53 protein-coding genes, 2 tRNA genes and 1 pseudogene (2 of these 56 cut by a window edge) are annotated in these 57,671 nt (G+C 35.6%); 25 read left to right on the plus strand and 31 right to left on the minus strand.

What is annotated here, in order from left to right:
• Together ACG94X_RS07375 and ACG94X_RS07380 are read left to right on the plus strand one after the other, a co-directional pair.
• A protein-coding gene (locus ACG94X_RS07375; RefSeq protein ID WP_419383097.1) for a cyclic-di-GMP receptor FimW-related protein crosses the window boundary here: on the plus strand, positions 1-1,573 show its 3' portion. 182 nt of this gene lie to the left of the window's left edge; only the last 1,573 of its 1,755 coding nucleotides appear in the window; the start codon falls outside the window, past its left edge; its stop codon occupies positions 1,571-1,573.
• Positions 1,555-3,774 carry an EAL domain-containing protein gene (locus ACG94X_RS07380; RefSeq protein WP_419383098.1) on the plus strand — a complete coding sequence of 740 codons (2,220 nt, stop codon included), beginning with the start codon at positions 1,555-1,557 and terminating at the stop codon, positions 3,772-3,774. The genes ACG94X_RS07375 and ACG94X_RS07380 overlap by 19 nt, the downstream gene beginning before the upstream one ends.
• 152 nt (positions 3,775-3,926) lie before the next feature.
• Here the strand turns inward: ACG94X_RS07380 and rpmE are convergent, their stop codons facing one another.
• The 4 genes from rpmE to ACG94X_RS07400 form a co-directional block, all read right to left on the minus strand.
• A complete protein-coding gene (rpmE, locus tag ACG94X_RS07385) occupies positions 3,927-4,151 on the minus strand; it encodes a 50S ribosomal protein L31 (protein WP_419383099.1) in 225 nt (74 codons plus the stop codon).
• Between the two features lie 215 nt (positions 4,152-4,366).
• On the minus strand, positions 4,367-5,374 hold the full coding sequence (locus tag ACG94X_RS07390; RefSeq protein WP_419383100.1) for a bile acid:sodium symporter family protein: 1,008 nt from the start codon (positions 5,372-5,374) through the stop codon (positions 4,367-4,369).
• Positions 5,375-5,532: 158 nt separating this feature from the next.
• Positions 5,533-5,934, minus strand: a complete 402-nt coding sequence (gloA, locus tag ACG94X_RS07395) for a lactoylglutathione lyase (protein WP_419383101.1) — start codon at positions 5,932-5,934, stop codon at positions 5,533-5,535.
• Between the two features lies 1 nt (position 5,935).
• Positions 5,936-8,152, minus strand: a complete 2,217-nt coding sequence (locus ACG94X_RS07400) for an AmpG family muropeptide MFS transporter (RefSeq protein WP_419383206.1) — start codon at positions 8,150-8,152, stop codon at positions 5,936-5,938.
• A 226-nt stretch (positions 8,153-8,378) separates the two neighbouring features.
• On the opposite strand from ACG94X_RS07400, the gene ACG94X_RS07405 reads away from it, so the two are divergent.
• Positions 8,379-10,964 carry a Lon protease family protein gene (locus ACG94X_RS07405; protein ID WP_419383207.1) on the plus strand — a complete coding sequence of 862 codons (2,586 nt, stop codon included), beginning with the start codon at positions 8,379-8,381 and terminating at the stop codon, positions 10,962-10,964.
• Between the two features lie 183 nt (positions 10,965-11,147).
• Here ACG94X_RS07405 and grxD read toward each other — a convergent pair whose 3' ends face one another.
• Positions 11,148-11,489: a Grx4 family monothiol glutaredoxin gene (gene grxD, locus ACG94X_RS07410; protein ID WP_419383102.1), complete on the minus strand. Its 342-nt coding sequence runs from the start codon at positions 11,487-11,489 to the stop codon at positions 11,148-11,150.
• Positions 11,490-11,655: 166 nt separating this feature from the next.
• Here grxD and ACG94X_RS07415 point away from each other — a divergent pair, with 166 nt between their 5' ends.
• Positions 11,656-12,867 carry an aspartate aminotransferase family protein gene (locus ACG94X_RS07415; RefSeq protein WP_419383103.1) on the plus strand — a complete coding sequence of 404 codons (1,212 nt, stop codon included), beginning with the start codon at positions 11,656-11,658 and terminating at the stop codon, positions 12,865-12,867.
• Positions 12,868-13,049: 182 nt separating this feature from the next.
• Here ACG94X_RS07415 and ACG94X_RS07420 read toward each other — a convergent pair whose 3' ends face one another.
• From ACG94X_RS07420 to surE, 3 genes are all read right to left on the minus strand, one after another.
• Positions 13,050-13,982, minus strand: coding sequence for a LysR family transcriptional regulator (locus ACG94X_RS07420; RefSeq protein WP_419383104.1), 933 nt, complete (start codon positions 13,980-13,982; stop codon positions 13,050-13,052).
• Positions 13,983-14,077: 95 nt separating this feature from the next.
• Complete coding sequence (locus ACG94X_RS07425) at positions 14,078-14,926, minus strand: peptidoglycan DD-metalloendopeptidase family protein (RefSeq protein WP_419383105.1); 849 nt, start codon at positions 14,924-14,926, stop codon at positions 14,078-14,080.
• A 127-nt stretch (positions 14,927-15,053) separates the two neighbouring features.
• Positions 15,054-15,818, minus strand: coding sequence for a 5'/3'-nucleotidase SurE (gene surE / locus ACG94X_RS07430; RefSeq protein WP_419383106.1), 765 nt, complete (start codon positions 15,816-15,818; stop codon positions 15,054-15,056).
• Between the two features lie 153 nt (positions 15,819-15,971).
• Here surE and ACG94X_RS07435 point away from each other — a divergent pair.
• A pseudogene (locus ACG94X_RS07435) lies at positions 15,972-17,198 on the plus strand (tyrosine-type recombinase/integrase).
• 272 nt (positions 17,199-17,470) lie between these two features.
• Here ACG94X_RS07435 and ACG94X_RS07440 read toward each other — a convergent pair.
• Positions 17,471-17,932, minus strand: coding sequence for a GFA family protein (locus ACG94X_RS07440; protein ID WP_419383107.1), 462 nt, complete (start codon positions 17,930-17,932; stop codon positions 17,471-17,473).
• A gap of 15 nt (positions 17,933-17,947) precedes the next feature.
• Positions 17,948-19,420, minus strand: coding sequence for a carotenoid oxygenase family protein (locus tag ACG94X_RS07445; RefSeq protein WP_419383108.1), 1,473 nt, complete (start codon positions 19,418-19,420; stop codon positions 17,948-17,950).
• An 80-nt stretch (positions 19,421-19,500) separates the two neighbouring features.
• Here ACG94X_RS07445 and ACG94X_RS07450 point away from each other — a divergent pair, with 80 nt between their 5' ends.
• On the plus strand, positions 19,501-20,121 hold the full coding sequence (locus ACG94X_RS07450) for a TetR/AcrR family transcriptional regulator (protein ID WP_419383109.1): 621 nt from the start codon (positions 19,501-19,503) through the stop codon (positions 20,119-20,121).
• A 592-nt stretch (positions 20,122-20,713) separates the two neighbouring features.
• Here the strand turns inward: ACG94X_RS07450 and ACG94X_RS07455 are convergent.
• Positions 20,714-20,790, minus strand: a tRNA-Met gene (locus tag ACG94X_RS07455).
• A gap of 101 nt (positions 20,791-20,891) precedes the next feature.
• Positions 20,892-21,179 carry a hypothetical protein gene (locus ACG94X_RS07460; RefSeq protein ID WP_419383110.1) on the minus strand — a complete coding sequence of 96 codons (288 nt, stop codon included), beginning with the start codon at positions 21,177-21,179 and terminating at the stop codon, positions 20,892-20,894.
• Between the two features lie 649 nt (positions 21,180-21,828).
• On the opposite strand from ACG94X_RS07460, the gene ACG94X_RS07465 reads away from it, so the two are divergent.
• A complete protein-coding gene (locus ACG94X_RS07465; RefSeq protein ID WP_419383111.1) occupies positions 21,829-21,984 on the plus strand; it encodes a hypothetical protein in 156 nt (51 codons plus the stop codon).
• Positions 21,985-22,153: 169 nt separating this feature from the next.
• Here ACG94X_RS07465 and ACG94X_RS07470 read toward each other — a convergent pair whose 3' ends face one another.
• The 3 genes from ACG94X_RS07470 to ACG94X_RS07480 all read right to left on the minus strand — a co-directional run bounded on the left by ACG94X_RS07470 (position 22,154) and on the right by ACG94X_RS07480 (position 23,647).
• A complete protein-coding gene (locus tag ACG94X_RS07470; protein ID WP_419383112.1) occupies positions 22,154-22,513 on the minus strand; it encodes a roadblock/LC7 domain-containing protein in 360 nt (119 codons plus the stop codon).
• A gap of 407 nt (positions 22,514-22,920) precedes the next feature.
• Positions 22,921-22,997: transfer RNA gene (locus ACG94X_RS07475), tRNA-Arg, on the minus strand.
• A 431-nt stretch (positions 22,998-23,428) separates the two neighbouring features.
• On the minus strand, positions 23,429-23,647 hold the full coding sequence (locus ACG94X_RS07480; protein WP_419383113.1) for a hypothetical protein: 219 nt from the start codon (positions 23,645-23,647) through the stop codon (positions 23,429-23,431).
• A gap of 1,339 nt (positions 23,648-24,986) precedes the next feature.
• Between ACG94X_RS07480 and ACG94X_RS07485 the strand changes: the two genes are divergently transcribed.
• The 4 genes from ACG94X_RS07485 (at position 24,987) to ACG94X_RS07500 (ending at position 27,892) form a co-directional block, all read left to right on the plus strand.
• On the plus strand, positions 24,987-25,352 hold the full coding sequence (locus ACG94X_RS07485; protein ID WP_419383114.1) for an MCR_0457 family protein: 366 nt from the start codon (positions 24,987-24,989) through the stop codon (positions 25,350-25,352).
• Between the two features lie 243 nt (positions 25,353-25,595).
• Complete coding sequence (locus ACG94X_RS07490) at positions 25,596-25,979, plus strand: MCR_0457 family protein (protein ID WP_419383115.1); 384 nt, start codon at positions 25,596-25,598, stop codon at positions 25,977-25,979.
• 117 nt (positions 25,980-26,096) lie between these two features.
• Positions 26,097-27,245, plus strand: a complete 1,149-nt coding sequence (gene dacC / locus ACG94X_RS07495; protein WP_419383116.1) for a D-alanyl-D-alanine carboxypeptidase PBP5/6 — start codon at positions 26,097-26,099, stop codon at positions 27,243-27,245.
• Positions 27,246-27,349: 104 nt separating this feature from the next.
• On the plus strand, positions 27,350-27,892 hold the full coding sequence (locus tag ACG94X_RS07500; protein WP_419383117.1) for a gamma carbonic anhydrase family protein: 543 nt from the start codon (positions 27,350-27,352) through the stop codon (positions 27,890-27,892).
• Positions 27,893-28,013: 121 nt separating this feature from the next.
• Here the strand turns inward: ACG94X_RS07500 and ACG94X_RS07505 are convergent, their stop codons facing one another.
• Both ACG94X_RS07505 and ACG94X_RS07510 read right to left on the minus strand, forming a co-directional pair.
• Positions 28,014-28,496 (minus strand): hypothetical protein, encoded by a 483-nt coding sequence (locus ACG94X_RS07505; RefSeq protein ID WP_419383118.1) that lies wholly within the window; start codon positions 28,494-28,496, stop codon positions 28,014-28,016.
• A 13-nt stretch (positions 28,497-28,509) separates the two neighbouring features.
• Positions 28,510-29,556, minus strand: a complete 1,047-nt coding sequence (locus ACG94X_RS07510) for a linear amide C-N hydrolase (RefSeq protein ID WP_419383119.1) — start codon at positions 29,554-29,556, stop codon at positions 28,510-28,512.
• 725 nt (positions 29,557-30,281) lie between these two features.
• Between ACG94X_RS07510 and ACG94X_RS07515 the strand changes: the two genes are divergently transcribed.
• The 5 genes from ACG94X_RS07515 to ACG94X_RS07535 all read left to right on the plus strand — a co-directional run bounded on the left by ACG94X_RS07515 (position 30,282) and on the right by ACG94X_RS07535 (position 34,882).
• Positions 30,282-30,767: an NUDIX hydrolase gene (locus tag ACG94X_RS07515; RefSeq protein ID WP_419383120.1), complete on the plus strand. Its 486-nt coding sequence runs from the start codon at positions 30,282-30,284 to the stop codon at positions 30,765-30,767.
• Positions 30,768-30,771: 4 nt separating this feature from the next.
• Positions 30,772-31,908: a tRNA 2-thiouridine(34) synthase MnmA gene (mnmA, locus tag ACG94X_RS07520; RefSeq protein WP_419383121.1), complete on the plus strand. Its 1,137-nt coding sequence runs from the start codon at positions 30,772-30,774 to the stop codon at positions 31,906-31,908.
• A 25-nt stretch (positions 31,909-31,933) separates the two neighbouring features.
• On the plus strand, positions 31,934-32,665 hold the full coding sequence (gene hflD, locus ACG94X_RS07525; protein WP_419383122.1) for a high frequency lysogenization protein HflD: 732 nt from the start codon (positions 31,934-31,936) through the stop codon (positions 32,663-32,665).
• A gap of 56 nt (positions 32,666-32,721) precedes the next feature.
• Complete coding sequence (purB, locus tag ACG94X_RS07530) at positions 32,722-34,110, plus strand: adenylosuccinate lyase (protein WP_419383123.1); 1,389 nt, start codon at positions 32,722-32,724, stop codon at positions 34,108-34,110.
• A gap of 124 nt (positions 34,111-34,234) precedes the next feature.
• On the plus strand, positions 34,235-34,882 hold the full coding sequence (locus tag ACG94X_RS07535; RefSeq protein ID WP_419383124.1) for a DUF2238 domain-containing protein: 648 nt from the start codon (positions 34,235-34,237) through the stop codon (positions 34,880-34,882).
• Between the two features lie 85 nt (positions 34,883-34,967).
• Here ACG94X_RS07535 and ACG94X_RS07540 read toward each other — a convergent pair whose 3' ends face one another.
• Positions 34,968-35,342, minus strand: a complete 375-nt coding sequence (locus ACG94X_RS07540) for a winged helix-turn-helix transcriptional regulator (protein WP_419383125.1) — start codon at positions 35,340-35,342, stop codon at positions 34,968-34,970.
• 116 nt (positions 35,343-35,458) lie between these two features.
• On the opposite strand from ACG94X_RS07540, the gene ACG94X_RS07545 reads away from it, so the two are divergent.
• On the plus strand, positions 35,459-36,310 hold the full coding sequence (locus ACG94X_RS07545; protein ID WP_419383126.1) for an SDR family oxidoreductase: 852 nt from the start codon (positions 35,459-35,461) through the stop codon (positions 36,308-36,310).
• A gap of 58 nt (positions 36,311-36,368) precedes the next feature.
• On the opposite strand, the gene ACG94X_RS07550 is transcribed toward ACG94X_RS07545, so the two are convergent.
• The 6 genes from ACG94X_RS07550 to uvrB form a co-directional block, all read right to left on the minus strand.
• A complete protein-coding gene (locus ACG94X_RS07550; RefSeq protein WP_419383127.1) occupies positions 36,369-37,049 on the minus strand; it encodes a hypothetical protein in 681 nt (226 codons plus the stop codon).
• A 12-nt stretch (positions 37,050-37,061) separates the two neighbouring features.
• The gene (locus ACG94X_RS07555; RefSeq protein ID WP_419383208.1) at positions 37,062-37,766 is read right to left on the minus strand and encodes an MFS transporter; all 705 of its coding nucleotides are present in this window, start codon (positions 37,764-37,766) and stop codon (positions 37,062-37,064) included.
• 421 nt (positions 37,767-38,187) lie between these two features.
• Positions 38,188-39,645 (minus strand): glyceraldehyde-3-phosphate dehydrogenase, encoded by a 1,458-nt coding sequence (locus tag ACG94X_RS07560; protein WP_419383128.1) that lies wholly within the window; start codon positions 39,643-39,645, stop codon positions 38,188-38,190.
• Positions 39,646-39,946: 301 nt separating this feature from the next.
• The gene (rarD, locus tag ACG94X_RS07565; RefSeq protein ID WP_419383129.1) at positions 39,947-40,891 is read right to left on the minus strand and encodes an EamA family transporter RarD; all 945 of its coding nucleotides are present in this window, start codon (positions 40,889-40,891) and stop codon (positions 39,947-39,949) included.
• A 160-nt stretch (positions 40,892-41,051) separates the two neighbouring features.
• Positions 41,052-41,624: a lipocalin family protein gene (locus ACG94X_RS07570; protein ID WP_419383209.1), complete on the minus strand. Its 573-nt coding sequence runs from the start codon at positions 41,622-41,624 to the stop codon at positions 41,052-41,054.
• Between the two features lie 150 nt (positions 41,625-41,774).
• Complete coding sequence (uvrB, locus tag ACG94X_RS07575; RefSeq protein ID WP_419383130.1) at positions 41,775-43,796, minus strand: excinuclease ABC subunit UvrB; 2,022 nt, start codon at positions 43,794-43,796, stop codon at positions 41,775-41,777.
• Between the two features lie 345 nt (positions 43,797-44,141).
• On the opposite strand from uvrB, the gene ACG94X_RS07580 reads away from it, so the two are divergent.
• The 3 genes from ACG94X_RS07580 (at position 44,142) to ACG94X_RS07590 (ending at position 48,083) form a co-directional block, all read left to right on the plus strand.
• Positions 44,142-44,921 (plus strand): A1S_2505 family phage non-structural protein, encoded by a 780-nt coding sequence (locus ACG94X_RS07580; protein WP_419383131.1) that lies wholly within the window; start codon positions 44,142-44,144, stop codon positions 44,919-44,921.
• A 102-nt stretch (positions 44,922-45,023) separates the two neighbouring features.
• The gene (locus ACG94X_RS07585; protein WP_419383132.1) at positions 45,024-46,439 is read left to right on the plus strand and encodes a sensor domain-containing diguanylate cyclase; all 1,416 of its coding nucleotides are present in this window, start codon (positions 45,024-45,026) and stop codon (positions 46,437-46,439) included.
• A 198-nt stretch (positions 46,440-46,637) separates the two neighbouring features.
• Complete coding sequence (locus ACG94X_RS07590; protein WP_419383133.1) at positions 46,638-48,083, plus strand: sensor domain-containing diguanylate cyclase; 1,446 nt, start codon at positions 46,638-46,640, stop codon at positions 48,081-48,083.
• A gap of 93 nt (positions 48,084-48,176) precedes the next feature.
• On the opposite strand, the gene ACG94X_RS07595 is transcribed toward ACG94X_RS07590, so the two are convergent.
• On the minus strand, positions 48,177-48,359 hold the full coding sequence (locus tag ACG94X_RS07595; protein WP_419383134.1) for a hypothetical protein: 183 nt from the start codon (positions 48,357-48,359) through the stop codon (positions 48,177-48,179).
• Between the two features lie 218 nt (positions 48,360-48,577).
• Between ACG94X_RS07595 and ACG94X_RS07600 the strand changes: the two genes are divergently transcribed.
• Positions 48,578-49,804: a pyridoxal phosphate-dependent aminotransferase gene (locus tag ACG94X_RS07600; protein WP_419383135.1), complete on the plus strand. Its 1,227-nt coding sequence runs from the start codon at positions 48,578-48,580 to the stop codon at positions 49,802-49,804.
• A 69-nt stretch (positions 49,805-49,873) separates the two neighbouring features.
• Here the strand turns inward: ACG94X_RS07600 and ACG94X_RS07605 are convergent, their stop codons facing one another.
• The gene (locus ACG94X_RS07605) at positions 49,874-50,707 is read right to left on the minus strand and encodes a DMT family transporter (protein WP_419383136.1); all 834 of its coding nucleotides are present in this window, start codon (positions 50,705-50,707) and stop codon (positions 49,874-49,876) included.
• Positions 50,708-50,822: 115 nt separating this feature from the next.
• Positions 50,823-51,242: a GFA family protein gene (locus ACG94X_RS07610; RefSeq protein WP_419383137.1), complete on the minus strand. Its 420-nt coding sequence runs from the start codon at positions 51,240-51,242 to the stop codon at positions 50,823-50,825.
• Between the two features lie 197 nt (positions 51,243-51,439).
• On the opposite strand from ACG94X_RS07610, the gene ACG94X_RS07615 reads away from it, so the two are divergent.
• Positions 51,440-51,685 carry a hypothetical protein gene (locus tag ACG94X_RS07615; RefSeq protein WP_419383138.1) on the plus strand — a complete coding sequence of 82 codons (246 nt, stop codon included), beginning with the start codon at positions 51,440-51,442 and terminating at the stop codon, positions 51,683-51,685.
• 102 nt (positions 51,686-51,787) lie between these two features.
• Positions 51,788-52,225, plus strand: coding sequence for a PaaI family thioesterase (locus ACG94X_RS07620; protein ID WP_419383139.1), 438 nt, complete (start codon positions 51,788-51,790; stop codon positions 52,223-52,225).
• Positions 52,226-52,500: 275 nt separating this feature from the next.
• Here the strand turns inward: ACG94X_RS07620 and ACG94X_RS07625 are convergent, their stop codons facing one another.
• On the minus strand, positions 52,501-53,139 hold the full coding sequence (locus tag ACG94X_RS07625) for an HD domain-containing protein (RefSeq protein ID WP_419383140.1): 639 nt from the start codon (positions 53,137-53,139) through the stop codon (positions 52,501-52,503).
• Between the two features lie 311 nt (positions 53,140-53,450).
• Positions 53,451-54,230 carry a peroxide stress protein YaaA gene (gene yaaA / locus ACG94X_RS07630; RefSeq protein ID WP_419383141.1) on the minus strand — a complete coding sequence of 260 codons (780 nt, stop codon included), beginning with the start codon at positions 54,228-54,230 and terminating at the stop codon, positions 53,451-53,453.
• Positions 54,231-54,354: 124 nt separating this feature from the next.
• Between yaaA and ACG94X_RS07635 the strand changes: the two genes are divergently transcribed.
• Together ACG94X_RS07635 and ACG94X_RS07640 are read left to right on the plus strand one after the other, a co-directional pair.
• Positions 54,355-54,987, plus strand: coding sequence for an alpha/beta hydrolase (locus tag ACG94X_RS07635; protein ID WP_419383142.1), 633 nt, complete (start codon positions 54,355-54,357; stop codon positions 54,985-54,987).
• A 349-nt stretch (positions 54,988-55,336) separates the two neighbouring features.
• Positions 55,337-55,777: a DUF2147 domain-containing protein gene (locus ACG94X_RS07640; protein WP_419383143.1), complete on the plus strand. Its 441-nt coding sequence runs from the start codon at positions 55,337-55,339 to the stop codon at positions 55,775-55,777.
• 312 nt (positions 55,778-56,089) lie between these two features.
• Here the strand turns inward: ACG94X_RS07640 and ACG94X_RS07645 are convergent, their stop codons facing one another.
• The gene (locus ACG94X_RS07645; RefSeq protein ID WP_419383144.1) at positions 56,090-56,470 is read right to left on the minus strand and encodes a hypothetical protein; all 381 of its coding nucleotides are present in this window, start codon (positions 56,468-56,470) and stop codon (positions 56,090-56,092) included.
• 189 nt (positions 56,471-56,659) lie between these two features.
• On the minus strand, positions 56,660-57,671 hold the 3' end of the coding sequence (locus ACG94X_RS07650) for a bifunctional prephenate dehydrogenase/3-phosphoshikimate 1-carboxyvinyltransferase (RefSeq protein WP_419383145.1). The gene runs 1,235 nt beyond the window's last position; the window shows 1,012 of its 2,247 coding nt (coding positions 1,236-2,247); its start codon lies off the right edge, out of view; the stop codon is at positions 56,660-56,662.

Consider the following 57,671-nt stretch of genomic DNA (forward strand, 5'->3'; position numbering starts at 1 on the left):
TTGTAGTGAAACTTTACGCTTCGATTTAATTCAAGTATTACACCCAATTACCGAAAGTATTTTATCGAGCTTAGAAAAAAATATTTTAAATCAGGGCTTATCTCAATCTGATCGTATTGAACACATCATTGATTTAACCACCCGCATTCGTACTTATTTCACCAATATTTATGTCAATATTGTGCAAAGAAGTCATGCTATTTTAGTGCAAAATAAGCTCTCTATTATACATTTCAAACAAAAACGTAATTTAAAAACTGCTCGAATTCTAGCTACATTTTATGCTTTAGAACAATTGGGCTTACTGCTTGTTCAACAGCAAATGCTCTATAGTGGAGCAATGTCAAATCAATGGTTTACCACACATCAGCTGTATGAATTAGCAGTTAAAAATCAAGAATTCAATATTAATGTCAATCAATTACAAGGCACTCATTTTACGATTCAAACGATCCAACATGCTTATACACAAGTTTTATTATTGGATATTTTTAATACACATCAAATTCGCCCGACTGAAACTCAAGCACTGTATCAATGTACTTTCGATTGGGTCAAATTAGTCCAAATTTTACCGCGAGAAAGCGCCCTTTCTCGTTATGTTGTTGATGGCTCAAAAGATTCACCACCTATTTATAATCGCAAGCAACATCCAAATTTCAACACCAGCTTGTATATTTCAACGCAGGACTTACTTGAACATATCAACTCAACTATTCTTAAAGCAGCTGAATACATGTCTAAGAATGAACAAGTTTATTTGTCGCCTGCGTTGAAATTTCATGTGCAAAATGTTTTGGGTACCAATAGTGAACGACAACATGAGCGTTATGAATACGCTGCACAATTGCAAATTTGCTTTAGCTTACAAACTGCACATTTCTATTTATCTAAAGCGAAGAACTTCTATGAGACTTTGCAATTAAATAATAATTTCGGTTTTCAATCGGAATCAAGTGTCCATTCATCTATTGCAACAGGTTCAACAAGCGCATCTAATTTAGGGCAAATTAAAAGCCTAGATCGAGAATCCAAACAAATCTATCAGACTCAAGTCATTGATATCAGTGTAAATGGTTATCGGATTCGCTGGGTCAATGAAACGCCACGTAATTTACGTACAGGCGAGTTTATTTTGGTCAATGAAAATCTCCAAAATAAATGGAAAGGTGCCATTATTCGCTGGATTAAACAATCTGTAGATAAAACCTTTGAAATTGGTTTAGAGATTTTGGCACAAGATATTTACCCTTGTGCTGTCAGAGTGCCTGCTGATCGCGCTTCTTTCAACTACCACCCTTGCTTAATGGTTAAAATTCAGAATTTAAATGATGCAAATATTTCAATCATTTTACCCAATTTGCCATTTTTTAAAGAACAGCAAGCTATTTACTTACGCCTAAATACCAACGAAATTAAAGTATATTTAACCAAAACTGTGTTAATTACCCAAAGTTTCATTCAGTTCGAATTTGAATTGATCAATGATGATGAAAATATCCATATTGACCAATTTATCGAGCAACAATCTATCAATTTGAATAATCAAGATGTATGGGAAGCCTTGAAGTGAGAAATTTATTATTATCTAAAAAATTAAAACTCTCTGAAACCCGATTACTCATTATTGATGACAACCAAATTCGATATAATGAAATCGTAAGCATCTTTCAGAGTAAAAATCATCCTGTTCAAGCTCTTTTATTGGATGAGTTAAAAGGTTTTGAAAAACAGTTAAATACAACGTGGGATTTAATTATTTTTGGTCGTGCGTATGACATCAAAATTGAACAAGCGATTGCATTGATTCAGGCTTCTTCTGACATTGATATACCTGTATTATTTTTAAAACCTGACGATTATCAGAATGAACAATATTTATCTTATATTCAAAAAGGGATTTATGATGTTATTAATCTTGAATATATAGAACGCTTTTATATTAGTTTAGTCCGTGCGCTTTCTTATAGTCGTACACTTCAAGCTAAAAATCACTTGGTCAATGATTTAGAAAGTGCTAAGAATCAAGCACAAGCTTTAGCAGTCGAACAACACAAAGCTGTCGCATTAATTCAAGAAGGTATTCATACCGAAGCAAATGTTGAATATTTAAAACTATTTGGCTTAAGTCATATTGACGATATTATCGGCTTACCTGTACTCGATATTTTACAACCCAAAAATATCAATGATTTTAAACAACGCTTTAAAAAGATTTCACAAGGTCAATTTGACTTAGCTCGTTTTGAAATTGATACTTTAAATTCCAATGCAAAATCTGAAAATCCGTTAAAAATTGAATTCCTTCCTTCTGACGAAGAAGATACCATTCAACTGACCATTGAAACCCAAAGCAATGCTACGCAAGCAGCTGATTCAGCTAAAAAAAGTATTGCAGCCGTTACAAGTAGTTTTCAACAGATTCATTATGCATTGGTTCACCAACCTGCCACAGTAAATGCTCTTGTTTTATTCAGTTTTGCCAAATGTCCTGACGATTTATTTACCTCTGACTGGAAAGTTGTTATTGAATATTTCTCTGGTTTTAAAAAATTTATTAAAGAACAAACCAATACAACCGTACATCAAATTGATAAAATGTTGTATGCAATTGTTTTGCAAGCAGAATCAGAAACAATTTTAGAATCTAAAATTCATGGTTTACATGCTTTAGAAAAACCACAATTACTTGATATTAACAATAAAACCTATCCTTTGAACTTGAAAATTGGTTATTCCAACATCCAATTAGACCAGTTCACTGAAGCAAATTTTAGTGACATTTTAAAAAGTGCTTACGATAATCGCTTAGCTAAGAAAGATTCTGCTTCTGACCTACAATTGGCAGCAACATTACAAGATACAAAAATTGAACTATCACTAATTGATGCTGTACCTAAAATTGAAACGTCAATGGATGCTATACCTACTCAAGTTAATATTGAGCCGCAAGCTATTGAAGCTCCAGTTCAATTCAACATTGAAGCTCAAACAAATGCGACAAAATTAACTTTCCAAGAGTCATCTATTTTAACTCAGCTCACCCAATCACTAGAAAAAGGTGAAATTCAATTAAAATATCAGCAACTCTATGACAAACAAGACAGTAGCTTAAATACCTACGAAGTCAGTAGCGGTTTTATTTTTGAGAATCAATGGAAAAAAATTAGCAATCTGATCGATTTAGATGATGATGTTGAGCTGTCTATTAAATTAGATCGTTGGATTTTAGTTGAGGCATGTAAACAATTACACAACTTTATTACTCAATATCCTGAAGCCAAACTCATTGTAAACCTCAATCGCCATGTCTTGTTTAATGACAAGCAATTCCCAGAGCTTATTGCTAAGCTATTAACGATTGTTGGCAGTCGCCTCTCCCATCCATTAATTCTGCAATTTGATGAAGAAGATATTGCTAAAAGTCTTCTTGAGTCTCAAAAGCAAATTAAGGTCTTACGTGAATATGGTGCAGATATCGCCATTCGACGTTTTGGTTCAAGCATATCAAGTGAAGCAGTATTAAGACAAATAGATGTAAGCCTATTAATGCTTGATGAGAAATTCACTGAAAAATTAAGCAATGATAAGACCATGGCTGAATTCCAACACACGCTTGAATCTTATAATGCAATCAAGCCTGTGGAAATGTTGTTAAAGAATTTGAATGATATGAATGCTTTTGCAAATGCATGGAATGTAGATGTGCGCTTCTTGCAAGGTGAATATTTCCAGAAAAAATTAGATCATTTGACTGATGTTCAAGATCAATAATTTTTACCAATAAACTGATTAAAAACCAATAAAAAGCTGAGTATGAACACTCGGCTTTTTTTCACCGAATCATTAAACTCATAGAATTTTTATAATCATAAATTTTAGATACAAAAAAACGGGCAAATGCCCGTTTTTTATGCTTTTCGATATTAACGTTTGATAGAACGTGACATACCAGAAAAACGTTGTTTGAATTTATCGATACGACCACCAGTATCCACATTCTTTTGTTTACCAGTATAGAATGGGTGGCAAGCTGAACATACGTCTAAATAAAGAGTTTCTTTACCTAAAGCAGAACGAGTTTCGATAACGTTACCGCATGAACAAGTAGCAACTAATGTTTCGTATTTTGGGTGAATATCGGCGCGCATGGTCGATTCTCCTAAGTTAAGAAAGGTTTTGCTGTCATCGCAATTAACCACTCTCAAAGTCTAATAAAAGATGATTTGAGGAAAGCTGATTTAAAATAAATTCAGCAGGTTAACACCACAACAGACCATTTCTTTTGAGCCCACCGAGACTATAAGTGTCAGAGCTAAGCGCAACAAGTGGACAGTATTATACTCAAAAACTTATGAAATTGCGACTAATCTATTACAGATTCTTGTTTAATTTTCACTTCGCCATGATTTTGCTTAGACCAGTAATTCGCAATGACACCACAGACCATCAATTGAATTTGGTGGAAAATCATAATGGGTAAAACAATCATTCCCAAAGGCTGTCCGATAAATAAAATCTGCGCCATAGGAACACCACTCGCAAGGGTTTTCTTTGATCCGCAGAAGAAAATTGAAATCTGATCCGCTTTATTAAAGCCAAGCCATTGAGGGATATAAAAAGCCAATAACATGATAATCGTTAAAAATACGGAACAAGCAATGGTTAAATAAATCAGTGTTGTCCAACTGACCTGATGCCATAAGCCTGCAACCACAGCACCACTGAATGCACCATACACCACCATCAAAATAGTACCTTGGTCAAATGTTTTGACGATACTGGGTACTTTTTGCATATATGGAAAAACATAAGGTCGCAATACTTGCCCAGCAATAAAAGGCACAAGTAGCAACAGCGTAATTTCAATAATGGATGAGGTTGGGTCATAATTATGTTGAGATTGCCCAAAAATAAATAAACTCACCAAAATTAGTGTAATAAACATACCAATTAAATTTGAAAATGACGCACTACACACTGCTGCTGCAACATTCCCCTTTGCAACAGATGTAAAAGCAATTGAAGACTGTACTGTCGATGGCAAAAAGCACATAAACAAGAAGCCCCAATACAATTGCTGCCCCAATAATGGCAATAAGATCGGTTTAGCCAGTAAACCTATAATAGGGAAAACTGCAAATGTGAAAGCAAAAACAACTGCATGCAATCTCCAATGTAATACACCTTCTACAATCGCTTCACGTGATAGTTTTGCGCCATGTAAAAAAAATAACACAGCAATCGCTATCGTGGTAATTTTTCCAAAAATAATTGCAGCCAAACCATGAACGGGTAGTAAAGTCGCAAGAATCACCATCACAATTAAAAGAATAGTAAAGCGATCCAAAGCTAAAATTTTTAACATATTCACCTTTAACATCCTGTCTTTTTAATGAAATGAAAAGCTTACAAAAAAGCTCAGTGAGATAAATTTACCTAAAGGTAAAGTTTCATCTTACTGAGCTAAATGAATTAAGCTAGTATTTAAGCTAAATGTTCACCATTTACTTTAAACACTTAAGCTTTTTCTTAATTGTTACGTGCATCATGATCCTGCTGAATCAGTTCAATTTTATAACCATCTGGATCTTCAACAAAAGCAATAACCGTAACACCACCCTTCATTGGGCCTGCTTCACGAACTACATTACCACCACGCGCTTTAATCTCTTCACAGGCTTTGTAGGCATCATCTACTGCTATCGCAATATGACCGTAGGCATTGCCCAACTCATAACTTGAAGTATCCCAGTTATGGGTAAGCTCAAGTACAGTATTATTTTCCTCATCGCCATAACCAACAAAAGCTAAAGTAAAACGACCCTCCTCATAATCACGTTTGCGAAGTAACGTCATTCCAAGCACTTCAGTATAGAACGCTAAAGATTGTTCTAAATTGCCTACACGTAACATGGTATGCAGCATGCGCATATTATTCACCTTTCTGATTTTGAACTATTTTCTGATGATCACTCAATAATTTCCCAACCCAAACCACTAAAATAAGGATTGGAATTCCAATTAAAGTCGTCATTAAGAAAAACTTTGGATAACCGATATTACTTACAATTGTACCCGAATAACCACCGAGAATTTTAGGAGTCAAGGTCATTAATGAACTAAAGATCGCATATTGAACGGCTGTAAATGAAACACTGGTTAAACTAGAAAGAAATGCAATAAATGCCGCACCTGCAAGACCTGAAGCCAAATTATCAACAATTATGGCAAAATACAGCCAATTTGAACTGTATTCTTTAATCACTTTACCTGTGACTTCAATCGCACCAGATGACGCAGGATTTACAATCGTGACTGGTTCTATATTAATGCTCATTTGATCAGTTTTCACTGTCGTTGTATCTTGCACTTTATAGTTCAATTGAGTCGTAATAGGAGTTGCTACTCGTTTAGGATCGACGCTTTTTAATGAAATGACTTTATTTTTTGCAGATGCTAATGTCTCACCACTAATTGCACCACTCAACACACCATGATCATCAATTTTTACGGGATAGTCTCTCCCATCCAACTGTAAAATAATAAATTTTTCTTTATCAATATGTTCTAAATCAATACCGCCTAATTGCCCTTTCACCACAATGCTATTTTTTAATTCATTGCTAGATAATTGATTATCTTGTGAAATTGGAAATAGGATCATTTGAGGCTGATCAGATTGTACTAAAATAGGCTGTGTCGCAGTAATGCGCTGATTTGAATTGGTTTGACCTTGAACATCATCAACTGGCATTGAAACATCAAGCTGACTAACAGATTGAAAGTCGACAGCAGGTATTTTCACTTTCCAATTGCCCGTTTCATCTGTGTTTGCTGAATAATGTTTACCATTTACATTCACAACAACGGAGCTTAATGGTGTACCTGACTTTACTAAACCAATAAAAATTAAATTGGTTGAACTTGCCAAGACAGCACCGACAAACATCAACTTCATAATGTTCATACGTTGTGCGAGCAGCCCACCAAGGAAGCCACCAACCAAACTAAAAATTACACCATAAATTTTAACGGCTTCAGCAATTTGTTCTTTAGTAAAATTTAAATCTTGGTAAAACACATTCGAAATCACGCCTGCGATGATATCTGAAATTCGATAAAAACCAATCAGCAACAATAAAACCAAGGCAAGTTTCACACCATAGCGTCTAAAGAAATCTGCAATTGGATTTACCCAAGTTTCATACGCCATTGTTTTGTTTACCACCCCGATACGAATGAGTAGTGTTGCGACAAAAATAGCACCCGCCCCCGAACCTAAAAAGCGTACAGCTTCCATAGCAAATTTAAGAAAACTGTCCTTAATTTCCCATTGGGTTTGTAAATATTGGACAATATCATCGGAATAAATATAGAAACAGACAAAACTTGCTACAGCCAAAAGAAATACAAAAACAAGTCGATAATAATCTGTATTTTTATAATTTTTATCTACACGATTAACTATGGGCTCACGAATAATTAAGGTTGTTATAATACCGACAACCATGACAGCAGCCATCGTTAAATAAGTATATTTCCAAGCATCATAAATATAATTGCCTTTCGCGGTTCCCAAAGATGCAGCAAGAAATAATGCACCCGCACCTGCAACAATCATCCCGATGCGATAACCTGCATTATAAGTTGATGCAAGCACGGTTTGCATTTCCGATTCAGCCAACTCAATACGATATGCATCAATCACAATATCTTGTGTCGCAGCAGAAAAACCAAGCAATACCGCACCAAAAGCCATTTGGTAAATATAGCTTTGACCTAATGATGGGTCTGAAAATGCCATAATACAAATTGCACAGATAATTAATATTTGTGCAATGAGTAACCAAGCTCGACGGCGTCCCAGAATTCTGGTAAGCAACGGTACAGGCAGCTCATCGATTAATGGCGCCCACACAAATTTAAATGAATAACCTAAAGCTGCCCAACTAAAAAAAGTCACAGCACTTTTATCAATTCCAGCCTCACCCAACCATAAAGACAAACTTGAAAAAATAAGCAGAATAGGAATACCTGCCGAAAATCCTAGAAACAGCATGATTGCTGCACGGCGGTCTATAAATGCTTTAAAAGCAGCTGCCCATCCATTGGCAGGCTTGGGAATTTGTTCAGATGTATGTGTAGCCATTGCGTTATTATTTTCTGAAAATGAAATAATGCTATTCAACAGCTTAATGCTGCGAGTTTCAATCATTTTTATGCAACAGATCACAGCTTTTACAGATATTTCTTCTTTTGCTGCTTGATCTTTACCCCCATTCCTGTATACCTTTAACTTTTCCACCGCTAAATACTTTTGGATTTCACCTGTGACCCAAAGACACGATCAATTAAGCTCTAATGTTTCAAATGTAATCACGACCACCACATTACAAAAAATTGAAAATAATTTTCCTTCTGCTTTTGATCAAACGGAAATTCAAAATACCTTATCACTGACAGCTCTAAAACCTGAACAGCTAACACATATTCCTAATTTTGCAACGATTCCACCTTCTACCAAAAGAATTAAGCCATTAAATAATTTTTTGGGTCAGGATCGCGCTAAAGCTTCTGTAGAAGCAGGGATTGCATTGCCTTATTCTGGCTACAATATTTTTGCCGTCGGAACAGCAGGCTTGGGTAAACGCACCATGATTAAGCGTTTACTACAACAGCATGCTAAAAGCATGGCGACACCTGACGATTGGGTTTATGTCAATAACTTTAAACACGCACGCCAACCTATTGCACTACGCTTTCCCGCAAGTCAGGGCAATAAATTTCAAGGCTTATTGCATCAAGCATGGCAAACCATTCTCAAACAACTCGAACGTCGTTTTAGTGCAGAAACCTATCACAATCGTATTGAAAGCATTCGCCAAGTCGCTGGTAATGAACAACAATTGGCTTTGGTTGAACTGACCAAAGAAGGTGTAGAACTCGATTTAAAACTGATTAGTCATAATGATGAGCATCTTTTCGTTCCGACTCATATCAAAAACGATCAAGTTTTAGAAATGTCTAAAGCAGACATGAATGCACTGAGCAGTAAGCAACGTGCTGAAATTACCTCTAATATCCGTTATATGGATAAAAAATTAGAACGCTTAGGTTTACAACTTGGTGATCTTGAAGATGATGCACGTGATCAAGTTTCTATATTAAATCGTGATATCGCTAAACAAGTCGTCATTCCTCGTATGGAATTGATTCTTAATAAGTTTGAATCTGTAGAAGGACTTGAACAGTTTTTAAAACTTTATGCTGCTGATATTATTGAAAATGTTGAAACGATTTTAGATCAAGAAGGTGAAGAATTCTCTCCTGCTTTATTTAACCACGTACCTTCTCGTTATCAAGCCAATGTCGTAGTGAGTAACAAGCCAAATTCTGGCGCACCCGTTATTTTTGAAGACTTCCCAACCCATTACAACCTTTTGGGGCATGTGGAACAACTCACTCAAAATGGAACGATTACCACAGATTTCACCTTAATTCGTCCAGGTTGTTTACACCAAGCCAATGGTGGTTTTCTCATTTTAGAAGCTGAACAGCTTTTAGAACAACCCTACGCATGGCAAGGTTTAAAACGCGCATTAAAATCTGGCCAATTAAAGCTCTCTTCTTTAGAACACATGCTGACTTTAACTGGAAGTATTTCTATAGAGCCTGCTTCTATTCCATTGAACTTAAAAGTGGTTTTACTTGCTGAACCTGAAATTTATTACGAGATTTTAGAAGTTGAACCTGAACTCGGTAGCGTATTTAAAATCCGTGCTGATTTTACTGATACCTTGCAACGTAATGATGCCAACGAACAAGCCTATATTCAGTTGATTGCAGACTATGTTCAACAAGACAAATTATTGCCTTTTGATCGTTCTGCACTTGCAGCATTATTGACAGATTCAAGTCGTCAAGCCGAAGACCAAAGTTCATTGTCATTACATGCTTTGACTTTGGGTGATTTGATTCGTGAATCACACCATCATGCAGCGCAATCTGACGAAAAATTAGTGACGTCCCATCATATCAATACCGCATTGAAACATCGCCAATATCGATTAGGTTATTTACGTGAATTATATTGGCAAGATTTATCTCGCGGTACACAGCTGATCGAAACACGTGGGCACCGCTTAGGGCAAATTAATGCGCTTTCTGTCATTCAATATGCAGATGTTGAGTTTGGTTTACCTTCACGCCTGACTGCATCGGTATATCAAGGTGGTGGTGATATTCTAGATATCGAGCGCAGTGTAGAACTGGGTGGATCTTTACATGCCAAAGGCGTGCTATTAATGTCTAGTTTCTTAAAAGCACATTTTGGACGTGAACAAATTTTACATTTCTCTGCTGCCCTCGCCTTTGAACAAAGTTATGGTCAAGTGGATGGTGATAGTGCAACAGTTGCAGAATTATCTGCATTAATTTCTGCCATTTGCCAAATTCCAATTGATCAATCTTGGGCAATTACAGGGTCAATGAACCAATTAGGGCAAGTGCAGCCAATTGGTGGCGTGAATGCAAAAATCGAAGGCTTCTTTGATGCATGTAAATTACAAGGATTGACCCAAAAACAAGGGGTTATTATCCCACGTCAAAATATGCAACATTTAATGTTACGTCAGGATGTGATTGATGCCGTCAACGAGGGTCAATTCCATATTCATGCGATTGATACCATCGATCAAGCTTTAGAAATACTGATGGCTCGCCCTGTCGGTATTCTCAATAAGAAAGGTCGCTATAGCAAAGGTTCAATCTACGCGGCTGTTATGGCGCAACTTGAATATTGGCAAGCACTTGAAGACGGTCTTCAAATAACGACAAAGCCGAAGAAAAAGAAAAAAAAGAAAAAAAAGGATAAGAAAGCGAAAAAAGCTGTGGTCGTTGAATTGGTCAGTATCGAAGAGGCTCAACCAGAAGTTGCAGCTCAACAGAATACGCATGAATAGCTTTTCAATAGGTAAGTAAATTATAGACAAAATAAAGCCCTGATTATTCAGGGCTTTATTTTAACCATGTGAATAACGGCTCAAATTATGAAATATACAACAAGCTAAGCAACATCAAACACATAGCAACTGGATCTCAATAAGAAAGCACCTTATCGGTGCTTTCTTAATATCATCTACTGATTAAGCTTCTGGTGCTGCGCTGTATTGCTCAACCAATGGCTTTAATTCACCATTTTGGAACATTTCAAGCATAATATCGCTACCGCCAACTAACTCACCATTGATCCACAATTGTGGGAATGTAGGCCAATTTGCAATCTGTGGCAAGATTGCACGAATATCTTGATTTTCCAAAATATTAACATAAGCAAATGGGCGACCAATTTGGCTAAGCGCTTCTACTGCACGCGCAGAGAAACCACACTGTGGGAACTGTGGCGTACCTTTCATATAAAGAAGTACAGCATGTTTAGTAATTTGATCGCGAATTAACGCTTCTGTATCGCGCACTTGTTCAGTCATTGACTAAATCCTCAACTCATCTGTGTGCATTATACCTAAATCCTTCATAAAGGGTATGACTTCAATATTATTTCCAAATTTATTTATATTAAAGCTTTAAATCTTCGCCAAACTTTGGTTAGATGATCTTTTACTTTTTTTCACTCCTGACAGATAAGAGTTAGTCATGAATAATATTACCCTCGCTCCAATACAAACTGATCAACCATCACACTTGATGCCGGTATTCAGCCGTCAACAGATCAGCTTTGTTCGAGGACGAGGTTCTTATCTCTATACAGAAGATGGAACTGAATATTTAGATGCACTGACAGGAATTGCAGTGTGCGGTTTAGGTCATGCCCACCCTGTTATTGCGGAAGCGATTGCGGAACAAGCAAATACACTCATCCATACCAGCAATATCTATGAAGTATCTTGGCAAACAGCTGCTGCACAAAAACTTGCAGAGGTGTCAGGTATGGAAGAAATATTCTTCTCTAATAGTGGTGCAGAATCCAATGAAGGTGCAATTAAAATTGCACGCAAGTTTGGTCATATGCAGGGAATTAGCACCCCTAAAATTATTGTCGCAGATCATTCATTCCATGGTCGTACATTGGCAACCCTTTCAGCAACTGGAAATGCAAAAGTCCAAGAAGGTTTCGCACCTTTAGTGGAAGGCTTTATTCGTGTGCCATTTGGAGATATTGAAGCTATTGAAGAAGCTGCAATTAATCACCCAGATATTGTTGCTATCTTAGTCGAACCAATTCAAGGTGAAGGCGGTGTAAATACTGCACCACAAGGCTTTAGCTATCTTGAAGAAATTCGTCATATTTGCAATCAACACAATTGGTTAATGATGCTTGATGAGGTTCAAACGGGCAACGGACGTACAGGTAAATACTTTGCTTACCAACACACCAATATTATTCCCGATGTTTTAACCACAGCTAAAGGTTTGGGTAATGGTTTTCCTATAGGTGCAGTCATGACTCAAGGTCGTGGTGTCGGCGTTTTAACTGCGGGGAATCATGGTTCAACTTATAGTGGTACACACTTAGGCTCGCGTGTTGTCTACACTGTGATTGATTTAATTCAAAAAGAAAATATTGTGGCAAATGCTGCCGAAATTGGTACTTATTTAGTCGATCAGTTCCGTTCACAACTTGCAGAACAAAATGTCATCGTGCGCGGTTTTGGTATGATGATCGGTATTGAATTACCTAAAGTATGTGGTGAGTTGGTCAATATTGCACGTGATGAACATCAACTTATTATCAATGTAACTTCAGGCAATGTCATTCGTTTACTTCCTGTATTGAATATGAACCACGAACAGGCAGATGAACTTTTAAAACGCTTAGTTACTGCGATTAAAAACTTTTTAGCTTAAATTATTAATTGGCAATAAACCTCATCAATGTGTACTGACAAAGTGCCATTGATGAGGGCTAAATTTTTAAATAAATAACATGAATAATTTTAATTAATTTAGATAAAAAAAATCAATTCAAAACATAAAAAAGCCGCTTTAAAGCGGCTTTTTTATTCAATCTTTTTTTGGAATGCATGTTTTTATGAAGCTTCTTGAAAAATTCTTCCGCCAGGTAATTGGCTAAAATATTGCTTTAAAGCATCTAAACAACGATGGATTTTCATTGGTTGTTGTTCGCGCTTCAAAGTTACAGCACTCAAAGTGAATGTTGGTAATTTCCACTCTGGTAATACTTCAACCAAAGTGCCATTCATCAATTCTTTTTGCACATCTAAATAAAGAATACGTACAATACCATGTCCGCTTTGGCACAATGCTTTTGCAACAAATACATTATTTGTTTGAATGCGGCGCTTCATTTCTAAATTTACAACTTCACCTGTTGCACCATGCTGAAATGAAAAATGTTGATAATTTTTCATAATATTTATCGGAATCAAATCATGATTTTGTAAATCTTCAGGACGTGAAATCGGTGCTGTCTGATTTAAATAGCTCGGAGACGCAACTAAAATTTGATCTACGCGCGCAAGCGGTATAGAACTCAAATTATTTGAATCTTCAACTTTAGCAGACATACGGATAGCAATATCAATACGTTCTTGAATTAAATCAATGTATTGATTATCTGCTTCAAAATGAACCATCAAACCGCGATGAGCAGACATCCAATGTGATAATGCAGGAACAACATGTGTTGCGCCTACCTCTGGGGTCGTTGCAATGCGTAAATCACCAACTAAATCGTCTCTCAACTCATTAATACGGATCTTTCCGCGTTCTGCTGCAGCGAGCATTTCTTGACAACTGTGGAAAAAAGCTTGACCAGCTTCAGTTAAACTCAGCCTACGAGTAGAACGATGTAGAAGTGTAACTTCCATTTCATTTTCTAAAGATCGAATCTGCTGACTAACTGCACTTGTCGTAATGCCAAGGTCACGAGCGGCACCACTGAAAGAGTTTTTTTCAACAACACAAGCAAAAACACCCATCGCTCGAAGTTGATCTAACATAAATTTCCCTCTGAAATTATGAGCTGCTTCACACTTTTTTATTTAAAGCAACTCATTGTATTATACGAAGAAATTTACATTTTGCATTAAAAAGTTTAATTAATAGGTAAAATATTTGCAGGATTAATAGGTTTTCCGTCTAAACGAACCTGAAATTCGAGCATTGTACTGTTTACACCCGATGAACCCATCTCAGCAATCTTCTGCCCTGCACTAACATTTTGACCACTTTTCACTAACATTTTACTGTTATGTGCATAGGCCGTAATGTAACCATCAATATGTTTTACCAATACAAGATTGCCATATTCTTTCAATCCATCCGCTGCATAAACCACTTGCCCATCTGCTGCTGCAACGATTGGATCACCTTGATTTCCACCAAAACGAATCCCCTTGATATTATTTGCCATATTATAATTGGCAAGCACAGGTCCATTCGATGGCTTAACCCAACGTAAATTATTAGGTTTTACAATAGATGCTGTAGGTGTTTGTGTTGTTATCGGTGCTGTAATTGTTGCTGCTGGTGGTTTAACGACAGGCGGTATATTCGTTGGTTGTGTCGGTAGGTTGATCGTTTGACGTTGAATTGGCGGTTCAGTGCTTGTCAATGCTTTTGTAGTTGAACGGTTTACACTCGCACTACCTTTTTTCAAGTGCAGAGATTGCCCCACATAAATTCGATATGGCGCTGCAATATCATTCATATCTGCAACACTGATATAGCTTAAACCATAACGTGCAGAAATTCCGCTCAAAGTATCACCCGAGCGGACAGTATAATAATCAGGTGCAGTTGCATAACGCGTTGGATTATTGATTTGCGGTCTTGAGGCACAACCTGTGATCAGCAAAGTGGACGTTACTGCTACTGACAATAGAATTGTTTTCATCCATACCTTAGGCGTTTGAATTTGGAACTGTGATCGAGCCAAAAGCATTGATTTCCCTCTCTACATCTTAAATTTAGAAATATTTTGCTAAGATTAGCAAAAAAGAATTAACTGTCACGGTTTAACAGCGTTTTTTCACAAAGTTATAACATTCATACATCACAAAATACCTATGTTATAGCTGCGACTGCAATACCTGTAAAATACTATAATTGGTCGCATCCATCTGAATTGGCGTAATACTGACATAACCATTCGCAACAGCAAAAAAATCTGATTGAATATCTTGCGAAGTCTTTTTCCGTTCTGTCACAGCTTCACCTGCCAATCCAATCCAATATACTTGACGACCACGTGGATCAACTTGACTACTGATCGGCTTAGATTGAATCCGTCGCCCCTGATAAGTAATTTGCGCACCTTTAATTTCAGGCACATCTGGAATATTGATATTTAAAATATGACGTTCTGGGACTTGAGGTAAACCTTTTGCAATGAATTCATAAACCCAATGCGCAGCTTGTGCATAATCATCTGGGCTTTCATACGAACGGACATTGCTCCCTGCCAGTGATACTGCTATTGCGGCTTGTTTCATTAACCGCCCTTCGAAGGCTGCACCAACTGTTCCAGAATATAAAACATCGTCACCTAAATTGGCGCCACTGTTAATTCCACTCACCACCAAATCAAACTCAAAATCGAACAAGCCATTCATCGATAAATAGACACAATCCGCAGGTGTACCATTCACCGCCCACATATCTGGCGCAACTTGAATCGGTCTTAAAGGACGATCTAAAGTTAAAGCACTAGAAAAACCACTACGTTCACTTTCAGGTGCAACAATCACAACACGACCCAAAGGTCTTAATGCTTTGGCTAAAGCTTGAATGCCTGGTGCAAAAACACCATCATCGTTGGCAATAAGAATATTCACTGTAATCTACTTAAATCTATATTAATCTAAAAATCCCTATACAGCCCTTATTTATCCATAGCTTTAATCTATTTTAGTCTTTATCAGTTCATACTAATCTGTTATTAAAATGGGAGAATAGCGGGTAACTTTTCACATTGGACGGATAACTTAATGCTTTCAGATACTAAGATAAAATCTTTAAAGCCCTTGGATAAAATGTGTAGGGTACTTGATGCAGAACGGTTATACATTGAAGTAAGACCATCTGGCAAGAATATATGGCGATTCAAATACACTTTAAATGGCAAGGAGGGAACGGTAAGTTTTGGTGAATACCCTGCCGTCTATCTTGCTGAGGCTCTTAAAAAGAAAAATGAATCTAGAATTTTTTAAAAGATGGTGTAAACCCCGTCGATGATAAAAAGCAAAAAAAAGTAGAAGCAATCACAGCGACCTCAAATACTTTTAAAGTAATAGCCGAGGAATACATTCTGGAGCAAATCAAATACAAGAGTCAGGACTATATAGAGCAGTACAAAAGATCGATGCGAAAAAACGTATACAAAGTGATCGGCCATAAACCCATTAAAGATGTGAATTCATCAGATGTTCTTAGCATTATGAAAGAGATGGTCTCGAGAGTACGAAAATTAAGTCATTTGGGAACTGGTGAAGCAGCAGCCAACCAGAACCGTAGGTTTATTAGTCTGGTAATGAAGTATGCGATTGTTACCCTTAGAGCTGACAATGATCCAACTTATGCAGTAAGAAGTGCTATAGAGTCACCAGAAATCGAACATGCCCGAGCTTTGAGTAAAGAAGAACGTATAAAGCTTAGAGTGCGACTAGAATTATATGGAGGCACTACAACAGTCAGAAATGCGTGTTTAGCTATGATGTATTCCATATTACGTGCTTCGGAAATTAGGCGTATGCAATGGTCGTTCGTAGATTTCAATGAGAAAGTAATTGAATTCCCTAAAGCTTCAAGACGACGTAAGCAAGAGCGTAGCAACAAGAAAAAATTACATACACCTAGTGCCAATGTCTGATCAGCTATGTTCTTTACTCAAAGAATAATATGAAATATCTCAAAATGAAACTGATGTTTTTGCTGCACCATTTAAAACTGATAAAATGTTGGCAAGAACAACACTCAATAGGATTTTGGTTTTCATTGGCTTACCTGAAGTGACTACTCATGATTTCAGAGCAACTGCATCCACCCTACTTAATGAAAAAGGATATAAACCCGATTGGATCAATAAGTAATTGGCGCATGTTGAAGAAAATAAAACAAGAGCGACATATAACCACGCAAAATGGCTAAATGATCGTCACAAAATGCTTCAAGATTGGGCTAATATTGTCGATGGCTGGAGTGAATCGGTTTCATAAAAGTTAATTTTATATACACTATACGTAATTTTTATTATTGTTTTTACGAAAGTTTCATTACAGTTAAAGTTTTTATATGAAAATTCCGACTAAGTTAAAGTGAGTGTATTGCTCAAACGTGGAACATGAATTTTCACATAAAAAAGCCCAATCGAGGTTGATTGGGCTTTTTTAAAACATTTAAGCTAATGATTTATATCAGAATAAAGAATAATTTCGTATAAGGTGTATTATGTTAATTTTAGCTATTTTTAAAAATAAAGCATTTCTATTTATTTAATATTTATTAAAATCTGTTTACTTAAAAATAACTGGCTTCTTAAGTAACCACTTAGCTTGGGGAAATCATCATAACTGTCTTGAATACGCCGATGATAAAAAACATGAGCTGAAGGTTTAAGCACTATATTAGTTTGTTTCAAATGCATAGCGGGCACAAATGCAATATTTACAAATGGTATTAATGACATAAAGCCAACTACAGGTTGTAAACAATTTAAACATACCCCTCGATTCACTGCAGGAGGCAGACGATGTTTTTTAAATTGTATCGTTGTATAATTCATCAACGTTATAGAGTTTTTAGAAAAAACTAAAATATCAGCAGAATTATCTTTATAAATTTTTTGACAAATTTGACAATGGCAAATAAATCTTGTTAAAAGTTTTCCATGAATAATAAACTTTGATTGACCACAACTACAACTTACCTCCTGATTAATTATATTTATCATAATTTCAAAAGCCAGTTAAAAAATTTCGTCTTGGTTCACCCAATTAGAATGAAATCCTAGTGGTACATGCACAGGAAGTTCAATCGTTGCTTGAGGGTCACTTTCAATATTTTTCGCATCTAAAATGACAACTTTTGTGATTTTTTGATGATTTGCATCTATGGAATGCACATAAGAAATGAGCCACCCTTCATCTTCTGCACTTTCTTTACTTTTAGGAATAAAAATGACTTCGCCTGTAGCATAACCTTCGCCATAAAAATGCTTTAAAGTCTCACCTGTTTTTAAATCATGACGAAGCAAATAGTTAGGTGAAATATCGGTTGGACTACCAGGTTTATTTTCTTCACCCAAAGTAAGAGTATAGGCATAACGATAAGGTTTACCTGTTAAGCGTTCATCAAAACGTGCAAATTCTTGAGGGATGTTGGAGATAACGGTGCGTTTTAATTCACCTGCTTTACGGTCTAAATGCCAACGTTCAAAGCGAATATTTTGTTCATCTGCGGGACCTTGAATAGTATTGGCAAAAGTCTTTTCATGCACAGAAGCATCAACAATGACATCTCCATTTTCCAAATCATAAGCATTGCAGCTATGAAATACAAAGCACGGGTCAATTTTGAACCATTGAATATCTTGTGCCTCGCCTGTTTTTGGTAATAACCCTATTCTAGGCTCGTGCTTATCATTCCAGATATAAGGAAAATCTGCACCTTTCATAATGTTTTTTAATGAAAAAGTAATCGGCAAATCAAAAATAATCATTTGAGACTGGGTCATATTACAATCATGCATCATTGGACCATGCTGCACAGGAATGCTTACTCTTTTTTTTAGTTTCCCTTCTTTATCAATAACATGATAATGAACCTTATTTAAGACTAAAGAATCATAACAAATAGCATGTAGCTCGCCCGTATCTGGGTCTTTATGTGGATGCGCTGTAAATTCATAGCGTTCTTCGCTGTTAAAAAGAGTGTAACTCAGACTATTCAGCTCTGCATCCATTGCCACAGGTAATGGTCCTGCTTCAACAAGTGTCCATATTTTTCCTGCATGACCAATAATATTGGTATTGGTGATGTCGACAACGCCTCGTGGATGACCTTTAATTCTTGGTCTATTCAGCTTGTCATTCACTTTATGTGTACCTACATATCTGTTTTTATACCACAGTGCCTTTCCATTTTGGATACGTAAAGCGTGCACCATGCCATCACCAACAAACCAGTTATATAGGGCAGGATTGTCCACTTCGACTGGATTAGGACCCATTCTTAAAAATAAACCATCTAAATTTGGAGGTATGACACCAATTACTTTTAAATTTTGAGTGCTAATTTCATCTTTGACGGGTGCAAAAGGTCCTTTTAGAAAAGGATTATCATCTGCGTAGGGAACTCTAAGTTTCGGTATTTGAGATAGATAATTTAATGTTTTCATTGCAATAGTATTGTTTGCAAGGACATTTAGAAAATTAGACATTTAGGTACTCCATTTGAGTAATTCATTTTTTTTATTTGCACAATAATGCTAATGTTTAGTTATAATCATAAATGTATACAGTGTCAACATTGAAAGTCAAGAATATAGATTCTCTTTCTTCTTATCATCATGGGAATTTACGTGAAGTATTGTTAAGCAAGGGTTTAGAGCTTTTAGAATCTTCGATAGACGCTAGTTTCAGCATGCGTGAATTAACTCGAAAAATCGGAGTATCTGCAAACTCTGTGTATCGACATTTTGCAAGCAAAGAAGAGTTACTTACAGCTTTGGCAATTCAAGGTTTTCAGAAACTTTTAGAAGCTCAGGCTTTAGCAATTCAAAATGCATCTAATTCTGAGAAAGGGTTTATTAAAGCAGGGCATCAATACATTCATTTTGCAGTACAAAACCCGATGCTATTTCGCTTAATGTATGGTCGTTTTGTAGTATCTCATGATGATGAGAATTTGAAGCAATTAGCAAGTTTAGCTTATACGGGCATGCTCTATGCAGCAGCTCAAGCGTTAAAGCTTGATGTCGAGAGCCGTGAAGCAAAGATAGTTGCGACCAAAGCGTGGAGTGTTGTACATGGTTTGAGCCATTTAATCATTGATGGCCAATTTGACTACTTATCATCTGGAGAAAATGAAAGAATGATTGAAGACGTATTGAATGGTCTACATTCTTATAATTCTAATTAAAATAACATTCTTATCCCCCTCATTTAACATAATGGGCATTATGCGAAAAAGCCCCCCTAAAGGGCTTTCTCAAACAACTTCCATTCTTTAGTACAAAGAAAAACCCCATCAACATCTAGAATGTAATGATGTTTTTTATGCCGTAATACGCTCGGCAAGGGACAAAGGAAACGTAACTAAAGGTCAACTTTCCGGTAATTCCGGATAGTTCAATTTGGTGTAAATACACCATTTTAAAAGCATCAAATTCATACAAATGAAAACTCAGGCATAAAAAAAAGTCTGCACCTTGGGGAAGGAAACAGACTATAAAAATAAATAAACTTCACGAAGAAGTTATTTATACAAATATAATACCCAAATAATAACGTGATGTAACTGGCAAAATATTACATAAAACATATATATATCACACTAAAAAAGTCCCATCAAATAACTGAGCTCTCGCTCCATATCTGGCACGCCATACAGGACTTGAACCTGTGACCATCCATTTAGAATGGGTATTACTCTATCCAATTGAGCTAACGGCACATAAAAAAAGCCTAATAAGCATGAAGCAAATTAGGCTATAAACTTTAAATCTTCTCGTTGGTAGCGGGAGCTGGATTTGAACCAACGACCTTCGGGTTATGAGCCCGACGAGCTACCAGACTGCTCCATCCCGCATCAACGAATTGACTTTATACGCTGTACACATTAACAAAGCAAACTTAATTTAAGATATAGCCAACTAAAGTGCTTTTTAAATGAAAATTCTCTTAATTTATTTAACCGATACCCGATTCTGTAGTAAATGATGGATGAGAAGCCTTATACAGCTCCAGTCTTCTTCGCTCATTTTCTAGAAATACCTTCGGCTCTTCCGACCATATTGATTTTCTTGAATCGAGCCCTGAATGGCTTAAAGCCCAATCAGAAGCAGTGCCATAAATAAACGTATTATCAGCGAAAATAATTTTTGTCTTCCCATCTGTACTACTTATAGAAACTTTATGTGTTGGCAATGACCCAAATGTACTAATTTGAGTATAACGGTATTTATAGATTTCAGACATATAACCATGTACTTAAAAGACAATGCCAGTGTACCATTTTAATTATTAAAAAAGCCCACTTAACTGTGGGGCTTTAACCTTTATCTTTTGCGCTGATTAAGGTTTGTTGTTTGTTATTAATATTGACTAAATAACACTCTACTATTAACAATAAATAAAAAATAGATCAAGGTTTTTTTTCAATAAAAAAGCCCACAAAATAATAGTGGGCTTCGTAGATCGGCATGTTGCGATCTCATGCTCAGCGTTAACTGTTTAAGCTTCAAAACTTTTGAAGGGAATGCGCCTATTCCTGTAACAACTCAAACACTACCGTTTCGCATACGGATTCGATCAACTACAATCTAACACATTTTTATAGATTTTTTATAAATTATTAATATTTAATAAAAAATACTTTAAATCAGATTAATACAACCCCAATACTTGATATTTGTCATGTTCATGTAAGTTGTAAAATAATTTTTTATTTTTAAAACTTAATGATAACAAAGGTTGATTGATATTTTTAAGTTAATCTTAATATATTTTGTCGATATAAACATACTTCGCAGAACATATCACTACATTCCACTCCCACAAACACCTTAATGTTATTTATTAAACAGCACATTATAACCTCTCAATAAACAATTCAATGGAAAGAAAAATGACTACTGGATTTAAAAGTTTCTCAAAACAAGTTGACTCAGCGGCTACCCCTTCAATTAAGGCAGCAAATGAACCTACTGAAACCAACCCAAAACCCTCGACTGAACCAGAGAAGACAGTAGAGCCAAACAAAGAAGAGCCAAAAGTAAAATAAAATATAGAAGCAGTGATTAACGACGCAGATCACTGCATATATAACCCTACTTAATTTTAAGTAGGGTTTTTATTATCTAAATAGTGAAATTACCGGATGTTTTGTAATAATAAAAAGCCCACCTTTCGATGAGCTTTTTTATTTAACTATTTTTAATTGATTTCATTTTTTAAGAAAAATCTAAACCTTTTTCAAATGCTTTTAATTCGTGACGAGCCATTGCGAGATTTGATTTTGAGCGATCCAGAACCACATAAAGAAATAAATTTTCATTTGTTTCAAGCGGACGAATAACATGATACTGCTTACCTAAGGTAATTAAAATATCTTCAATTTGATCCTGCAACCCCAAAGCTTTAGCTGTTTTTCTTTTGGCGCGAACAACCTCAGTATTACCAGCAGCAGCTAATTCCAAATCCAAACCACCACCACCACTAGTTGCTAATGATAAACCACTTTCACTATCTACAAGCGCAGAGGCAATAAACCCATCAATATCTTTTAGTGAATCTAAACTTAATTTAGCCATTTATTTTCTCGATTTGTTTATAAAGTTATAAAGCCTAACCAGTTTTGATAACTGCTCAGAACATCATAAAACTATAATAACATTATAATAATATTACAATAAAATTAAACCACATATTAAACAAGTCATTGAAAATACTATGCATTTAAAAACACCCCAAACATTCAAATGTGATGAACCTTTAAATATTGTAAGTTTTTTGACCATCGGTGTTCTGATATATAAGAAAGATCATCATAAGATGAGCTATTCGGACATACCGAATAACTCAATTAAGTGTGTCAAAGTTTTGCCCTATACAGTTTTAAAGTTTTCGAATTCGATAGGTTTAGTTCCATAGAAATTAAGAGAATTAGAATAGGAGAGATTGTCGGTGTTATTAGCACGAATTCGAACCAGTTAAAATATGGCACGCCATACAGGGCTTGAACCTTTGACCATCTACTTAGAAGGCGGATGCTCTATCCAACAGAGCTAATGACGTATAAAAAGGATGTGGTGATCCACCATATCCTTACCTTAGATTACGATATTGATCAGCTCGGCAACTGATCTACTGCTACTCAACAGGACAAACATCTCAAAGTTAGCTATTGATCTGCTTTGTGTTTTTCAAATCGATTGGTCGGGGAGTCACCCACAATCTAAGGCTCTAAGGCTAACTCAATGTGTAACAAAATCACTTTGAATTCAAACCGATTTATACGGCTGGTTTCTGCATCCCACCGTTTGCGCTTATAGCTGGGCATATTGTTCAGCGTCACAAATCAAAATCGCCCTTTGGGTGGCGCACTACCCTTATACATATGCTGGCATGATAAATCCCCTAATCATGTTACTTGTGCACGTCACAATCACCTTTATAAAATTTAGACGTAAAAAAAGGCGCCTAAGCGCCTTTATAAATATTCAAATCTAAATTTTAACTTTCCGCCTTACAATATTCTCGGCAGTGGTTATAGCATCATGAAAAGCCACTGTGCTTGAAAACCAAAATCTATAAAGTTCACTCTCTAAGACTACAGACTGTCTGAAATAAATAGGGCTTTTGTCATTTTCTGGATCTACTTTGAATTGGAAACCAACTTTCTCAACAATCTGACCATTCAGCTCACCGCCGATGCAAATATTCATGTGTTTTCCTATTTATCAGTAGGAGTCTAACACTGTTGCTTGGTCTAAAACGTAAAAACCACCTGAAGGTGGTCTTTACTTAAATCAATACGAGCTAGGTGGGAAGTTGTTCCTTAGTGGCTTCACCGCTGTCCTTGCTTGATTTTTTACATTTAGATGTCTGTGAATCATTTTTACAAGACTGATAGTAACATCCAATCGCTATACCAGACCCTATTAAAGCTAAGGTTTTTAACATGGTGTACATCCTTTAGTTAAAAAACAGCTCCATATTATTGTCACTTTTAACTGTTACATTCCAGCACAGCTTATCATTAGTTTTGTTATTCCAATTAACCCAATGCCAAGGATTGATGAATTAAAAAAAGCTCCACATTTCTGCAAGGCTTTAACCTTTTATCTTTTGCGCTAATTAAGGCTTATTATTAACATTGGCTAAATAATATAATAAGAGTCAATTAACTCTCATAAGAATGCTAAATTTAAATTGCATTGATTAAAACGATTGTTGTGGATGAGTATCGAAAAATATAAATTAAAAATCTTGATTGTTCACGTAATGATATAAATCATGTTGCTATAGAAATTTAAAAAAAATCTTGAAATATAAATAAGAAATAAAATTTTTAATCGTACATTTATCCACATCTCCCTCCCACAACTACCTTAGTGTTAAGGGATTAAGAGCCTAGTATAAACATTCCACTAATACAAACTAAAGAAGATTAAAATGTCTGATTATAAAGATTTTTCCCGAAAAGAAAATTCAGCACACACTAAATGCTAGCCAACAACCCACTGAACAAACTCCACCCAAAACCACTCCTCAGCCTAGCCAAGATCAAAAAGACAAAGGCGTTCAGCCTAATCAAAACACACCAAAAACCTAATCAATTGTAAAACCTTCAAATAAAGAAGCCTACCTGAACATGGTAGGCTTCTTTTCATCATTATCTATTATTAATTAATACCACGAACATCAAGATTCTCTTTTTTAATTAATAAGCACTTCAGGCATATATTTTTGTGTACACAAAGTTCACAGTAGGATATTTCAAATAATTAATAAAGTGATTGTTTACAATAAGAATATTCAAAATAAAAATTCTCTAAAAAGGCAATTAACCATTCAACTACTCGTATGTCTAAATACGAATAATGTTCAACATTTTAAATAATTTTAACAGCGCTAAACTTCATTTAGCAAAGTAACACATCAAAACTATAAAGCTAATAACACAAATTCTATTAAATGACTCACGAGTAATTCAATATTAATTTATTCAACAATTATATATAGTTATACACCCATTTAAAAATCAAATTTGTGACTAAAAAGATGTTTACACGTTCTCTTACTCGTACAATTTCTATCGCATTCATCACGCTTTGTTCGCATTCTGCATTTGCTGAAACAATTACCGTACAAGAAGCAGACCTGCTTACTAAAGAAGATATTGCTTCAACCCAAGTACTTATCGATGTTTGTCCTGCTTTTACAGCGAATAATCCTGCTTTAAAGACTAAAATCGATTTTTTAACTAACACTTTATTAAAAAATCTTTCCCAAACAACAACATTGGCACAACTACAACAAGATGGAGAATATCAAGCAGCATTTAAAGAAGCTCAAGCCAATGCCAAAGAAGTGGATAACGAAGAACAGAAATCAGTTTGTGCTGATATTTTAACTTTAGAGTCATAATTTCCAGCATAAGCAATTGTTTTAATTTTATTTATATTAAATCATATTCAGCTATAGAGTTCGTTGTATACGTAATGTCAAAGCCCTGTTGCTTTGACATTTTTTATTTTAATTTGGCAATAACAATATATAAATCTACAACTTCGATACATTTTCTCTATATTTTCCACCCTAATTGCGTTTAACCTATGCCAATTGTTAAGTTTATAGTTGATTAGGTTCATTATGCGTATGACTTTAAAAATGCTTACATTAAGTCTCATTTCGGCAAGCAGTTTATTTATGGCACACGCCTATGCTGCACCAAGTAAAGCCATTAGTAGTAACGATAATATTGATGTTACTCAAGAAGAAATTTATACCGATGAAATTGCAACTGTTTATAACTTGTCTTTAATTTGCCCTGCTCTTCTTCAAAAAAAAGACAGTGAAAAATTTAATAAGAACTATGCAATTGAATTAAAAAAAGTATTGCCGAATGAGAAAAACCCTCAAGAAGCAATCAGACGAATCAGTAAACAGAAAGATTTCAAAGTTTCTTTAAAGCAAATTCAGGCAGATGCTAAACAATTTGGAGATAAAGAAAATACCAAAATGTGTCAAGAAGTCGCTGATTACAACTATTAAAGTAAAATAGTTACAATAAGTAAATAATAAGCCGACTTTCCTTATAGAAGTCGGCTTTGCTTTGCCCTAAAATGCAAGCCTGTTTTTGTGCTCAAATAACGATTGGAACGACCTAGAATGATCAGAAAAAGTACCATTGCTGCATTATTACTTTTACCTTCATTTTCATACGCAGCAACCGTCTTATCTACCCCGCCAGAATTAAATAATAAATCGTATGTCTTAATGGACTATGAGACAGGGCAAATTCTGGCATCAAAAAATGAAAATGAAAAATTAGCTCCTGCGTCTATGACCAAAATGATGACCAGTTACATCATTGAGCAGAAACTCCTCAAAGGCGAACTGACTGAAAATGAAAAAGTTCGCATGAATGAGTCTGCATGGTGTAAAGGCAGCAGCACTGAATCTTGTATGTATGTTCCATTAAATGGCACTGCAACAGTATTGGAAATGTTGCGCGGTATTATCATCCAGTCTGGTAATGATGCTTCTAAAGCTATGGCTGAGCATATTTCAGGTAATGAAGGTTCATTTGCTTATGCAATGAACCAAGAAGTAAAACGTGTTGGCATGGTGAACACTCACTTTGTTAATGCGACGGGTATGCCCGCGGAAGGACACTATTCTACTGCGAAAGATATGGCTTTACTTGCAAAGCATATCATTCATGACAGTTCAAAATATTATCCAATCTATTCTGAAAAAGAATTCACTTTTAACGGTATCAAACAAGGTAACCGTAATGCGTTACTTTATACTGACCCAAGTGTAGATGGTTTAAAAACAGGTCATACAGAGGAAGCAGGTTATTGCTTAACAACCTCTTCTAAACGTGGTCCTATGCGCTTGATCTCGGTAATTTTTGGTGCACCATCTATGAATGAACGTGCGGGCCAAACACGCACACTTTTAGCTTGGGGTTATTCGAATTTTGAGACAGTAAGTGTTCAACCTGCGAACCAAGTTCTTGCTAAAGCGAAAGTTTATTTTGGTAAAGACAACGAAGTTCAAATTGGTTTAACCGAGAACTTCAATGTGACCATGCCTAAAGGTCAAGCAAACGCCATTAAAACTCAAGTCACTGTTCAACCCAACTTAAATGCACCATTAAAACAAGGTCAAGTTGTGGGTAAATTAACAGCGACTTTAGATGGTAAAGTCATTGCAGAAAAACCTTTGGTTGCATTAAAAGCAGTTGAAGAAGCGGGTTTCTTCTCTCGTATGATTGACCATATTAAAATGTTCTTTAGCAACTTATTTTAATACATCGTTTCTAAACATTAGACCAAAGCATCCATCTCTTAGAGTTGGGTGCTTTTTCTTTTATAATAGTTTTAACTGCAAATACTTAGACATGGAACACATCAATGAAAAAGAACATTCGTCCATATTTGGATCATCATCCTAAGATTGATTCGACTTGTTATATTGATGATTCATCTGTGATCATTGGTGATGTTATTGTTGCAGAAAATGCTTCTGTATGGCCATTTGCAGTCATTCGAGGTGATGTGAATAGTATCAAAATTGGCCGTTATTCTAATGTACAAGACCATTGCATGTTACATGTCAGTCATAAAAATGATGCTAAACCCAATGGCTCACCTTTAGTGATTGGGGAAGATGTGACCATTGGACATCATGTCACCTTACATGGTTGTACCATTGGCAACCGTGTTTTAGTGGGAATTAATACCATTGTTCTAGATGATGTAGTGATTGAAGATGATGTCATGATTGGTGCAGGCTCACTGGTTCCACCGCGTAAGCGCTTAGAAAGTGGTTACCTCTATGTGGGAAGCCCAGTACAAAAGGTTCGACCTTTAACTGATAAAGAAAAGGAATTTTTACCTTATTCAGCAAGACACTATGTCAAAGTAGCAAATCAATATTTAGAAGCGAATGATTAGGGATATAACAAACATATAAACATCTTTTAAAGCATATTGATTATTTGAATTAATTGGTTCAAGTAGACCTCGTTCCACTGACGTACAGTGGAACGAGGTCTATATTTTTTGGATCAAATTTCTATTTTGAAACGTTGTAGTATTTGGTTAATTCTGCAAATACTGGTGCTTTGACATTATCTTTTAAGATATATCGAGTAATCACACCTTGATCTGTATGTATTTCCATAAAGATATTTTGAGAACTTTTAAAGTCCCCCATAAGATTGACTGGAATAAGCACACTGTTGCGAGAGCGATTTGCCTTAAAAGCAAAATCAATTTCAGTTGGTCCAATCACATTAAATGAGTGACTTTTTGCGCCATCACTAAATACAACTTTTTCAATATTATATTTTGTATAGGCGCTATTTAAGCTAAGTTTCACTTTTAAAAAATCTTTATGTGTCTCATTCCACACTACAGTCACGATTGGACAAAGCTCATTTGGCTGACAAATTAATAATCCCTGCGTACCTAGATTTGAAGTAGCATCATTAGGATTTGAAGCACACCCAGTAATTAGTAATACACTGAAAGGTATACATAATAATTTCTTTATCATACTTTTTTAAATCCTATTGTATGCCCAAAAATTGAAATGGTGGAGCGACCTTAAAAGAAGAATTAGCCTTACCTGCATAAACTTTTGCTTGATCAGCACCCAACTCAAGCTTTCTGGTTTGACCATCTTTAAAATCAATCTCTTTTAAGTCTACCCAAAAAACATTTGGTGATACAGCAGATTCAAAAAAATAAAGTCCTCGCTTATGATCTACCACTGTACGCCAACGTGTAGAGGAGATATTTGGCTCTTCTTCTGTATTGAGTCCAAACGGAACAGATGTGTTACGTATCACGCTAAATACACTTGCTAAAGAATATCCAGGTGTCGCATCTTTGGGAATCGCATTAATATAAAAAGATGCTCTTGCAAACCGATCTGCAGCTCGATTGGTTCCAGGTAACATCGTTGTTCCGCCAATTTGTTTCCAATATGTATTTAACGCCAATTGCTGATCAAAGGTCGGAGAGTTTGTCATCACTTGATATTGTCGATTATGATGTATGACCTGCTTACCACCAATGTATTCAATAATGGCACTGTCACCCGTTGCATCTGAAATTGATAAATGCAGAGTCGCTAGTCTTTTTTCACCAGGCACTTGATCTGTCACTATCATAAACGGCTCTTGTGCTAAAGCCTGAATTGCTTCATCTACTGTTGCATAGTTATCTAGAACATACTGCGCCCAAAGTGAGATACTTAATGGCGATTTTTTATTGTTTTTAACATTTGGATATTCAGACTCAACCAGCCAAAGTAAATTTGCAGCCAAACCCTTTTCATTCACACCATCTGTTGTTGAAATATCATAACCTGTTGCGACAACACTGCCATATTTAGATGTCCATTGAATCGATTTTGGCCCAGCCATACCACTGCGTTTTACATTATTGGGCAAAATCCACAAGTTTGTTCCAACATCACTTTTCCAATCCATAGAACGTGCTGTCATCACATCATTATTGCCTAAATAAACAACCCGTGTACATGCCATCGCCAGCTCAACCGCAACTAAAAGCCCTGCTGCAAACAATACCTTTTTTATTGCCTTTTTCATGATTATACCCACTTATAAAATCACTAAAGTTAGACTTATTTTTGATTCAATATAAGCATATATTTCCAATAAAATATGCTTAAACCATATTTATCAAAAAAGTTTATTTCCATTCTATTTGTGATTACACATCTTTAAACGACAGATCCATGACCTAATTCATTTTAGATAACCATACCTACTCAACAAAGCATCTAGTAAAACTAAATTGAATAAATACACCATTAACAGGAAAAATAAATATTTGTTAAGTTTAATAAAATTTTATATATACTTATTTTTTATCATATACTTCAATCATAGTAAATGCCTTGATCGAGTATTTATTGTACAAAAATAAATTAAATGCCATTCACTATAAAACCAATAACGTTGAAATATTTACTCATGAATTACAACCTCTATCTATTGGTCATTACTGATAAGAATTAAAATAATAAAAAATTACTTCATGAATTGATGTCACATTTAATTGCATTTAGAGACCAAGATATAAGAATATTTTTATTAAACTTTTTACATGAAGTATCCTACTAAAAGCCATGAAATAAATCTTTTTTTATAAAATAAGGAAATAAAAATTTAAAAAAAAACTCGACCATGATGTATTTTTAAACAGACTATAGATATAAATCCTTTTAGGATGATCAAAGAAAACCCTTATGAACATAGCCACCACGTGCTAAATTTTGTAGAATAATGCTTTATCTCCCTTGGTGCTGGTCATGACCGCTTGGACACCCCACGTTACTGTTGCAACAGTTGTAGAAAAAGATGGAAAATTTCTTTTTGTAGAAGAATATACTGAAGGTGTAAGCCATACTGTGTTCAATCAACCCGCTGGGCATGTTGAATCTGGTGAAACCATTATTCAAGCTGCGTTACGTGAAACCATGGAAGAGACAGGATATGCAGTAGAGATCGATTCCTTACTTGGCATCTACACCTATACCCCACCCATGTTTCCAGACCGTACCTATTATAGATTTTGCTTTTTAGCCCATGTAACTGAATACTTTCCAGATGCGCAACTTGATACAGATATCGTCGGTCCAAAATGGATGACGCTTGAAGAACTGCTTGAAACTGCTCGTGCACGCAGCCCTTTAGTGATTAAAGCTGTACAAGAGGCACTTTCTGGGCAAAAATACCCGCTTTCGCTCATCTATGAGCACCAAAACTCTCCTTTAATTTCAAATTTGGATGCCTAATCCTATGCAACAACGTGTCATCGTCGGTATGTCGGGTGGTGTAGACTCTTCTGTTTCTGCAGCACTTTTACTTCAACAAGGATATCATGTTGAAGGGCTTTTCATGAAAAACTGGGAAGAAGATGATGGTACGGAATATTGTACGGCAATGGATGATCTTGCCGATGCTCAGGAAGTTTGCGATAAAATTGGCATCACACTACATACTGCTAACTTTGCCATGGAATACTGGGATCGTGTTTTTGAACATTTCCTTGCAGAATATGCTGCAGGTCGTACGCCAAATCCAGATATTCTATGCAACAAAGAAATTAAATTCCGTGCATTTTTAGATCATGCTGTGAATTTAGGTGCTGACTTTATTGCGACTGGACATTATTGTCGTCGTGGTAAAACGGCAACCAATTCTAAAGGTGATGAATATGCACCTTTATTACGCGGTGTAGATAACAATAAGGATCAGACTTATTTCCTCCATGCTGTTCATGGTCGTGAAATTAATAAAACATTATTCCCTGTCGGTGAAATTGAAAAACCTGAAGTACGTAAAATTGCTGAACAATTAGGTTTAGCCACAGCTAAGAAAAAAGACTCAACAGGGATCTGTTTTATTGGCGAACGTCGTTTTAATGACTTCCTTAAACAGTATTTACCTGCGCAACCTGGGAAAATTGTCTTAGATACAGGAAAAGAGGTTGGTGAACATCACGGCTTAATGTACTATACGCTCGGTCAACGAGGTGGTATTGGCTTAGGTGGTCTAAAAGGTGCAGAAGAAGGGGCTTGGTTTGTTCTACATAAAGACATTGAAAATAACCGTTTGGTGATTGGTCAAGGTCATGAACACCCACTCATGCAAAGTACAGTTTTATGGTCAGAAACCATTGATTGGGTTGCAGGTGAACAAGCAATTCCTGACACAGGCTTCAGATGCACGGCTAAAACGCGTTACCGTCAGCCTGACCAAGCATGTACAATTTATAAAGATACCAATACGCCAAATGGTGTACGTGTCGAATTTGATGAAGCGCAAAGAGCAGTTACACCAGGTCAAAGTGTGGTGTTCTATGCAGAAGAAGTCTGTTTAGGTGGTGGCGTGATTCATCATACCAATGCTCCTAAACCAAATTTTATTGATTAAATTTTTTATTTAAAGGAATTTAGGCATGGTTGAGTTACCCTTTCAACAGCCTCAAACTTTGAATCAACGCCAAAATAAAGCTTTGGCGTTAGCAGCTGTGTTCCAAGCAACACAGCTGACGCACATGACTGCAATATCTGGGCGTCAAACTGTGACTGAAAATGGTAATTTTTACTTTGAGCAATTAATTAAAGCCAGCTTAAATATCCATCCTACCGATAATCAATCAAATCAAACTTTAGATTTTTTCAATCAATTAGGCGATATTTCATTAGGACTTAAAGCCCTAGAAAACTGTATCACCCAACCTTTTACGACCTCACCTCAATCACGTATTCCTAAACTTTCCAATGCAAAATTACCAATGACTTATGCCATGTCATTATTGGCTCTAGAAAAGAAAGTTTATAGCAATCCACAATTTGTCGAAATCATTGAAAAATCACAACAAAAAATATTAAAACAACTTTCTTTTTTCGATAATAACTATTTACACCCAAGTATCGTTGCTAATTTAGCGCAAACCTATGTCGATACAGCGGGTCAGATTAATCCCCGAATTCTCGTGCGTGGTAATGCAGAAGCGTTTAAAGACACTTCACATACCAATCGTATTCGTGCCAGTTTATTTACTGGTTTGCAAATGGCTCACCTTTGGCGACAGCTCGGAGGTAGCTCTTGGAATATGATGTTTAGTAAACGAAAACTTCTTCAAGATATTCAAGATCTTGCTCGCTTACAATATCAGGTTGTTTAATTTGATATGTTTCGGGTATTTGTTTTACATTTAATTCCAAAACTTAAGGAATCTTTATGAACGCTTTAACTGCACTTTCTCCATTAGATGGACGTTATGCAAGTAAATGTGATGCTTTACGTCCTTTCCTTTCTGAGTTTGGTTTAATCCACGCTCGTGTAACTGTTGAAGTACGTTGGTTACAAGCGCTTGCGAACCGCCCTGAAATTACTGAAGTACCTGCATTTTCTGCTGCGACCAATGCCGCATTAGATGTTATTGTGACTGATTTTTCAGAAGATGATGCAAACCGTATCAAAGAAATTGAACGTACAACCAATCACGATGTTAAAGCCGTTGAATATTTCCTAAAAGAAAAAATCGCGCACATTGATGAATTAAAAAATGCAGGTGAATTCATTCACTTTGCATGTACATCGGAAGACATTAACAACCTTTCTCATGCTTTAATGCTGAAAAGTGGTCGTGACGTTTTAGTTGTTGCTATGCAACAAATTGTAGACTCAATTGTTGCTTTAGCAGAAATACATGCTGAACAGCCAATGTTGTCTCGTACGCACGGTCAAACTGCAAGCCCAACCACTTTGGGTAAAGAAATGGCGAATGTCGCTTATCGTTTAGCGCGCCAAATCAAACAATTTAACCAAGTTGAATTATTGGGTAAAATTAATGGTGCTGTCGGTAACTACAATGCACATTACTCTGCTTACCCTGAAATTAATTGGCCTGGTCATGCACAGGAATTTGTTGAGTCTTTAGGTTTAACATTTAACCCATACACTACTCAAATCGAACCGCACGATTATATCGCTGAATTGTTTGATGCTTTACGTCGCTTTAATACAATTTTAATCGACTTTAACCGTGACGTTTGGGGTTATATCTCTTTAGGTTTCTTCAAACAACGTTTGAAAGACGGTGAAGTTGGTTCTTCGACTATGCCACACAAAGTGAACCCGATTGACTTCGAAAACTCTGAAGGAAATTTAGGTATTGCCAATGCTATTCTGGCTCACTTGGGTGAAAAACTTCCAATTTCTCGTTGGCAGCGTGACTTAACTGACTCTACTGTTCTTCGTAACATGGGCGTTGGTTTAGCGCAAAGCTTAATTGCTTTTGAAGCTTGCTCGAAAGGCATTGGTAAACTTGAGTTAAATGCTGCACGTATCAATGATGACTTAGACAATGCTCAAGAAGTACTTGCTGAACCAATTCAAACTGTTATGCGTCGTTATAACATTGAAAAGCCATACGAAAAATTAAAAGCATTGACTCGTGGTCAAGCAATGACACGTGACATGATGGTTGATTTTGTCAATGGTAATGAACTTGAAGCCGTTCCTGCTGCTGACCGTACACGTCTAGCTGAAATGACGCCAGCAACCTATACAGGTAATGCTGCTGATCAAGCAAAACAAGTTAAAGGTTTGATTTCTAAAATCTAATTAATCATTTAATTAAATGCTTTACTTTCAGTAATTAAATTTTAGATAAAATGCGGAGCTACGGCTTCGCATTTTTTTGCATTTTGATTACAATGCGCATAAATAAATTTTAGAAAATAATAGAATGATATATCAAAATTTAACCTTAAAACATTGGATCGCCCTTGCTATCCTTGCGATTGCAATCATCATTGCCAGTATTAATCCTTTAGAATATTCCTCTTATATACTGCATCAAATTGGCACAGTACTCATGCTGATTGTCTTATTTGTATGTTTAAAAAAAATTGGACTGAGTTTTTCTTCATTTGCACTCTATATTGCATTTCTCTTCATTCATATCATAGCAGCACATTACCTCTACTCCTACGTGCCTTATAATGATTGGTCTATCAAATACTTACATTTCGACCTAAATCAGGCAATGGGCTGGACACGTAATATGTTCGATCGCTTTGTTCATTTTTTCTATGGTCTATTCTTATATCCATTTTTCTACCGGTTATTTCAGGTTTGGCTGCCTAGCTTAAAAGCTAAGACCTTATTTTTATTGGTGATTCAATTTGTAATGGCTTCTAGTCTATTTTATGAATGGATAGAATGGTGGATTGCAATTGGCTTATCACCTGAAGAAGCAGAAAACTACAATGGTCAACAAGGTGACATATGGGATGCACATAAAGATATGTTTTTAGCCACAATTGGTGCCGTCATCACTGGGCTTATATGCTTAAAAACCAGTGACTTAAAAACAACCAAAAAACATAAATAAAAATAATGCCAATACTCTAATAAACCAGCCATGTGAAAATTTACATTCCAACATGGTTGGTTTTGATCAATTTATTTATTCTATTTTATTTAGCTAAACGAGCTTTATTTTCCAAAATATCGGGTAAACTTCTCTCAATCCAAGAAATTAAATAATTTAATTTTTCAGCAGCTTGCCCACCTAAAATCGTCAATTGATACTCCACTCTCGGTGGTACTTCAGGGTAAACCGTACGTAAAATAAAACCATCATGTTCCAATACTCGTAAAGTTTGAGCAAGCATCTTTTCACTCACCCCTTCTATACGATTCCTTAATTCACTAAAGCGCAGCACACCCTCACTTAAACAACGTAAAACTAGAACAGACCATTTACTGGTTAAATGTTCCAAAATTTCTCGTGACGGACACTCATTGGACAAAACCTGACCAATCAAATCACTTGATCCATAGATGCTCATTAATTCTCTCCAATGAGTAATTAGCTTACTTTTAGGTACGTACTTACATTTCGTAAGTTTAATCTTTAAGATAATACCATCAAGTTCGAAAATTAAACAACACTCTAGGTGAAAACATGAAATTTGCAATTACTGGCGCTACAGGTCAACTCGGTGAATTGGTTATTCAAGCACTATTAAAAGAAATTGATACTAAAAATATTATTGCCTTAGTTCGTAATCCAAACAAAGCTGAATCATTAAAAAATCAAGGTATTGAAATTCGTTTATTCGATTATGATCAACCTGAAACACTCGTCACCGCATTAGTTGGAGTCGATAAATTACTACTTATTTCTGCTAATGAGATTGGTCGTCGTACACCACAACATAAAGCTGTAATTGATGCAGCGGTCACTGCAAAAGTACCTTATGTTGCCTATACGAGCTTACTTAATGCAGATAAAAGCGCACTCGGTCTTGCCCAAGAACACCGTGAAACTGAACAATTGATTCGACAAAGTGGGCTTGAATTTACATTCCTTCGTAACAATTGGTACAACGAAAATTATCTTGCAAACGTTAAACATACAGCGGAAACAGGAACGCTTTACGGAAGCGCCCAAAATGGAAAAATTAGTTCAGCTTCCCGTTTAGACTATGCAGAAGCTGCCGCCAAAGTGCTTAGCTCAAAAGGTCATGAAAATAAAACCTATGAGCTTGCAGGCTCAAGTCATTTCACCCTTACAGACTTAGCGTCTTATATTGCCTTAGCATCAGGTAAAACTGTGCAATATCAAAACCTCAGCCCTGAAAATCATACCCTAGCACTTCTAAATGCTGGTCTACCAAAGGAACTCGTAGAGGTTATTGTAGATGCGGATGTACAAACTGTAAACGGCGCAATGTATAGTGAAAGTAAAGACTTAGAACATTTGATTGGCCGAAAAACCACAGATATTCAAGATCAAATTAAGAATTTATTTTAATCATTTAAAGATAAAATGAGCTTAAAATAAATTTTTAAGCTCATTTAATTTAGAAAAATTAATGATGAATATTACTGATTGGTAAATCAATATTCATCATTAAATCTGCGGTAGATTGCCTTTGCGTATTGATCATCGTGGCATTAAATGTTGCGATTTTACGCATCGTAATAGCATCATCAATATTGAGACGAGGTTTAAATTGATGGTTAACATCGACTTCTATTACTTCATCAAACTGAAAAGATGCCGACCCATCAAATAATACGGTCACTGGAAGCTGATAGCGGCGTTTTATCGTAAAAGGCACAGTCAAATGCACTGGGACATCAATTTTCAATGGAAATTTTGGTAAAAGCTTATTCTGATAAATCAGATCAGTATTGGTTTCTAATGGCATGACTGTTTCAATATTAATTTTAGTTTCATAATCAATATCTACTGAGATAGGTGTGGTCACTCTAAAAGCCAAATCTGCAAGATATTCACCTTTTAACGGTAAGTTCAATTTTCGCTGTATATACAAATCTGTATCTAATAGCCCTCGAGCTTGGGCTTGCAAATGGTTCCCCACTTGAATTTTTGTAGGTAAGCGATCTGACAATTGGATTTGCGCATTTTGTGCAGAAACTCGCATAGATGCTTGAATATTTAAATAGAGCCAAACTAAAGATGCAATCAGCAATACTACAACCACAAAACTGACCAACAAAGCCCGAACTGAACTAAAAATCTCCATGAATCAACCTCATTATGGTTTTATTTTAGCTTGTTCATTGACAACAGCATCGTGTCTAGAAAGTTTCAAACTGCTTAAGGGAATCTTCAACTGACCTTTTTCAATTTTAACTGGCAAGGTATTTTGCACATCAACGGTTGCTGCTAACGCAGATTTAATGGGTACATTCAGATGACCTTGTATCGGAATATTCGTCTTAAGCGTAGCAATTAGAGGAATTTTTAAATTTTCTTTCAATACTGTTTTTACAAGTGCTTCAAACTTCAAATGAACTTGTTGGTTTAATGGTACTTTTAAATCAATTGGTACATCCATTCGTATCGGAATTGTTCCTTTTAAAGGTAAAGTCACATCTTTACCTAATATTTTGACTTTAACTGTAGTATCAATCGGCATGCTTTGATCAATTTTCAAAACCTCTTGAACTGGAATAATAGTCTGAATTGGAACCATGTTGTCGAAATACACCCGAGGTGTTAATGTCTGCGAGATAGGCAAATCTAGATTTTCATGAATAGGGATTTCAGCATTCACTCGCCCCATAACATCAACATTCAGCGCATCATGAATCAATACACTGGCTTGTAATGGCTCTTTCAGATCGATATTGACAGACTGATTTTCAAGCGGAATATAAATACTAAAATATTTAAATACCCAAATTGCAATCAATACTCCACATAATGTCGCCATGACAATAAAAGTGGCTGCCGCCATAATTCGCTTGAGTTGCAAAATTCAGTCCTTGAATCTTTAATTATTCATGCATTTATTCTAAAGCGTTTAATAAATTTATCTGCTGTTTTATGTATAACAATTAATGACTTTTTATTTATTAAATTACCATAAAATCCAATATAAAATAAATTCTAGCCCATGTAATCTCCTCACTAACAATAATACATATTTATTATAATTTAATTAAATTTCAATAATTTACAAATATTTAATCCAAACTTAAATATTATTTATACTGCCACATATCACTGACTATAAGTGATTTTATACTTTACAACATTTGATAATGATGACACCTAAAGTCTGGATCCAAGATTATAATTAAGGCATTAAAAAACCCATAAATTGTTTCCAACTTATGGGTTGAATTTCAAGCTATTAGGCTCGTAGTATTTTTACATTAAGCATTTGTTTCAGCAGGAACTTTTGGATAGCTTACACCACACATTTGTTCAGCGATACGTAAAACTTGGCAGCTATAACCCACTTCATTGTCATACCAAACATATGCAGTTAAACGGTTACCAGAAGTAATTGTTGCTTGCGCATCAAATACACCCGCAGTACGCGAACCGATAAAGTCAGAAGATACAACTTCAGTTGAATTTGTATAACCGATTTGACCTTGAAGACTCGAGTTAATCGAAATTTGACGAATATATTCGTTCACTTCTTCTCGATCTACTTCTTTATCAAGTGTCAAATTCAGAATAGCAAGAGATACGTTAGGCGTTGGAACACGTACAGAGTTACCTGTCAATTTGCCTTGTAACTGTGGCAATGCTTTAGCAACAGCTTTAGCAGCACCTGTTTCTGTAATCACCATGTTCAATGTAGCAGCACGACCACGACGATCTGCTTTATGGTAGTTGTCAATTAAGTTCTGGTCATTGGTAAATGAGTGAACTGTTTCAACGTGACCATTTAACACTGTGTATTTATCATTGATGACTTTCAATACAGGTGTAATTGCATTAGTCGTACAGCTTGCAGCAGAAATGATTTTGTCTTCATCTAAAATGTCAGTATGGTTTACACCAAATACAACATTTTTCATTTCGCCTTTACTTGGTGCAGTTAAAACAACACGAGCAACGCCTGCACATTTTAAATGTTGTGCAAGACCTTCAGCATCACGCCATTTACCAGTGTTATCAATCACAAGTGCATTATTGATACCGTACTCTGTGTAATCTACTTCAGCTGGGCTAGATGCATAAATGACTTTAATGAAGTTACCATTGGCAATGATTGCTTCATTTTCTTCATCTACAGAAATTGTTCCTGCAAATGGACCATGAATTGAATCACGGCGTAGTAAAGATGCGCGTTTTTCTAAATCACCGTCTGATGATTTACGAACAACAATCGCTTTAAGGTTTAAACCACGACCCAAACCAGATTGGCTAATGATTAAACGAGCTAAGATACGACCAATACGACCAAAACCATAAAGAACAACATCTTTAGGTTCAACAAGCGCAGGACGACCTTCTAAAGATTGAACCGCTTGAGCAACAAAAGCATCGATATCGCCGCCTTTATCTTTATACTCAACAGCAAGTTTACCTAAATCTACTTCTGCAGAACCAATATTTTCAAGCTTAGCTAAAGCTTCTAAAATAGGGAAAGTATGAATAACTGAAAGTTCAACATCCATCATACGCGTACGACGGTGTGCTTTTAAAATTTGAATCACAGAACGATTCACTAAAGAACGACCGTACACAGAAGTCACAATGTTTTTTTCACGGTATAATTGACCGATTAGTGCAATCATACGTTCCGCGATTTCTTCACGGTTTTCCCAGCGACCTTGGTGCTCTGCGTGTAGGGCGATGATAGTGTCTTTGCTCACAGATACGTCCTCTATTTTATGTATATCTTGACAGGGATTTTTAACGAGACAATTGTAATGTAAATCTCATTTAGTTGAAATCAAAACCCATCACATTTTATAAAATAATTTAATACTTAGCATTTTATTGGAAATTATTATCTGATTCATAAAACTAATTTTTTAATGAATATTATTTTACAACCCTCAATAAAAACTGCAATTACAATGTTCATATCCACACAGCCATTTAAATACAGATTTTAATGTCCGAGCAAGATATCAAATACCTTAAGAAAGCTTAATTCACTATACTGTAAGCTCAAATTTCATTATCATTTTTGCTTCTCTGCAGAGAATTGTTGATATTTCTTTGTAAATCCTGAATATTTTTCTTTTGCTTATACAAATGCAATCCACCTTCTAAAACAAGAATAGCAACGGCTACCCAAATAGGAATGTAGGTAAGCCATTCATCAGCAGAAATCGATTCACCTAAAGCCAGTGCAGCCAATGCCAATAATACGGGTTCTAAATAGCTTAATAAACCAAACAATACCATGGGTAAATAACGACTTGCGAGAATATAACTACCTAAACCAATTGCACTGAGTAAGCCTAATCCAACCACAACAAGAAATAAAGATGGCGTATCTATAAATTTACTATAAGGCGCTAATCCAGTTTGCGTAAAATAGATTGCAATAGGCATACAAATGAAAATATCCCACCAAAAACCGCCTAAATTATCAGTATTTATCTTTTTCCGTATGAGAAAGTACAGCGAATATCCAATAGCAACACTCAGCGTTTCCCACGCAATACTACCCAATCGCCACAGTTCGTGCCCCACGCCAAGCACCGCAAAAGCCACAGCAACGATCTGAAATTTTGATAATTTTTCTTTGTAAACAAGACTGCCAACTAAAACCAAGACCAAAGGTAACAGAAAATATCCAAGTGAAACTTGTAAACCACGCCCATTCATCGGCCCCCAAAGGAATAACCACAATTGAAAGCATGTCAGAGCGGAGGTAATACTCAATAATAATAACAGCGCTGGTTTTTTTATGATTCGTTTATAAATGGTTTTAACGTGAACAAAATCGCCAATCAACAGCATAAATAAAGTCAAAAATGGCAAAGTCGAAATAATGCGCCAACCAAAAGTTTGTTGACTGTCTAAATCACCTAATAATTGGGTGTAAAAATATAAAATACCAAATGTGACCGATGCCAATACAGACAATGCTACGCCCTTAAACATCCATCACCTCTTTGTTTATAAATACCGCTGCATTATAAACACTCTCACCATTATATCACTTGAAAATTCAATTAATTTAAATAGGCTTAATTCAAAACCTGCAAATTGCTATAGAGAACTACTCGATCATAAATATGCTTTATCAAAAAACATTTAAAGTTTAATTTTGCTCAGTTTGTTTAGTACGAATTAAATCTTTTAAGTTAAAACCAACTCTTTGTGCATAACGTAAATATTCAGTCACTTTTGCTTCATCTGGATGAGGATCACGAGATAACAACCAAAGGTATTTACGCTTAGGCTCACCCACTAAAACCATTTGATAAGCTGAATCAATTTTTAAAACCCAATAATCACCGCGCCCCACAGGCATCCAACGGACAGATTCAGGCAGAAAACTCACTTTTAATTTAGAATTAAAAGGTTCGTTCACCACAAAGCCTTCACCTAGAGAACGGAGAATATTTCCTTCCATATCCGTACAACGATTATCTACTGCAATATTGCCGTACTCATTTACCGTATAGCGTGCCGTTACGTCTTGAGCACATTCTTTTTGAAAATACATTGGTTTACGTGCAACTTCGTACCAAAGTCCTAAATACTGGCTCAACTCCACCTGTGGAACTGCTGCTAAGGTTGAATTTTCTGCATAAGTATTTGAATAAAAAATAGAACTACAACACATTGCAGTTAAAATTATTAATTTTTTAAAGTTAGCAATACTGGGTATTCTTTTTAAAGGTTGCACTGACTACCCCCATGATCATTCATTATTTCTATATTTATTAAAATAATCAGAAATTTAACCTCAAACTGTAGCTTTATGTATCTCATCGTCATTCTAAAGCTACAGTATTGAATTGATTTTACATTTCAAAAGTTACTGCAACATGCGCGCCTTTAAACGTAAAATTTCATCACGTAAACGAGCAGCCTGTTCAAATTGCAACTCTTTAGATGCTTTTAACATCTCTTTTTCCAACTTAGACATATGCTTGCTCAATAATTTTGGATCTGAAAGCAAATGCTGTTCGTCTGCAGTTAATGCTCCATTTTGTGCAATGCTATTTGCATCAATTTGGTCATCTTCAAGCACTTCACCGCTATCAATTTCTTTAATGACTTGGCGAACTGCACTACGTGGAATAATGCCATGCTCTTCATTATATTGAATTTGCTTATTACGACGACGTTCGGTTTCGTCTATCGCCTTGCGCATTGAATCGGTAATTCGATCTGCATAAAGAATCGCTCGACCATTAATATTACGTGCAGCACGACCAATGGTTTGAATCAATGAACGTTCAGAACGTAAGAAACCTTCTTTATCCGCATCTAGAATCGCAACTAACGACACTTCAGGCATATCTAAACCTTCACGAAGTAAGTTAATTCCAACCAATACATCATGTACGCCCATACGTAAATCGTGAATAATTTTAACTCGCTCTACCGTATCAATATCTGAATGTAGATACGCCACTTTAACGCCATATTCTTTTAAATACGACGTTAAATCTTCTGCCATACGTTTGGTTAATGTTGTGACTAAAACACGTTCATTTAACTCTTTACGAATATTAATTTCTGAAAGAACATCATCCACTTGGGTTAAAACTGGACGTACTTCAATTTCAGGGTCAATCAAGCCTGTTGGGCGAACCACTTGTTCAGCCACTTGCTCAGCTTTTTCTAACTCATACTTTGCAGGCGTTGCACTGACATAAATTGTTGCCGGTACTATGCGTTGCCATTCTTCAAATTTCATTGGACGGTTATCCAATGCGCTCGGCAAACGGAAACCATAATTCACCAAATTTTCTTTACGTGAACGGTCACCTTTATACATTGCACCAATTTGCGGAACAGTCACATGCGACTCATCAATAATGAGTAAAGCATCATCTGGAATATAATCAAATAAAGTCGGTGGTGCTTCCCCCGATGGACGACCAGATAAATGACGTGAATAGTTTTCAATACCATTGGTATAACCCAATTGCTGCATCATTTCCAAATCATATCGTGTGCGCTGTTCAATGCGTTGCGCTTCAATTAATTTGTCATGTTCTTTAAAGTAAATTAATCGTTCAGCCAATTCTTCACGAATCGTCACAATCGCCTTTTGTAAGTTGTCTTTTGGTGTTACATAATGACTTTTTGGGTAAATCGTGACTCGTGGTGTTTTACGGACTAGTTTACCTGTTAATGGATCGAACCAACGAATCGAATCTACTTCGGCATCAAATAACTCAATACGAATCGCATGTTGATCAGATTCTGCTGGGAAAATATCAATAATTTCACCACGTATACGATATGTACCACGTAAAAACTCAAGTTCGTTACGAGTATATTGCATTTCCACTAAGCGACGAATAATGTCATCACGACTCATTCGATCGCCTTGTACAATATGCAACAACATACTCATATAGGCGTTTGGATCACCCAAACCATAAATTGCAGATACAGAAGCAACAATAATCGCATCACGACGTTCTAATAATGCACGTGTTGCCGAGAGCCGCATTTGATCAATATGATCATTAATTGCTGAATCTTTTTCAATAAATGTATCTGAAGAAGGTACATAGGCTTCGGGTTGATAATAATCGTAATAACTCACGAAATATTCAACCGCATTGTTTGGAAAAAAAGCTTTAAATTCGCCGTAAAGTTGTGCTGCAAGCGTTTTATTATGTGCCATCACAATGGTTGGGCGCTGTGTTTGCGCAATCACATTCGCCATTGTATAGGTTTTACCAGAGCCCGTAACACCAAGCAAAAGTTGATCATGAAGACCTTTATTTATGCCTTCGACTAACTTTGCAATTGCCTGAGGTTGATCCCCAGCAGGTTCATAATTTGTGACAAGTTCAAAGGGTTGACCATCTTGCATACTAAAATTTCTGAAACATATTGACTATTCTATTATGAGGGCAAAATAAAGCCATACAACAGCAATATTATAAATTTACTCATTTAGCTGACTTCGTAAAATTTGAGCTGGCTCATAATTCAACTACGTTACTTTTATCAAATAGGCTTTTGCAATGTATATGCCTTTAATTAAGCTTTTTCCACTTATTTTCTAGATTATTTTATAAAATTATACTTGGTTAAAAACTGGCTTAAAATTAAAATTTGACTAAATATTTCCAAACGATAAATCTTCATAATTTTACTTGACCCTTTCTAAAATCAATAGCAACATGGAAATAAGCCGACTAATTAGATGAAAAATATGACCTACCAATATCATGATGAAAGCATAATCAAAAATTTAGCAGAAGATACGGTTTTTGTATTTGGTAGTAATTTGGCAGGTACGCATCAAGGGGGTGCTGCGAAAACAGCACTACTACATTTCGGGGCAATGAAAGGTGTAGGTCGTGGCTGGTCTGGACAGAGTTTTGCAATTCCAACCATGAACGAACATTTACAACAAATGCCCCTTTCTCAAATACAACATTATATTGATGATTTTAAAATCTATACCAAAAACCATCCAAAAATTAAATATTTCATTACATCAGTCGGTTGTGGTGTTGCAGGTTATAAAGTTGAAGAAATTGCACCGATGTTTAAAAGTATTTCACGTAATGTTATTTTCCCTCAATCTTTCCGTCCTTTTGTTGAAAAAACATTACCAAAACTGACTCAGCACTTATTACAAAGCTTCATTACAGATGACCTTATTTTCAGCTCAGACATACAACAAGCCATCCAAGATTTAGATTTGACCGATGCAGAGAAAAGTTTAGCAACGATTATTCTTAATACACCGATATATCCAGAAGACAGCAATGGACGTGATCGTGAATTTGAAATACAAGATATTCTCCATAATTTAAATGGGAAAATTTTTGATATTGAATTAAATACGAAGACTTCGATGGTTTTTGGTGGCGCAATTTTAGCTTTACTGGAACTCTATCATTTGAATGAAAATGATTTTATTGATGTCTGGAAAGGCCAACGAAATATTGCTCCTCCTAAAGCTGAAAATCATGCAAAACGGTAAATATACATAAAACTATTAAATTAATTTTACAGATTTTAAATTCCCAGTTACATTGCACAGGATTCAATATATAAATTTATAATCCTTACCTTGAGAATAACGATGGATAAATTAGAATTATCAATATTTGATTTATCCCCCATTGCAATGTGGATTCAAGATTTTAGCGGTGTTAAAACTATCTTTGAACAATGGCAAGCTCAAGGTATTCAGGATATTCGGCAATATTTACTTGAAGATCCTGAACGCTTGCACCCTTGTCTTGCTACGATAAAAACAATTCACGTCAATCAAAGTGCTTTAACTTTATACGAAGCTGAAAATATAGAAGAAATTTTACAAAACTTTGCACAGCTACATACAGAAAAAATTAGTGTGCATCATGCACATTTTTTTGCAGATCTATGGAATAAAGAAAAAATTTGCTCAATTCCTGCTATCAATTACACCTGTACAGGTAAACAAATTGATATCCAGCTTCGTGCCAACATCTTGCCTAATTACGAGGAGAATTGGGAGTGTTTACTACTCACAACAGAAAATATTTCAGATTATCAAAATGCTCGACGCTTTGCCGAATCTATTTTCCTCAACTCACCTACTGCGCTTTGGGTGAGAGATTATAGTCATATTAAATTACTTTTTAACCAACTGAAAAAAGAAGGTGTTTATAATCTTGAAGACTATATTTCCCAACATCCTCATTTTGTAAAAAAATGCTTTGAAAATATTAAAAATATTCGGGTAAACCAATCATTGCTAGATCTTTTCAATGCCGATCACGAACAAGATTTTTTTCAACATTTGTGGCACATTTTTAGAGAAACCAGTCAACAAAACTTTCATGCACAATTATTAGCATTATGGGATGGTAAGCATCAACAACAACGTGAATGTGAGTACCAAACGGTCCATGGCGATCTGCTGAATGTTCATGAAAAACTGGTTGTTTTTCCAGACTCACAGCACAATTGGGACACGATACAAATCGCATATACCGACTTTACTAAACGGAAGACCTTAGAAGATCATCTTTTATACATCAGTAAACATGATCAACTCACACAATTATATAACCGCACTTTTTTTAATAATGAAACTTTCTGTATTCAAACACCGCAGCATGCTCCTATTTCATGTATATTTTTAGATATTAATGGCTTAAAAGAAATTAATGATTTATTAGGACACGATCACGGCGATGAAATGCTACGCAGATTCGGTAAAATATTAAAAAATGCAATTAAAAATACCGCTTATTCTGCTTCACGCATTGGTGGTGATGAATTTGTTATTCTTATGCCGAAATCAACTCAGCATCATATTGAAGCATTACTTCGTATGATTCGATTTGAATTAGAAATAGATCAATTAAAAAATCCAGATTTACCGATTCATGTTGCGATTGGATATGCTACAACAGATGACCATAAGAATATTGATGAAATATTAAAGAAAGCAGATCAAACCATGTATAAAAACAAACGAGCTTACTATTTACTCAGTGTAAATAAATAATTCCATCGCTTAGATATTTTTAAAATATCATTCATATGAGTAGTTGATAAATCCATATTTTTTTTGAAAATTAAGTCTCATTATTAATAATAAATACAATTCAAATTACAATTAATATATTTTTATTATTTTAAATCACATATTTTTAAGCTATATTTTCTCTAACATAAAATTTAAAAAACATATGAGAATCCTCCAATGGAGTTTATAAATTATTCGATATTTGATATATCTCCTATTCCAATGTGGCTAGAGGATTATAGTGAAATAAAACAGCTATTTAATGAGTGGAAAAAACACGGCATTTCGGATTTGCGAAGTTACTTAGAAGAACACTCAGATCAAGTTACTCTTTGTGCACATAAGATTAAAATAATACAAGTGAACAAAAAAACATTGAGTCTTTTTGAAGCAAATAATCAAAATCACCTATGCCAAAATCTTAACCTTATCTTTAGACAAGAAATGTTTAAATCTCATATTAATGAGCTGGTTTCACTTTGGGATGGGCATACAGAGTTTTTAAGTACTACTGTTAATTATACAATTTCAGGAAAAAAACTGGATATTAAATTGCGTGGCATTGTTTTACCTGGTTCTGAAAAAAACTTAGACCGCGTTTTAATTACCACAGAAGATATCTCAGATTATCAAAATGCTTGTCGCTTAGAAGAAAAAAATCGCCAACTGGCTGAATCACGTTTTATATATTCACCTACTTCTTTATGGGTTGAAGATTTTAGCCGTGTGAAAAAACGTTTAGACCAATTAAGAGAAATCGGGATTGAAGATTTAAGAACTTTTTTAGATGTGCATCCCGATTTCGTCAAACAATGTATAGAAGACATTATCTTGCTTGACGTAAATCAAGCAACATTAGATTTATTTAAAGCCAATGATAAAGATACTTTATTTAAGAATGTACACAAAATTTTCTCCAACGAAATGTACCAAACTTTTCGTGAACAATTGATTGAATTGTGGAATGGTAAAATTCACCATCAACGTGAAGCGATTAACTACGCACTCGATGGTTCGATTCGTAATGTTCTGCTGCAATTTACCGTGTTTCCGGGTTATGAGCATGATTGGAGTGTCGTTCAAGTCGCTTTAACGGACATTACTGCACGTAAAAAGGCAGAATCTTATTTAGAATATTTAGGTAAGCATGATGTTTTGACCAAACTATTTAATCGTTCATTTTATACAGAAGAGCTTAACCGTTTAGAACGTAGTATTTTGCGCCCTATTTCAGCAATTTTCATTGATATGAATGGCTTAAAAACAATTAATGATGATTTTGGTCATGATGTCGGTGATGATCTACTGAGACGAATGGGTAATATTTTAAATCGAACAATTTCCAATACCAGCTATACAGCATCGCGTATTGGCGGCGATGAATTTGTGGTTATGATGCCAGGAGCCAATCAAAAAACCGTTGAATCCATCATACTAAACGTAGAGGAACTACTCAATATTGATAATCAATATTACGCTTCGCAACCGATTAGCATCGCAATTGGTTATGCAACGACACAGGACCATGAAAATATTGAAAATATGCTCAAACGTGCAGATATGCTCATGTACCAAAAAAAGAAAAATTATTATCAATATTTTTTAGAACATGAACAGTCTTAATATTTTAGTGCCTTCTCGGTGTCAAATGAACAGTCATAAATTACATAAGGTCTTGCCCTAAAATAAAAAACAGACCATAAGGTCTGTTTTTTATTAGCGTTTACCAAATGAACGACGTGTACCACGCGGTGGCATCCATGTTCGATCAGCATATGGCGTTGGTTTTGGACGCATATCTTCAACTTCTTCATCCGCACTTTTTGCATCATTTGCTTGCTTAATTGGAAAAGGTAAATTAACCAAAGGTTTTTTCTTGGGAGTATTTTGGGTGCTCATGTGATTCACTCAATTTAAACTGCCACTATTGTACGGAAATTTACGCTCAGATGCGAGTTCTCATCAGTTTCAGTCAGCAATTGTATTCTCTTCACACAGTATTTTTTAAGTTTCGTGAATTTTTAGTGGCTTTGTTTAGATATTGAACGACGAGTTGCAATATTTTAGGCTATGATAGTGTGCTTTTATTTTTAATCCCTATAAGAAGGAATATAGCCGTGGACGTACGTCTCTCTGATCGTGTAAATGCCATCAAACCGTCCCCTACACTTGCTGTAACGAATAAAGCTGCTGAATTAAAAGCTGCTGGTAAAAACGTTATTGGTTTAGGTGCGGGTGAACCTGACTTCGATACACCACAACACATCAAAGATGCAGCTATTGCAGCAATTAATAATGGTTTTACCAAATATACCGCTGTTGATGGTACGCCAGGGCTTAAAAAAGCAATTATTGCTAAATTCAAACGTGATAATAATCTTGACTATGCTGCAAACCAAATTTTGGTTTCATGTGGTGGTAAGCAATCATTCTTTAACTTAGCACTTGCTTTGTTAAACAAGGGTGATGAAGTTATTATCCCTGCGCCTTACTGGGTAAGCTATCCAGATATGGTGATTATCGCTGAAGGCATTCCAGTTGTCGTGAAATGTGGTGAAGAGCAACGCTTCAAAATCACACCTGCTCAACTTGAAGCTGCAATCACTGACAAAACTCGTTTAGTGGTATTAAACAGCCCTTCAAATCCTACGGGTATGATCTACACTAAAGCTGAATTAGAAGCTTTAGCTGATGTACTCCGTAAATATCCAGAAGTTTTTGTTGCTTCTGACGATATGTACGAACCCATTCGTTGGGATGATGAGTTCTACAACATCGCGACTGTTGCACCAGACCTTTATGACCGTACCATCGTATTAAATGGTGTGTCAAAAGCTTATGCAATGACTGGATGGCGTATTGGTTATGCGGCTGGTCCTGCAAAACTGATTGGCGCAATGAAAAAAATCCAATCTCAATCGACTTCAAACCCAACGTCTATTTCGCAAGTTGCTGCTGAAGCTGCATTGAATGGTCCTCAAGACGTTCTTGAACCAATGATTGAAGCATTCAAACGTCGTCATGATTTAGTGATGGCAGGCTTAAATGACATCAATGGTATTTCTTGCTTACCTGCTGATGGTGCATTCTATGCCTATGCAAACATCAAACCATTAATTCGTGCTAAAGGCTTAAAATCTTGCACAGAATTTTCTGAATGGTTATTGGAAGAAACTGGTGTTGCCGTTGTTCCTGGTGATGCATTCGGTTTAGGTGGTTTCATGCGTATTTCTTATGCAACTGCAGATGAAGTTCTTGTTGATGCTCTTGCACGTATCAAAAAAGCAGCTGATTCAATTGAAGGCGTTGACGCTGCGATTGCCTCAATTGCTGCTGGAAAATAATTTTAAAGAACACTCTCTTTAAAGTAAAAAAAAACCCGCACTCGATGCGGGTTTTTTAATATTTTCAATTTAACTATTTGTCTTCTTCACTGAAAAGATCACCAGAATAATTCCCAGCAACACAATAACTGTCGAAAATATAACTCTTAATCCTACGGGTTCTCCAATGAATAAAGAACCACCAAGTATTGCTAAGCAAGGAACGCTCAACTGAACCGTGCTTGCGGTAATTCGATCTATATGTTTAACAATTGAATACCACAATACATATGCACCGCTTGAGGTTAATCCTCCTGAAATGATGGCGAGTAGGATTCCTTTGTTAGTCATTACTGTATCTTGCTGAAAGAGAGAGCTTGCAATCAATACAATAGGTACAGCAAGTAAGAAATTGGCGAGTGTGCTGGATAATGGATTGTTCATCGTTTTACCTGAAATACTATAAGCAGCCCAAGCCAAACCAGAAATCCCCATGATCAAACTGTAAAATAAACTTGGTGTACTTGCACCTGGTAGCAACAGTATAATAATGCCAACCAAAGCAATACCAACACCTAACCCACGTTTTAAAGTTAGCTTTTCACCATGAAAAATACCATAAAAAATCATGCTTAATTGCACTGTGCCAAACAATAAAAGCGCACCAACACCTGCATCAATTTTGATATAAGCATAGGAAAAAGCCAAAATATACACTGCAAGGAATATTGAGTTTTTAATATTCCATTCAATTTTGACTCTCCGTGTACTCAACAGCCACAATATCAATAAAACAACTGCCCCTGAGCTCACACGGATCAAGCTAAAACTTATCGGATCAATCAGTCGATCTGCTAATGCTAAACGACACAGAACGGAATTTGCAGCAAAGGCGATCATTGCCAGTGATATTTTTAAGAACATTGCTGAACATCCATTTTCAACGATATTGCTACAATCAATATAGATAGCTGATTTTATTTGATATATCTAATCCTTATATCTGATGTTCTAAATCAATAAATTTGTTATCTTTCTTTTATTCTTGCGCAACACTTGTAAATAAAGCAATTACATCCGCTTCAGTCAGTTTCTTTGTTTCATTACTAAAACTATAAAACGTTGGTTTATGGTCTATATAAATTTCCAAATCTAATTTCAAATCATTTGGAGCTTCATCTAATGAAAACGCATTGATATTGCAATAACTGTGATCTTTCATCCGCCAAAATAAGTTTGTTCCGCAGTTGTTGCAAAAGCCTCGCTCACCCCATTCGGAAGAATAATATATCTTCAAATGCTGCTGTTTTAAGAACTGCAACGTTCCTCTCTTCACATCAATGGTCATAATCACACCACTGGTCTGCCGACGACAGATTGAACAATGGCAAATGTGAACATCATGATTACTCAACTCAACTTGAAATATTGTTTCACCGCATAAACATTGCCCTTTCATTACTCGCTTACCTTTTTATGAATTGAATACTTAAATTGATCATTTTTTAGCTTAAATTACGATACTTTTTGAATAAAAGTAGATGAATTGATTAATTCTTAATTAAACTTAACATTTACATCAATTTTCATTTGAATTTTTTAATTAATTAGGATTAGACTATAAATACAATAACTTAAATATAATACTTGGGAAATATGCGTTATAAAATTATTGATGTTTATAAACTTCATAATATTCAAAGGTATATTGCAAAATGTTTAAAGCCACATTCACCACTATATATTGTGATTGAGAGCCCGAGAACACTTTGTAAAGAACTCGATATTATTGATGTAAATTTTGAAAAATCACTGACGACTTGGGCGACAGGTGAAAAAATAGCATTAAAGATCATTCATCAAACTGATCATTTTGAAAAATTTTATGAATCTGAACACTAAAACTGACTTATAAAACCATTAAAATAATTTGACTTTGCTTGATAGATCACCATATTTTAACAATTAAGTTCCTTTTTAGAACTTTTAATTAAAGGTTTATTTATGAAACATCCAAAAGAAATGACAGGTCTAGAATTTTTAGAAGCAATGGTTGCAGGGCATATTCCACGTGCTTCGATCAGCGAAACGATTCCTATGGATTTATATGAAATTTCAAATGGTACGGCTATTTTTAAAGTGAGAGCCGATCAACGCCATTTAAACCCACTAGGCGGTGTGCATGGTGGGTTTGCTGCAACAGTATTAGATTCTGCAACAGGCTGCGCAGTTCATACCACTTTAGAAGCTGGAGTAGGCTATGGTACGATTGATTTGAATGTGAAAATGTGTCGCCCAATACCAAAAGACAAAGAATTACTTGCGATTGGCACATTGATTAATCTGAGTAAAAATTTAGCTATTTCGGAAGGTAAACTGATTGATGGAGATGGCAAATTGTATGCACATGCGACCGCAACGTGCATGATTATTCGTCAATAATAATGACATCATCGTATAAAGAATATGATGATGTAAATTAAATACAATTTATGTGAATAGATTACCAAACAGCAAAAAATGGACATTATTTAAAGCTAAATTTAACTAAATTTTTGGTGGTGTTCTAAATTAGACCTCTTTCATCGGCTAAAATTTAAACAGGTATGACTTTTGATTTATAAGGGATTGCGTAAATCGAAAATGACTAAAAATACTGCTTAACTAAGAGGCCTAATACGCTTATGGTTTCATACTCGCCAATCTGATTCCTGTTTTCAATCGTCCAGCATTGCTCTATTTTTTGTCGTTAAGTTAAATTTAGCATTAAATTCTAATAAATTTCTAAAATATTCAGTCTGATACAAAGGACTCATTTGGTGAAAATACTGTAGTATTTCTGCTCTTTTCTCTTGGTATAATCCAGTTTCTACCCATGAATATTCCTGCTGAATCTGTAGCTCATATTCTGCAAAGCGTGATTTTGAACTCCCCAAAATGGCAAGATCAATATCCAGTAAATAGTTTAAATCCTGATCTTGTGAAGGTTGATGCTTCTTCGTTTCGACTATCCAATCATAAACTTTCTGAATAGTTGAATTTTCAAATAATAATGCGCAATGCTGTTTCAGCAATTCAGCACTTTCTTCTTCATTGTCAGAAGCTTGTGGATCATATACAGCGTCATGAAACCAAATTGCTAACTCTACAGCGACAGGGTCATTCAATTGATTTTTAACTTGATGAAATAAATTTAAGCATTCCACAATATGTTGAATGGTATGATAATAACGTTGTTGCTCAGAATAAGCGGCGAATAAGAGCTCATATAAATTTTCTATAATCTTTTTATCCAAATGCAACCCATCAGCAAACTGCATCCAATAATGGTGAAACAATTCGATCTCTTTCTGCATTGGAGAATCCTTTAAAGTACACCTTTTAGGTGCTAATAAGATTTTATGGATAGCTGAAAGTATAATTCGGTCACTTTCTATTACTATGATTTATTAGTAAATAGATTTTATGGCTTTGAACATTTTGACTATAAAAAATTTGATAGGCTGAACATTCTTAAACTCGATTAAATTGATTTTTTGATGGAACATGTTTGATTTATATCTAAATAATGTAGGTTAGTATGACTAGTATTTATATTATTTATTAAACGAATCTACACAATACACTCTTTCGTAACGATGTAGATTCATCTGAAATTTCGACTACATTAAGCCGCTTTTTCATCTCGTTTAAACACTAACTCACCCTTCAATGAACTTTTAGCATCAAAATAATAACCATCGACATTAAATGATTTCAAATCGTCTATTTTTTCAGCTTTATTCTGAATGATGTAACGCGCCATTAAACCACGAGCTTTTTTAGCATAGAAACTAATGACTTTATATTGACCATTTTTCTGATCTAAGAAAACAGGTTTAATAATGTCTGCATTAATTTTAGATTCTTTAACAGATTTATAATATTCGTCTGAAGCAATATTGACTAAAACATTAGAGCCAGCTTGCGCTAAATCTTCATTGATCAAATGGATAATTCGATCACCCCAGAAGTCATATAAATTCGTGCCACGCTCATTCTTTAAACGTATACCCATTTCCAAACGATACGGCATCATTAAATCTAAGGGACGCAATAAACCATATAATCCAGATAAGCTACGTAAATGATTTTGTGCAAAAGCTAAATCATCGTGCGACAAGCTATAAGCATCTAAGCCTGTATAAACATCGCCTTTAAATGCAAAAATGGCTTGGCGAGCATTGGCAAAACTAAAATCAGCATCCCAATCACGGAAGCGTTCGACATTCAAATTGGCAATTTTTTCACTGACACTCATCAATTTCGAGATTTCAGTCGCAGACATTTTACGACTTAGGTCTATTAGCTGTTGAGATTGATCAAGCAGTCTTGGTAAAGTGTGCACATCGGTTGGGAGTGTAGATTCGTAATCGAGCGTCTTAGCAGGGGAAATTAAGGCGAGCATGGTCTTCCTGATCAAAAAATAACTAATCAAACTATAACAGTCAGAATATTTTAATTCCAATTCGTGTTTTCTGTGAGCAGAATCGGTAAACTATAACACTTCCCTGCATTTGATCGTTTAAATTATGTCCGAACAACTGTTCATTCAAGGTACAGGCGGCAAAATTGAAATTTTTGTCGACTATCCTCTGGGCGAAGTAAAAGGATTTGCTGTCGTTTGTCACCCTCATCCACTACAAGGTGGGACTCCTCAACATAAAGTTCCAGCGCTACTCGCACAGATTCTGGCTGAACAAGGTTGCATCGTTTATCGCCCAAGTTTCCGTGGCTCAGGTCAAAGTGAAGGTATTCACGATGAAGGCTTTAGCGAAACTGATGATATTTTAGATGTCATTAGGCATGTTAGACAATTACACAAAAGTCTACCCTTCTATGTCGCTGGATTTAGTTTTGGTGCACATGTAATGGCGAAAGCGTATCACGCTTTACCTGACGAAATTAAGCCTAAACAAGTGATTTTATGTGGCTTACCAACATCTACTGTAGATGGTGTGCGTAACTATGTTACCCCTGCGATTAAAGGTGACATTCTATTTGTACATGGTGAAGCAGATCCAACCACTAAATTGACTGACTTGTTAGAATGGGCTAAACCACAACGCCATATCATTACAGTTTTACCTGGTGCAAATCACTTTTTCACTGGATATTTAAAACAGCTTAGAATTGCCATTTCGCGCTTCTTACTCGTTCCTTAAAAATCATCCAAGGCTGAATCATTCAGCCTTTTTTAATCTTTCGATAAACATTTTTTTAATTTATTCGGCTATTGATAATTGCATGGTTTTCACTCTTACTACAACCTAAAATCCATATAAATTATGACAATCAAATTATTGGTTCGTATTTAATATAACTTTAAACTTCTGCTTATCAATATCTATATTGCCAATAAAAAAATCGCTCTCATCACTTCATGCACATTGCTCTTATCTGTTTATTCAATTCATTTTTTACCTTTATTTGGCGCAATATGTGAATATTCTATAAATAATAAAGTATATAATCAAAGCCTTAGCTAATGACTATTTTTATTAAAGGGATTTTATGAAATTTTTTTTAGGGGCTATCGGCATCTCATTACTGAGTTCAATCACTTTTGCAGATGACATTACAGGAACTTGGCGCTACATGGATGATAAAACTGGCGAAGCCAAAGGATTGGTTAAAATAGAGAAACAAAATAATGGAACTTTTGCAGGTACTGCACTTAAAGCCACACCACGCCCCGGCTATACAGCGAAAGAGTTTTGTACCAATTGTCCTGCCCCTTATACCAATAAACCAATCATTGGGTTACAAGTTATTTCTGGTTTAAAAACAACAGACCAAGTCAACTATACGGACGGTAAAATCCTCGATCCTGTTTCTGGAAAACTGTACAGCTTAAAAGGTCGAATGAGTCCAAACGGCAAAAAACTATTCCTTCGTGGCTATTTAGGTATTTCTGCTGTTGGTCGTAGTCAAACTTGGCTGCGTGTGGAATAAAGAATATTTAGCCACAACACAAATGACAGTCTAATATTTATCGGACTGTCATTATTTATAATTTTAACTAATCAACACTGTTTAGAATCTACGATTAATGACTTATTTTCACGAGCATCCAAAGAATATAAAACTCAGTGAACAATTGGAAAATTATTTATCTAAAAAAATCAATTATTTCATCATCAGACGACTCATCATTAAAAAATTACTTTATGACTCATCTATTACATTAACTTTATAAATTTGAGAATCCATAAAATAAGCATACTCATATTCACCACTTAACTTACGGTGATAACTCATATTAATTTAACTTTTCAACTCAAAACCACTGAATGTATCATCCTCTTTTAATGCGTTTTCAACAGCATTGGCAAGCTGTTTAATCAAACTCTGTGTTTCAATTTTTTTAAACCACACTTGTTCTTCATCTACATGCGCAGAAATTTGACAGGTTAATAGACCATCTTCATTTAAACGACAATTTACACCTAAACCAATCGGGTGATTTTCCACACTCACGGCAAGCTTCTCTTCTGAATGGGTACTTTCAGCTTTAAAACCATATTGAGCAAGTTGCTTAGACAATAAATTTGTCACGTATTGCTGTGTCACATGGCAAGCATTTTCACCATGTGAATCTTGCTTAACATGATTTTCACAGTTCGCTGTAAATTGTAATGTTCTCATTGCTTCATCCAAAAGACTTTGTTTTTCTATGGTTTTAGAATAAGCAATAAAAACAAAACAGCCAAGCATTTGCCTGGCTGTTGTCGAACAAATATACAAAAATTAGACCAAAGATTGGGATAGTTTCGTATCAGCGTTCTTTCATAAATCAGAAATAAGTTATGAAAGTTATCGACTGAGTGAAAATATTTATTCAGTTACCTGAATCGTTAAACCTGCTTGAGTCGCCAACTGTGTAAAAGTTGGAAAACTGGTTGCAACTGTTTCCGTACCAATAATTTTAATTTCACCAGAAGTACGTAAACCCGCCATTGAAAAACTCATGGCAATACGATGGTCATGGTGCGATTCAATTTCACCACCAGTGAAGATTGTACTCCACTCGCCTGATTTACCCTTACCTTCAATAATGATGCCATCTTCAGTTGGTGTGCAATCAATACCCATGGTTTTTAAACCATCAGCCATCACCTGAATACGATCCGATTCTTTAACACGTAATTCAGCAGCACCTGTCAAAATAGTCTGACCTTCTGCACATGCCGCAGCAATGAATAATGATGGAAACTCATCAATCGCCAATGGCACTTGATCTTCTGGCATGTGGATGCCTTTGAGTGTACGTGTACCACGAATACGAATGTCTGCAATCGGCTCACCGCCTGCAATACGTTCATTTTCAACAGTTAAGTCAGCACCCATTTGTTTCAGAATCTCAATCACACCTGTACGCGTTGGGTTAATACCCACCGCTTCAAGAGTCACATCTGAACCTTCAGTAATCGCTGCACCGACCATAAAGAACGCTGCAGAAGAAATATCCGAAGGTACCTGAATTTCTGTAGCGACTAATTTACCACCGCCTTGTAGCGAAATACGATTGCCTTCCGTTTTTACCTCATAACCAAAAGCACGCAACATACGCTCAGAGTGGTCACGAGTAGGCTCTGGTTCAGTTACAGATGTTTCACCTTCAGCCCATAAACCTGCCAAAAGAATCCCTGATTTTACTTGTGCAGAAGCCATTGGCAAATCATAGTGAATGCCTTTTAAATTTTGCGCACCTGTAATCGAGATTGGCGGTGTACCACGTTCACCAGTGGTCTGAATCTGTGCACCCATTTCACGTAAAGGCTTCGCTATACGCTCCATCGGACGTTGAGACAATGACGCATCACCTGTCATAACAGAATCAAATTGC

Source organism: Acinetobacter psychrotolerans (assembly GCF_048552595.1).
Classification (GTDB): Bacteria; Pseudomonadota; Gammaproteobacteria; order Pseudomonadales; family Moraxellaceae; genus Acinetobacter.

Excerpts from the sequence above, each read along its gene's own strand:
- yaaA (WP_419383141.1), bottom strand. The coding sequence starts at position 54,230 with ATGCTCGCCTTAATTTCCCCTGCTAAGACGCTCGATTACGAATCTACA.
- ACG94X_RS07420 (WP_419383104.1), bottom strand. The coding sequence starts at position 13,982 with ATGTTAGATCAACTTCGAGCGATGGGTGTTTTTGCTTGTGTTGTTGAA.
- ACG94X_RS07500 (WP_419383117.1), top strand. The coding sequence starts at position 27,350 with ATGAAAAAGAACATTCGTCCATATTTGGATCATCATCCTAAGATTGAT.
- ACG94X_RS07505 (WP_419383118.1), bottom strand. The coding sequence starts at position 28,496 with ATGATAAAGAAATTATTATGTATACCTTTCAGTGTATTACTAATTACT.
- ACG94X_RS07490 (WP_419383115.1), top strand. The coding sequence starts at position 25,596 with ATGCTTACATTAAGTCTCATTTCGGCAAGCAGTTTATTTATGGCACAC.
- ACG94X_RS07555 (WP_419383208.1), bottom strand. The coding sequence starts at position 37,766 with ATGGCGGCAGCCACTTTTATTGTCATGGCGACATTATGTGGAGTATTG.
- ACG94X_RS07615 (WP_419383138.1), top strand. The coding sequence starts at position 51,440 with ATGCGTTATAAAATTATTGATGTTTATAAACTTCATAATATTCAAAGG.
- ACG94X_RS07625 (WP_419383140.1), bottom strand. The coding sequence starts at position 53,139 with ATGCAGAAAGAGATCGAATTGTTTCACCATTATTGGATGCAGTTTGCT.
- ACG94X_RS07635 (WP_419383142.1), top strand. The coding sequence starts at position 54,355 with ATGTCCGAACAACTGTTCATTCAAGGTACAGGCGGCAAAATTGAAATT.
- ACG94X_RS07590 (WP_419383133.1), top strand. The coding sequence starts at position 46,638 with ATGGAGTTTATAAATTATTCGATATTTGATATATCTCCTATTCCAATG.
- ACG94X_RS07440 (WP_419383107.1), bottom strand. The coding sequence starts at position 17,932 with ATGATAAATATAATTAATCAGGAGGTAAGTTGTAGTTGTGGTCAATCA.
- ACG94X_RS07515 (WP_419383120.1), top strand. The coding sequence starts at position 30,282 with ATGACCGCTTGGACACCCCACGTTACTGTTGCAACAGTTGTAGAAAAA.
- ACG94X_RS07460 (WP_419383110.1), bottom strand. The coding sequence starts at position 21,179 with ATGTCTGAAATCTATAAATACCGTTATACTCAAATTAGTACATTTGGG.
- ACG94X_RS07580 (WP_419383131.1), top strand. The coding sequence starts at position 44,142 with ATGACCTACCAATATCATGATGAAAGCATAATCAAAAATTTAGCAGAA.
- rarD (WP_419383129.1), bottom strand. The coding sequence starts at position 40,891 with ATGTTTAAGGGCGTAGCATTGTCTGTATTGGCATCGGTCACATTTGGT.
- ACG94X_RS07540 (WP_419383125.1), bottom strand. The coding sequence starts at position 35,342 with ATGAGCATCTATGGATCAAGTGATTTGATTGGTCAGGTTTTGTCCAAT.
- ACG94X_RS07535 (WP_419383124.1), top strand. The coding sequence starts at position 34,235 with ATGATATATCAAAATTTAACCTTAAAACATTGGATCGCCCTTGCTATC.
- ACG94X_RS07510 (WP_419383119.1), bottom strand. The coding sequence starts at position 29,556 with ATGAAAAAGGCAATAAAAAAGGTATTGTTTGCAGCAGGGCTTTTAGTT.
- dacC (WP_419383116.1), top strand. The coding sequence starts at position 26,097 with ATGATCAGAAAAAGTACCATTGCTGCATTATTACTTTTACCTTCATTT.
- ACG94X_RS07415 (WP_419383103.1), top strand. The coding sequence starts at position 11,656 with ATGAATAATATTACCCTCGCTCCAATACAAACTGATCAACCATCACAC.
- ACG94X_RS07380 (WP_419383098.1), top strand. The coding sequence starts at position 1,555 with ATGGGAAGCCTTGAAGTGAGAAATTTATTATTATCTAAAAAATTAAAA.
- hflD (WP_419383122.1), top strand. The coding sequence starts at position 31,934 with ATGGTTGAGTTACCCTTTCAACAGCCTCAAACTTTGAATCAACGCCAA.
- ACG94X_RS07400 (WP_419383206.1), bottom strand. The coding sequence starts at position 8,152 with ATGGCTACACATACATCTGAACAAATTCCCAAGCCTGCCAATGGATGG.
- ACG94X_RS07445 (WP_419383108.1), bottom strand. The coding sequence starts at position 19,420 with ATGTCTAATTTTCTAAATGTCCTTGCAAACAATACTATTGCAATGAAA.
- mnmA (WP_419383121.1), top strand. The coding sequence starts at position 30,772 with ATGCAACAACGTGTCATCGTCGGTATGTCGGGTGGTGTAGACTCTTCT.
- uvrB (WP_419383130.1), bottom strand. The coding sequence starts at position 43,796 with ATGCAAGATGGTCAACCCTTTGAACTTGTCACAAATTATGAACCTGCT.
- purB (WP_419383123.1), top strand. The coding sequence starts at position 32,722 with ATGAACGCTTTAACTGCACTTTCTCCATTAGATGGACGTTATGCAAGT.
- ACG94X_RS07480 (WP_419383113.1), bottom strand. The coding sequence starts at position 23,647 with ATGAATATTTGCATCGGCGGTGAGCTGAATGGTCAGATTGTTGAGAAA.
- ACG94X_RS07585 (WP_419383132.1), top strand. The coding sequence starts at position 45,024 with ATGGATAAATTAGAATTATCAATATTTGATTTATCCCCCATTGCAATG.
- ACG94X_RS07645 (WP_419383144.1), bottom strand. The coding sequence starts at position 56,470 with ATGAGAACATTACAATTTACAGCGAACTGTGAAAATCATGTTAAGCAA.
- ACG94X_RS07595 (WP_419383134.1), bottom strand. The coding sequence starts at position 48,359 with ATGAGCACCCAAAATACTCCCAAGAAAAAACCTTTGGTTAATTTACCT.
- ACG94X_RS07610 (WP_419383137.1), bottom strand. The coding sequence starts at position 51,242 with ATGAAAGGGCAATGTTTATGCGGTGAAACAATATTTCAAGTTGAGTTG.
- gloA (WP_419383101.1), bottom strand. The coding sequence starts at position 5,934 with ATGCGCATGCTGCATACCATGTTACGTGTAGGCAATTTAGAACAATCT.
- rpmE (WP_419383099.1), bottom strand. The coding sequence starts at position 4,151 with ATGCGCGCCGATATTCACCCAAAATACGAAACATTAGTTGCTACTTGT.
- ACG94X_RS07425 (WP_419383105.1), bottom strand. The coding sequence starts at position 14,926 with ATGCTTTTGGCTCGATCACAGTTCCAAATTCAAACGCCTAAGGTATGG.
- grxD (WP_419383102.1), bottom strand. The coding sequence starts at position 11,489 with ATGACTGAACAAGTGCGCGATACAGAAGCGTTAATTCGCGATCAAATT.
- ACG94X_RS07465 (WP_419383111.1), top strand. The coding sequence starts at position 21,829 with ATGACTACTGGATTTAAAAGTTTCTCAAAACAAGTTGACTCAGCGGCT.
- ACG94X_RS07470 (WP_419383112.1), bottom strand. The coding sequence starts at position 22,513 with ATGGCTAAATTAAGTTTAGATTCACTAAAAGATATTGATGGGTTTATT.
- ACG94X_RS07550 (WP_419383127.1), bottom strand. The coding sequence starts at position 37,049 with ATGGAGATTTTTAGTTCAGTTCGGGCTTTGTTGGTCAGTTTTGTGGTT.
- ACG94X_RS07485 (WP_419383114.1), top strand. The coding sequence starts at position 24,987 with ATGTTTACACGTTCTCTTACTCGTACAATTTCTATCGCATTCATCACG.
- ACG94X_RS07640 (WP_419383143.1), top strand. The coding sequence starts at position 55,337 with ATGAAATTTTTTTTAGGGGCTATCGGCATCTCATTACTGAGTTCAATC.
- ACG94X_RS07545 (WP_419383126.1), top strand. The coding sequence starts at position 35,459 with ATGAAATTTGCAATTACTGGCGCTACAGGTCAACTCGGTGAATTGGTT.
- ACG94X_RS07620 (WP_419383139.1), top strand. The coding sequence starts at position 51,788 with ATGAAACATCCAAAAGAAATGACAGGTCTAGAATTTTTAGAAGCAATG.
- ACG94X_RS07605 (WP_419383136.1), bottom strand. The coding sequence starts at position 50,707 with ATGTTCTTAAAAATATCACTGGCAATGATCGCCTTTGCTGCAAATTCC.